This is a genomic window from Rhodococcus sp. NPDC058532, assembly GCF_042719255.1.
GTDB lineage: Bacteria > Actinomycetota > Actinomycetes > Mycobacteriales > Mycobacteriaceae > Rhodococcus_G.
The window spans coordinates 196,005-251,741 of record NZ_JBHXNU010000006.1 but is presented as its reverse complement, the minus strand read 5'-3'; the positions used below and the strand labels follow the sequence as shown (position 1 = coordinate 251,741).

56 protein-coding genes, 1 tRNA gene and 1 riboswitch (1 of these 58 cut by a window edge) are annotated in these 55,737 nt (G+C 71.2%); of the genes, 40 read left to right on the top strand and 17 right to left on the bottom strand.

The genetic code is table 11. The annotated features are described in order from the left end of the window. A protein-coding gene (gene topA / locus ACFWQG_RS10365) for a type I DNA topoisomerase (RefSeq protein ID WP_378507523.1) crosses the window boundary here: on the top strand, nt 1-1,132 show its end. Its footprint begins 1,880 nt before the window's first position; 1,132 of the gene's 3,012 nt are visible here — the last part of the coding sequence; the start codon falls outside the window, past its left edge; the stop codon is at nt 1,130-1,132. Between the two features lie 11 nt (nt 1,133-1,143). Then, nucleotides 1,144-1,878, top strand: coding sequence for a helix-turn-helix domain-containing protein (locus tag ACFWQG_RS10360; RefSeq protein ID WP_378507522.1), 735 nt, complete (start codon nt 1,144-1,146; stop codon nt 1,876-1,878). Here ACFWQG_RS10360 and ACFWQG_RS10355 read toward each other — a convergent pair. After that, the gene (locus ACFWQG_RS10355) at nt 1,815-2,207 is read right to left on the bottom strand and encodes a VOC family protein (RefSeq protein ID WP_378507521.1); all 393 of its coding nucleotides are present in this window, start codon (nt 2,205-2,207) and stop codon (nt 1,815-1,817) included. The two genes, ACFWQG_RS10360 and ACFWQG_RS10355, sit on opposite strands and share 64 nt — an antisense overlap. Nucleotides 2,208-2,315: 108 nt before the next feature. Between ACFWQG_RS10355 and ACFWQG_RS10350 the strand changes: the two genes are divergently transcribed. The 3 genes from ACFWQG_RS10350 to ACFWQG_RS10340 all read left to right on the top strand — a co-directional run bounded on the left by ACFWQG_RS10350 (nt 2,316) and on the right by ACFWQG_RS10340 (nt 4,254). Continuing rightward, complete coding sequence (locus ACFWQG_RS10350; RefSeq protein WP_378507520.1) at nt 2,316-3,509, top strand: DNA polymerase III subunit delta'; 1,194 nt, start codon at nt 2,316-2,318, stop codon at nt 3,507-3,509. Between the two features lie 68 nt (nt 3,510-3,577). After that, nucleotides 3,578-3,650: transfer RNA gene (locus ACFWQG_RS10345), tRNA-Thr, on the top strand. 85 nt (nt 3,651-3,735) lie between these two features. After that, the gene (locus tag ACFWQG_RS10340; protein WP_378507519.1) at nt 3,736-4,254 is read left to right on the top strand and encodes a hypothetical protein; all 519 of its coding nucleotides are present in this window, start codon (nt 3,736-3,738) and stop codon (nt 4,252-4,254) included. A gap of 176 nt (nt 4,255-4,430) precedes the next feature. On the opposite strand, the gene ACFWQG_RS10335 is transcribed toward ACFWQG_RS10340, so the two are convergent. Further along, nucleotides 4,431-4,799, bottom strand: a complete 369-nt coding sequence (locus tag ACFWQG_RS10335) for a hypothetical protein (RefSeq protein WP_378507518.1) — start codon at nt 4,797-4,799, stop codon at nt 4,431-4,433. A gap of 155 nt (nt 4,800-4,954) precedes the next feature. Here ACFWQG_RS10335 and ACFWQG_RS10330 point away from each other — a divergent pair, with 155 nt between their 5' ends. From ACFWQG_RS10330 to ACFWQG_RS10295, 8 genes are all read left to right on the top strand, one after another. Then, entirely contained in the window at nt 4,955-5,509 is a 555-nt protein-coding gene (locus tag ACFWQG_RS10330) for an RDD family protein (RefSeq protein WP_378507517.1), read from the top strand. Beyond that, nucleotides 5,506-5,946 (top strand): DUF2752 domain-containing protein, encoded by a 441-nt coding sequence (locus ACFWQG_RS10325; RefSeq protein ID WP_378507516.1) that lies wholly within the window; start codon nt 5,506-5,508, stop codon nt 5,944-5,946. Before ACFWQG_RS10330 ends, ACFWQG_RS10325 begins: the two co-directional genes overlap by 4 nt. Before the next feature lie 177 nt (nt 5,947-6,123). After that, complete coding sequence (locus ACFWQG_RS10320; protein WP_378507515.1) at nt 6,124-6,321, top strand: hypothetical protein; 198 nt, start codon at nt 6,124-6,126, stop codon at nt 6,319-6,321. A gap of 74 nt (nt 6,322-6,395) precedes the next feature. Beyond that, nucleotides 6,396-7,028, top strand: coding sequence for a dihydrofolate reductase family protein (locus tag ACFWQG_RS10315; protein ID WP_378507514.1), 633 nt, complete (start codon nt 6,396-6,398; stop codon nt 7,026-7,028). Nucleotides 7,029-7,075: 47 nt separating this feature from the next. Next, a complete protein-coding gene (locus tag ACFWQG_RS10310) occupies nt 7,076-7,756 on the top strand; it encodes a GntR family transcriptional regulator (protein ID WP_378507513.1) in 681 nt (226 codons plus the stop codon). Next, entirely contained in the window at nt 7,753-9,012 is a 1,260-nt protein-coding gene (locus ACFWQG_RS10305; protein ID WP_378507512.1) for an MFS transporter, read from the top strand. Before ACFWQG_RS10310 ends, ACFWQG_RS10305 begins: the two co-directional genes overlap by 4 nt. 158 nt (nt 9,013-9,170) lie before the next feature. Next, nucleotides 9,171-11,477 carry an ATP-binding protein gene (locus ACFWQG_RS10300; protein WP_378507511.1) on the top strand — a complete coding sequence of 769 codons (2,307 nt, stop codon included), beginning with the start codon at nt 9,171-9,173 and terminating at the stop codon, nt 11,475-11,477. Nucleotides 11,478-11,624: 147 nt separating this feature from the next. Beyond that, nucleotides 11,625-11,990 carry a Zn-ribbon domain-containing OB-fold protein gene (locus ACFWQG_RS10295; protein WP_378507510.1) on the top strand — a complete coding sequence of 122 codons (366 nt, stop codon included), beginning with the start codon at nt 11,625-11,627 and terminating at the stop codon, nt 11,988-11,990. A 221-nt stretch (nt 11,991-12,211) separates the two neighbouring features. On the opposite strand, the gene ACFWQG_RS10290 is transcribed toward ACFWQG_RS10295, so the two are convergent. Both ACFWQG_RS10290 and ACFWQG_RS10285 read right to left on the bottom strand, forming a co-directional pair. Then, nucleotides 12,212-13,540: a M1 family metallopeptidase gene (locus ACFWQG_RS10290; RefSeq protein WP_378507509.1), complete on the bottom strand. Its 1,329-nt coding sequence runs from the start codon at nt 13,538-13,540 to the stop codon at nt 12,212-12,214. 15 nt (nt 13,541-13,555) lie between these two features. Beyond that, nucleotides 13,556-17,428 carry a Pls/PosA family non-ribosomal peptide synthetase gene (locus ACFWQG_RS10285; protein ID WP_378507508.1) on the bottom strand — a complete coding sequence of 1,291 codons (3,873 nt, stop codon included), beginning with the start codon at nt 17,426-17,428 and terminating at the stop codon, nt 13,556-13,558. A gap of 134 nt (nt 17,429-17,562) precedes the next feature. Here ACFWQG_RS10285 and ACFWQG_RS10280 point away from each other — a divergent pair, with 134 nt between their 5' ends. After that, nucleotides 17,563-18,102: a hypothetical protein gene (locus ACFWQG_RS10280; protein ID WP_378507507.1), complete on the top strand. Its 540-nt coding sequence runs from the start codon at nt 17,563-17,565 to the stop codon at nt 18,100-18,102. An 82-nt stretch (nt 18,103-18,184) separates the two neighbouring features. On the opposite strand, the gene ACFWQG_RS10275 is transcribed toward ACFWQG_RS10280, so the two are convergent. From ACFWQG_RS10275 to ACFWQG_RS10265, 3 genes are read right to left on the bottom strand one after another with little or no spacing between them, the layout of a single operon-like run. Then, complete coding sequence (locus tag ACFWQG_RS10275) at nt 18,185-19,381, bottom strand: acetyl-CoA C-acetyltransferase (protein ID WP_378507506.1); 1,197 nt, start codon at nt 19,379-19,381, stop codon at nt 18,185-18,187. Between the two features lie 29 nt (nt 19,382-19,410). Continuing rightward, the gene (locus ACFWQG_RS10270) at nt 19,411-20,064 is read right to left on the bottom strand and encodes a 3-oxoacid CoA-transferase subunit B (protein ID WP_378507505.1); all 654 of its coding nucleotides are present in this window, start codon (nt 20,062-20,064) and stop codon (nt 19,411-19,413) included. Beyond that, on the bottom strand, nt 20,061-20,849 hold the full coding sequence (locus ACFWQG_RS10265) for a CoA transferase subunit A (RefSeq protein WP_378507504.1): 789 nt from the start codon (nt 20,847-20,849) through the stop codon (nt 20,061-20,063). The genes ACFWQG_RS10270 and ACFWQG_RS10265 overlap by 4 nt, the downstream gene beginning before the upstream one ends. Before the next feature lie 201 nt (nt 20,850-21,050). On the opposite strand from ACFWQG_RS10265, the gene ACFWQG_RS10260 reads away from it, so the two are divergent. Then, on the top strand, nt 21,051-21,818 hold the full coding sequence (locus tag ACFWQG_RS10260) for an IclR family transcriptional regulator (protein WP_378507503.1): 768 nt from the start codon (nt 21,051-21,053) through the stop codon (nt 21,816-21,818). A gap of 38 nt (nt 21,819-21,856) precedes the next feature. Here ACFWQG_RS10260 and ACFWQG_RS10255 read toward each other — a convergent pair whose 3' ends face one another. Beyond that, nucleotides 21,857-22,507: an SDR family oxidoreductase gene (locus tag ACFWQG_RS10255; protein ID WP_378507502.1), complete on the bottom strand. Its 651-nt coding sequence runs from the start codon at nt 22,505-22,507 to the stop codon at nt 21,857-21,859. Between the two features lie 153 nt (nt 22,508-22,660). Beyond that, a riboswitch (SAM riboswitch) is annotated at nt 22,661-22,777 on the top strand. 51 nt (nt 22,778-22,828) lie between these two features. On the opposite strand from ACFWQG_RS10255, the gene ACFWQG_RS10250 reads away from it, so the two are divergent. Continuing rightward, nucleotides 22,829-24,109, top strand: coding sequence for an aminotransferase class V-fold PLP-dependent enzyme (locus ACFWQG_RS10250; RefSeq protein WP_378507501.1), 1,281 nt, complete (start codon nt 22,829-22,831; stop codon nt 24,107-24,109). A 30-nt stretch (nt 24,110-24,139) separates the two neighbouring features. On the opposite strand, the gene ACFWQG_RS10245 is transcribed toward ACFWQG_RS10250, so the two are convergent. From ACFWQG_RS10245 to ACFWQG_RS10235, 3 genes are all read right to left on the bottom strand, one after another. Beyond that, nucleotides 24,140-24,613, bottom strand: coding sequence for a YbaK/EbsC family protein (locus ACFWQG_RS10245; RefSeq protein WP_378507500.1), 474 nt, complete (start codon nt 24,611-24,613; stop codon nt 24,140-24,142). A gap of 88 nt (nt 24,614-24,701) precedes the next feature. Further along, a complete protein-coding gene (locus ACFWQG_RS10240; RefSeq protein WP_378507499.1) occupies nt 24,702-25,622 on the bottom strand; it encodes a hypothetical protein in 921 nt (306 codons plus the stop codon). 188 nt (nt 25,623-25,810) lie between these two features. Further along, on the bottom strand, nt 25,811-26,872 hold the full coding sequence (locus ACFWQG_RS10235) for a hypothetical protein (protein ID WP_378507498.1): 1,062 nt from the start codon (nt 26,870-26,872) through the stop codon (nt 25,811-25,813). Nucleotides 26,873-27,067: 195 nt separating this feature from the next. Here ACFWQG_RS10235 and ACFWQG_RS10230 point away from each other — a divergent pair, with 195 nt between their 5' ends. The 5 genes from ACFWQG_RS10230 (at nt 27,068) to ACFWQG_RS10210 (ending at nt 31,916) form a co-directional block, all read left to right on the top strand. Continuing rightward, complete coding sequence (locus tag ACFWQG_RS10230; protein ID WP_378507550.1) at nt 27,068-27,634, top strand: TetR/AcrR family transcriptional regulator; 567 nt, start codon at nt 27,068-27,070, stop codon at nt 27,632-27,634. A gap of 71 nt (nt 27,635-27,705) precedes the next feature. Beyond that, the gene (locus tag ACFWQG_RS10225) at nt 27,706-28,533 is read left to right on the top strand and encodes a crotonase/enoyl-CoA hydratase family protein (protein WP_378507497.1); all 828 of its coding nucleotides are present in this window, start codon (nt 27,706-27,708) and stop codon (nt 28,531-28,533) included. Nucleotides 28,534-28,614: 81 nt separating this feature from the next. Then, complete coding sequence (locus ACFWQG_RS10220; RefSeq protein ID WP_378507496.1) at nt 28,615-29,085, top strand: MarR family winged helix-turn-helix transcriptional regulator; 471 nt, start codon at nt 28,615-28,617, stop codon at nt 29,083-29,085. Between the two features lie 140 nt (nt 29,086-29,225). After that, nucleotides 29,226-30,662: a basic amino acid/polyamine antiporter gene (locus ACFWQG_RS10215; protein ID WP_378507495.1), complete on the top strand. Its 1,437-nt coding sequence runs from the start codon at nt 29,226-29,228 to the stop codon at nt 30,660-30,662. Between the two features lie 12 nt (nt 30,663-30,674). Beyond that, a complete protein-coding gene (locus ACFWQG_RS10210; protein WP_378507494.1) occupies nt 30,675-31,916 on the top strand; it encodes an arginine deiminase in 1,242 nt (413 codons plus the stop codon). Nucleotides 31,917-31,936: 20 nt separating this feature from the next. Here the strand turns inward: ACFWQG_RS10210 and lexA are convergent, their stop codons facing one another. Then, nucleotides 31,937-32,599, bottom strand: coding sequence for a transcriptional repressor LexA (gene lexA / locus ACFWQG_RS10205; protein ID WP_378507493.1), 663 nt, complete (start codon nt 32,597-32,599; stop codon nt 31,937-31,939). Between the two features lie 159 nt (nt 32,600-32,758). Next, the gene (locus ACFWQG_RS10200) at nt 32,759-33,250 is read right to left on the bottom strand and encodes an inorganic diphosphatase (RefSeq protein WP_378507492.1); all 492 of its coding nucleotides are present in this window, start codon (nt 33,248-33,250) and stop codon (nt 32,759-32,761) included. Between the two features lie 130 nt (nt 33,251-33,380). On the opposite strand from ACFWQG_RS10200, the gene dacB reads away from it, so the two are divergent. From dacB to ACFWQG_RS10175, 5 genes are read left to right on the top strand one after another with little or no spacing between them, the layout of a single operon-like run. Beyond that, nucleotides 33,381-34,760 carry a D-alanyl-D-alanine carboxypeptidase/D-alanyl-D-alanine-endopeptidase gene (gene dacB, locus ACFWQG_RS10195; protein ID WP_378507549.1) on the top strand — a complete coding sequence of 460 codons (1,380 nt, stop codon included), beginning with the start codon at nt 33,381-33,383 and terminating at the stop codon, nt 34,758-34,760. Then, nucleotides 34,757-35,800 carry a zinc-dependent metalloprotease gene (locus ACFWQG_RS10190; protein ID WP_378507491.1) on the top strand — a complete coding sequence of 348 codons (1,044 nt, stop codon included), beginning with the start codon at nt 34,757-34,759 and terminating at the stop codon, nt 35,798-35,800. Before dacB ends, ACFWQG_RS10190 begins: the two co-directional genes overlap by 4 nt. After that, a complete protein-coding gene (gene tilS, locus ACFWQG_RS10185) occupies nt 35,797-36,804 on the top strand; it encodes a tRNA lysidine(34) synthetase TilS (protein ID WP_378507490.1) in 1,008 nt (335 codons plus the stop codon). Before ACFWQG_RS10190 ends, tilS begins: the two co-directional genes overlap by 4 nt. 17 nt (nt 36,805-36,821) lie before the next feature. Then, on the top strand, nt 36,822-37,376 hold the full coding sequence (gene hpt / locus ACFWQG_RS10180; RefSeq protein WP_378507489.1) for a hypoxanthine phosphoribosyltransferase: 555 nt from the start codon (nt 36,822-36,824) through the stop codon (nt 37,374-37,376). A 52-nt stretch (nt 37,377-37,428) separates the two neighbouring features. After that, nucleotides 37,429-38,763 (top strand): amidase, encoded by a 1,335-nt coding sequence (locus tag ACFWQG_RS10175; protein ID WP_378507488.1) that lies wholly within the window; start codon nt 37,429-37,431, stop codon nt 38,761-38,763. Nucleotides 38,764-38,814: 51 nt separating this feature from the next. On the opposite strand, the gene ACFWQG_RS10170 is transcribed toward ACFWQG_RS10175, so the two are convergent. Next, nucleotides 38,815-39,954, bottom strand: a complete 1,140-nt coding sequence (locus ACFWQG_RS10170) for an epoxide hydrolase family protein (RefSeq protein ID WP_378507487.1) — start codon at nt 39,952-39,954, stop codon at nt 38,815-38,817. A 63-nt stretch (nt 39,955-40,017) separates the two neighbouring features. Between ACFWQG_RS10170 and ACFWQG_RS10165 the strand changes: the two genes are divergently transcribed. After that, the gene (locus ACFWQG_RS10165) at nt 40,018-40,986 is read left to right on the top strand and encodes a helix-turn-helix transcriptional regulator (RefSeq protein ID WP_378507548.1); all 969 of its coding nucleotides are present in this window, start codon (nt 40,018-40,020) and stop codon (nt 40,984-40,986) included. A gap of 14 nt (nt 40,987-41,000) precedes the next feature. On the opposite strand, the gene ACFWQG_RS10160 is transcribed toward ACFWQG_RS10165, so the two are convergent. The 3 genes from ACFWQG_RS10160 to ACFWQG_RS10150 all read right to left on the bottom strand — a co-directional run bounded on the left by ACFWQG_RS10160 (nt 41,001) and on the right by ACFWQG_RS10150 (nt 44,789). After that, nucleotides 41,001-43,004 carry a serine/threonine-protein kinase gene (locus ACFWQG_RS10160; RefSeq protein ID WP_378507486.1) on the bottom strand — a complete coding sequence of 668 codons (2,004 nt, stop codon included), beginning with the start codon at nt 43,002-43,004 and terminating at the stop codon, nt 41,001-41,003. A gap of 88 nt (nt 43,005-43,092) precedes the next feature. After that, entirely contained in the window at nt 43,093-44,169 is a 1,077-nt protein-coding gene (locus tag ACFWQG_RS10155) for a tellurite resistance/C4-dicarboxylate transporter family protein (protein ID WP_378507485.1), read from the bottom strand. After that, a complete protein-coding gene (locus ACFWQG_RS10150; RefSeq protein ID WP_378507484.1) occupies nt 44,157-44,789 on the bottom strand; it encodes a maleylpyruvate isomerase family mycothiol-dependent enzyme in 633 nt (210 codons plus the stop codon). Before ACFWQG_RS10150 ends, ACFWQG_RS10155 begins: the two co-directional genes overlap by 13 nt. A gap of 242 nt (nt 44,790-45,031) precedes the next feature. Between ACFWQG_RS10150 and ftsH the strand changes: the two genes are divergently transcribed. The 13 genes from ftsH (at nt 45,032) to ACFWQG_RS10085 (ending at nt 55,589) form a co-directional block, all read left to right on the top strand. After that, nucleotides 45,032-47,380 (top strand): ATP-dependent zinc metalloprotease FtsH, encoded by a 2,349-nt coding sequence (gene ftsH / locus ACFWQG_RS10145; protein WP_378507483.1) that lies wholly within the window; start codon nt 45,032-45,034, stop codon nt 47,378-47,380. 78 nt (nt 47,381-47,458) lie between these two features. Further along, complete coding sequence (gene folE / locus ACFWQG_RS10140; protein ID WP_378507482.1) at nt 47,459-48,100, top strand: GTP cyclohydrolase I FolE; 642 nt, start codon at nt 47,459-47,461, stop codon at nt 48,098-48,100. Between the two features lie 2 nt (nt 48,101-48,102). Continuing rightward, nucleotides 48,103-48,948, top strand: coding sequence for a dihydropteroate synthase (gene folP, locus ACFWQG_RS10135; protein ID WP_378507547.1), 846 nt, complete (start codon nt 48,103-48,105; stop codon nt 48,946-48,948). Then, complete coding sequence (folB, locus tag ACFWQG_RS10130) at nt 48,941-49,315, top strand: dihydroneopterin aldolase (RefSeq protein ID WP_378507481.1); 375 nt, start codon at nt 48,941-48,943, stop codon at nt 49,313-49,315. Before folP ends, folB begins: the two co-directional genes overlap by 8 nt. Then, the gene (gene folK, locus ACFWQG_RS10125; protein ID WP_378507480.1) at nt 49,312-49,818 is read left to right on the top strand and encodes a 2-amino-4-hydroxy-6-hydroxymethyldihydropteridine diphosphokinase; all 507 of its coding nucleotides are present in this window, start codon (nt 49,312-49,314) and stop codon (nt 49,816-49,818) included. The genes folB and folK overlap by 4 nt, the downstream gene beginning before the upstream one ends. Further along, on the top strand, nt 49,818-50,285 hold the full coding sequence (locus ACFWQG_RS10120) for a DUF3180 domain-containing protein (protein ID WP_378507479.1): 468 nt from the start codon (nt 49,818-49,820) through the stop codon (nt 50,283-50,285). Before folK ends, ACFWQG_RS10120 begins: the two co-directional genes overlap by 1 nt. Before the next feature lie 69 nt (nt 50,286-50,354). Then, nucleotides 50,355-51,209, top strand: coding sequence for a DUF6779 domain-containing protein (locus ACFWQG_RS10115; protein WP_378507478.1), 855 nt, complete (start codon nt 50,355-50,357; stop codon nt 51,207-51,209). Nucleotides 51,210-51,318: 109 nt separating this feature from the next. Next, entirely contained in the window at nt 51,319-52,260 is a 942-nt protein-coding gene (locus ACFWQG_RS10110; protein WP_378507477.1) for a Rossmann-like and DUF2520 domain-containing protein, read from the top strand. Beyond that, a complete protein-coding gene (panC, locus tag ACFWQG_RS10105) occupies nt 52,257-53,174 on the top strand; it encodes a pantoate--beta-alanine ligase (RefSeq protein WP_378507476.1) in 918 nt (305 codons plus the stop codon). The genes ACFWQG_RS10110 and panC overlap by 4 nt, the downstream gene beginning before the upstream one ends. An 18-nt stretch (nt 53,175-53,192) precedes the next feature. After that, nucleotides 53,193-53,633 carry an aspartate 1-decarboxylase gene (gene panD / locus ACFWQG_RS10100; protein ID WP_378507475.1) on the top strand — a complete coding sequence of 147 codons (441 nt, stop codon included), beginning with the start codon at nt 53,193-53,195 and terminating at the stop codon, nt 53,631-53,633. A gap of 2 nt (nt 53,634-53,635) precedes the next feature. Continuing rightward, entirely contained in the window at nt 53,636-54,451 is an 816-nt protein-coding gene (locus ACFWQG_RS10095) for a type III pantothenate kinase (protein WP_378507474.1), read from the top strand. Nucleotides 54,452-54,618: 167 nt separating this feature from the next. Continuing rightward, nucleotides 54,619-55,170, top strand: a complete 552-nt coding sequence (locus ACFWQG_RS10090; RefSeq protein WP_378507473.1) for a cysteine dioxygenase — start codon at nt 54,619-54,621, stop codon at nt 55,168-55,170. Next, nucleotides 55,167-55,589 carry a rhodanese-like domain-containing protein gene (locus ACFWQG_RS10085; protein WP_378507472.1) on the top strand — a complete coding sequence of 141 codons (423 nt, stop codon included), beginning with the start codon at nt 55,167-55,169 and terminating at the stop codon, nt 55,587-55,589. Before ACFWQG_RS10090 ends, ACFWQG_RS10085 begins: the two co-directional genes overlap by 4 nt. Nucleotides 55,590-55,737: the final 148 nt, after the last annotated feature.

Below are 55,737 nucleotides of genomic sequence, written 5' to 3'. Positions count from 1 at the left end.
GAACCTCGAGGGCATCGACGCCCGCGAGGTGAATTCGATCCGCCTGTTCGACGATGCCGAGGGCCGCGAGGTGCACGTGCGGGTCGGCAGATTCGGCCCGTACCTGGAACGGATGGTCGTCAACCCGGACGACCCCGACGGTGATCCGATCTCGCAGCGGGCGAACCTGCCCGATGACCTGCCGCCCGACGAGCTCACCCGGGAGTACGCGGAGAAGCTGTTCGCGACCCCGCAGGACGGCCGCAAGCTCGGGGTCGACCCGCTGACCGGACACGAGATCGTCGCGAAGGAAGGCCGCTTCGGCCCCTACGTCACCGAGATCCTGCCGGAACCCGAGCCCGAACCGACGCCGGAACCGGACATCGTTCCGGTGCCCGCCGACACCGGGGAGGCCGCCGCTGCATCATCGGGCGGCACCGCCGCCGCATCATCGGGCGGCACCGCCGCCGCATCATCGGGCGGCACCGCCGCCGTCGCGACGAAGGCGCCCGCGAAGAAGGTGGCGAAGAAGGCAGCCAAGAAGGCGACGGGCCCGAAGCCGCGGACCGGATCGCTGCTCAAGTCGATGGACGTCGCGACCGTGACCCTGGAGGACGCGCTGCGTCTGCTGTCGCTGCCGCGGGTCGTCGGCGTCGACCCCGAGTCGAAGGACGAGATCACCGCGCAGAACGGCCGATACGGCCCGTATCTGAAGAAGGGCACCGATTCCCGGTCGCTGGCGACCGAGGAGCAGATGTTCACCGTCACCCTTGAGGAGGCGCTGAAGATCTACGCCGAGCCGAAGCGGCGGGGACGGCAGGGTGCCGCGACGCCGCCGCTGCGCGAGCTCGGCAACGACTCGGCGACGGACAAGCCGATGGTGATCAAGGACGGCCGCTTCGGCCCCTATGTCACCGACGGTGAGACCAACGCCAGCCTGCGCAAGGGCGACGAGGTGGAGACCATCACCGACGAGCGCGCTTCGGAACTGCTGGCGGACAGGCGTGCTCGCGGACCGGTGAAGAAGAAGGCCGCCGCGAAGAAGGCGCCAGCGAAGAAGACGGCGGCGAAGAAGACGGCGGCGAAGAAGGCTCCGGCGAAGAAGGCCGCCGCCAAGAAGGCGCCAGCGAAGAAGCCCGCAGCCGAGGACTGACGCAACCGGGGGTGTCGGTGTACCGGGAACTGCCTGTCGCGCTGCCCGGCACCGTCGCCTGGGCGGTGGACCGGGTCGGGGGAGAGGGCGCGGTCGTGCTCCCCGACGGGTGCATGGACCTGATCTGGCACGACGGCGGCTTCCTCGTCGCTGGCCCCGACACCCGGGCGCATCGGACCACGGCAGCGGGCCCACGCGCGATCGGGTTGCGCTTTGCCTCGGGGCTCGGGCCGACGGTGCTCGGGGTGGCCGCGAACGAGCTGCGCGACACCAGGGTTCCGCTGTCCGCGCTGTGGCCGGACGCCGCGGTGCGCCGATTGGCCGGCATCGCGTCCCAGGATCCGCTCGGCGCCCTCGTCGGCGAGGTGCGGCGCCGCCTCGACCCGGCCGGGCTGCCGGTCGAGATGGCTATCGCGGCCCGGTTGTCGACGGGGGCGGCGGTGTCCGCGGTCGCCGCCGAACTGGGCTGGAGCACCCGGCGTCTGCACCGGACGTCGGTGTCCGCGTTCGGGTACGGACCGAAGACCCTGGCCCGAGTGCTGCGCTTCGACCGGGCGCTGGCCGCGGCGCGGGCCGGGCATCCGTTCGCGGACGTCGCCGTCGCCACCGGCTACGCCGATCAGGCCCACCTGGCACGGGAGGTGCGGGCGCTGAGCGGAACGTCGCTGTCGGGCCTGGTGTCTCAGCCGGGCAGCGCGGCGAAGAGGTCGACGTGGTTGCCGTCGGGGTCGGTGACCGTCGCGTAGCGCTGGCCCCAGAAGGCGTCGAACGGCGCGAGCGCCGATGTCCCGCCCGCGGCAAGCAACTCCGTGTGCACCGCGTCCACGGCCTCCGGGCTGCCGCAGTCGAACGCAAGGGACGCCCCGCCGCCTGCGCCGTGCACGTAGTCGGGGTCGAGGGAGCGGACCGTGTCGACGGTGTCGAACGCGAGGCGCAGCCCGCCGGGCAGCGGCACCTCCACGTGGGGCTGGCCCGCCGCGTCCTCGGGGATCTCCAATCCGAGACGGCGGTAGAAGTCGAAGGCGCGGGACAGGTCGGCGGCGACGAGCCCGATCACGGCGATTCGTGGTGTCATGACTCGACCGTAGGTGGTGGCCCGTGCGTGGTCTTGAACGTTTCGGACGCCCGCCCCGGCGCGCCGCCGACACATCCGGTGTCGGCGCAGGCCGTTAGGCTGGGCGGCATGGCGGGAGTGTTCGATCGGCTGGTCGGCCAGCGGGATGTGGAGGTCGAACTCATCGCTGCCGCGACGGCGGCGCGCGGCGGGACCGAGTCGGCGGGTTCCCTGATGACGCACTCGTGGCTGTTCACCGGTCCGCCCGGGTCGGGGCGTTCGATCGGCGCGCTGTGTTTCGCGGCGGCGCTGCAGTGCACCGGGGACGGGGAGCCCGGCTGCGGCCGGTGCCACGCCTGCGCCACCGTCCTCGCGGGAACCCACGGCGACGTGCGGCGGGTGGTCCCCGAGGGACTGAGCATCAGCGTCAAGGAGATGCGCGAGATCGTGCAGATCGCGGCCCGCCGCCCCAGCACCGGGCGCTGGCAGGTGATGATCATCGAGGATGCGGACCGGCTCACCGAGGGCGCCGCGAATGCGCTGCTGAAGGTGGTCGAGGAGCCGCCGGAGCGGACCGTTTTCCTGCTCTGCGCGCCGTCCGAGGATCCCGAGGACATCTCGGTGACGCTGCGGTCGCGGTGCAGGCACGTTGGACTGGTCACCCCGTCCGTCGATGCGATCGCCGCCGTGCTCCGCGAGACCGACGGACTCGACGAGCAGGCGGCGCTCGAGGCGGCCCGGATCAGCGGCGGTCACGTCGGCCGGGCCCGGCGCCTTGCCACCGACGACGCGGCCCGCCGCCGTCGCGACCAGGGGCTCGCGCTCGCCTCCGCGGCGACCCGGTGGTCGACCCGGTTCTCCGTCGCCGAGGAACTGGTTCGGGAACTCGACGCCGAGGCGAAGGAACTCAACGCGGAGATCAACGATCGCGAGACCGAGGAGCTGCGGACCGCGCTCGGAGCCGGCGGCACCGGCAAGGGAGCCGCCGGGGCGCTGCGCGGCTCGGCGGGCGCGCTCAAGGACCTCGAGCGGCGGCAGAAGTCGCGGGAGACCCGGATGAAGCGGGACGGCCTCGACCGCGCGCTGATCGACCTCGCAGGCCTGTACCGGGATGCGCTCGCCGTTGCGCTCGGATCCACCGCAACGCTCAACCATCCCGACCGGGAGGAGCAGGCACGCAAGATGGCGATGATCGGCAGTCCGGACGCGTTGTTGCGGTGCGTCGAGGCGGTGCTGGAGTGCCGCGAGGCCCTCGACGTCAACGTCAAACCCCAGTTCGCGATGGCCGCGATGATGGCGAAGCTGGGGGCCGAGCTGGGCTGACGACCCGGTTTTCGTGTTTGGCGGGGGAGCGGATAGACTTCCGCTTGCTCGGCCGCGAGGCCGGGTGCGCTGCCTTAGCTCAGTCGGTAGAGCATTTCACTCGTAATGAAAAGGTCGAGAGTTCGATTCTCTCAGGCAGCTCAGCGAAGCCCCAGGTGTGTCCCCGGACCTCCTGGGGTTTTCTGTTTCCACCCGACCCGCCGTGGTGGCTGGTTAGCCTGCCGGGATGAACAAGGCGATGGTGGCGGGGCTCGGGGCCGTGCTGGTGCTCGTTGCGGGGTGTGGCGGCGGCGGGTCGGAGCAGGCTCCCGCGCCGACTGAGGCGGCGGCTGCGACGGTTCACCGGATTGGGGAGGACGTCGAGGGCGGCGGGGTTGTCGTGAACGTGACCTCGGTCCGGACGGACACCACGGTCGGGGACCGGTCCGCGCCAGCCGGGCAGAAGTACGTCGTGCTGGACGCCCGGGTCACCAACAACACCGATGCCGGGCTTGATCTGAGTTGCGGCACCGCGATCGGCCACCGACTGGTCGACGACCAGCGCAGGCGCTTCGACGTGATCCCGGGGCTCGCGTCGGTGCCCGGCAACCCGCCGTGTGCGGAGCTCGTCGCGGTCGGTGCGACGGGGCAGGTCGGTTGGGTGTTCGAGGTGCCCGCCGATTCGACACCGGTGGCGTTCGGGTTCTACGACACCGCCAGCCAGCAGCCGACCGAGCCGCAGGTCATCGATCTCACGGCGAGCTGATCCGGTGCGCGCTCGGCAGCGCCGGGTGAGTTGTCAACAGGGGTGGGGAATTTCTTTCCGCAGGTAGACGGGCGGGTGTTGCTGTGTGGTCACCAGAATTCCCCAGGTTGTCCACAGTCGCGGGGGAGTTGTGCAGAGGCCGCGCCCGAGTTGTGCACAGCTCCTGTGGACAACCGTCAGCGGGTGATGTGACCGAGGATCACGGCATGCGCGTGATGCGCCTTCTCGGTGCCGCGGAAGTCCGCCTCGAAGGTGTCCGGCCCCGCGGTGAGCGCAACGCTGCTGGATGAGAAGAACTCGCCGGCCCACGACCTGTTGCTGAGCAGCGAGACCGAGCGGATGTTCCGGTACGGGATCGAGGTGATCGCCGTGCGCTTTCCGACGAAGCTGCGGTCCTGGATCACCACCCGCAGGTTCGTCAGGCCGAGGAAGCCGGTCCCCGCGCCGGTGCAGTCGTACACCGCGACGACCTCCTCACCCTGCAGCAGGTCCTGCTGGACCTGCTGCAGCTGATCCGCCTTGTCGAAGATCGGTTGGTCCGGCACGGGAGGGTCCTTCCGGTTGCGGAGGCGTGATGAGGAAGTCGGCCGCAATCTAACCCCGCCGGGGAAGCCGGACAACCATCCGCGACGGGGCGCGCCGATGGCGGGTTCGGGCTACGTTGTCCGTACGCCGTCCCGGACGGAAAGGACCCCACGCGATGACGGATCAGCCGCCGGGTTTCCCGCCTCCACCGGCTCCGCGCTACGCGACACCCCCGATGCCCGCCTACCCGTACGCGTCGTGGTGGTCCAGGGTCGGCGCCTACCTGCTCGACGGCATCGTGGTGCCGCTCGCGGGCTATGTCGTCGCGGGCATCGGGGCGTTCGTCGCGTTCAAGGACGCGGGCACCACGACCACCACCTACGGGGGCGACCACTACACCAGTAGGACCGTCGAGACCACCGGCGTCAGCGGTGCCGGGATCGCGGTCTTGGCCGCGGGCATCCTGTTCGCGCTCGCGCTGGTGGTGTGGAACATGGTGTTCCGGCAGGGGCGCACCGGGCAGTCGGTCGGCAAGTCGTGGCTGGACATCGCCGTGGTCCGGGAGGTCGACGGGCGCCCGCTCGGACCGGGAATGGCCCTCGTGCGATGGCTGGTGCTCGTCGTCCTCGGTGACGCATGCTTCCTGAATTTCCTGTGGCCGCTGTGGGATGCGCGGCATCGGTGCTGGCACGACATGCTGGTCTCGTCGGTGGTGACCCGCACCGCATGAGCACAGCGGAAGGCGTCGTGCCTGCCCCGGCAGCGGCACGGGCAAGGGGCCTCGCCGGGCCCGCCGGGCTCGCGCTCGCCGGGGTGGCGTTCGCCGTGCTGCTCCGGCTGCGTGATCCCCGGGTGCCGGGTGCCTACGGTTTCTGTCCGTTCCGGGCCCTGACCGGACTCTGGTGCCCGGGGTGCGGGGGCCTGCGCGCGGCGGGCCACCTCACCAACGGTGAGGTGCTGGCGTCGCTGGCGAGCAACCCGTTCGTTGCGCCGCTGGCCCTCGTGCTGGTGCTGGCCTGGCTGGGGTGGGTGCGCCGCAGGTGGCGCGGCGCGGACGGGAGGATGATCGTGTTGTCGCCTGCCGCGTCGGTGATGGTGCTCGCCGCCCTCGGCGGGTTCACGATCGTCCGCAACACCCCGTGGGGTTCGGTGCTCGCACCGACCTGAGCAGGAACCGCAGGAGAACGGAGGTTCGTCGCATGGCCATGGAGATTTTCTCGCTGATCGTGCTCGTCGGCGCGCTGATCATGCTCATCCCGGTGGCCCGCAAGGTCTTCCGCAGGCACGACGACTGACGCCGCGGGCTGGGCTCGACACGGGCGCCGCGCGGGGTCATGCTCAGGCATGGCCGAAACGCTGCGCGACCGGGTCCGGGAGAAGCTGCTTCGACAGATCGCCGAGGACGGCGGCTCACCGTCGGAGGGCGCCGACGACGACGATCCGCGCCTCGTCGCCCTCGACGACGACCTCGCCGCCCTCGAGCGGGCGCCGGACGGTGATCCGGTGATCGAGCGGCTCGCGGAGAAGTACTGGGTGCCCTGACCGCACCACCGATGAGTCCGTGGGCGCCGGGCGGTCTACCCGTCGACGGCACTAACGGCACACGGGAGGACGCCATGGGTCTCATCGAGATCGAACTGTTCACCACCCTCGACCTGGTCGGGCAGGCGCCGGGCAAGCCCGACGAGGACCCGATCGGGTTCGCGTTCGGGGGGTGGCAGGCTCCGCTGCTGGACGAGGTCGCGGGCGCGCAGGTCGAGGCCGCGTACGAGGGCACCGACGCCCTGCTGCTCGGCCGCCGGACCTACGACATCTTCGCCGCCTACTGGCCGCACCAGGAGGAGGGCGGGATCGCCACGCTGTTCAACGGGATCCCGAAGTACGTTGCCTCCCGCGGCGCACCCGACCTGTCCTGGTCCGGCTCCACCCGGCTCGGTCCGGACCTGGCGGCCGCGGTGCGGGAGGTCCGGGACCGGCACCACCACGTGAAGGTCGTCGGCAGCCTCAACCTGGTACAGACCCTGCTGCGGGAGCGGCTGTTCGACCGTCTCGATCTGTGGGTGCACCCGATTGTGCTTGGCGCCGGGAAGCGGGTCTTCGACGGCGGCGCGATCCCCGCCAACCTCACTCTCCGCGAACCGCCGGTGGCCAGCCCGAACGGTGTCGTGTACCTGCGGTACGGGCTCGCCGATGGCGTGCCGGGGACGGGGGACATGTCCGCCCCCGGCCGGGGAACCGGCCCGGACTGACGACCCGCGCACCGGCAACTGTTTCGCAAGGCGTATAAATACATCTTGTGTCTAAGTTGCATTCGGCGTCCGAGCAGGTCTACCGCGAGGTGAAGGAACGGATCCTGTCCGCGACCCTCCCCGGCGGTGAGCTCATCAGCGAGGGCGAGATCGCCGCGGAGATGGGAACCAGCCGCACCCCGGTCCGGGAGGCGTTCCTGCGCCTCGAGGTCGAGGGCTGGATGCGGCTGTACCCGAAGCGGGGCGCGCTGATCGTGCCCGTCGCCGACGGCGAGACCGAGCACGTGATCTCGGCGCGGCGCCTCGTCGAGTCGGACGCCGCCCGCGTCGTCCTCGCGCGCGACGACGCTGCCCGAGCCGGTCTGGTGCGGGCGCTGCGCGACAATCTCGACGCCCAGCGCGCCGCCGCCGCTGCGGGCGACGTCGGCGAGTTCAGTTGGCTCGACGCCGACTTCCACGGGCTGATCGTGCGGGCCGCGGGCAACCCGCTGCTCGTCACCTTCTACACCAGCCTGCGGGAGCGGCAGCGGCGGATGACCGCCCGGTCACTGGCCCGCGACCCCCTGCAGCTGCGGTCGATCATCGACGACCACATGCTCCTCGCCGACCTGATCGCCGCGGGCGACCCGGACGGGTTCGCGGCCGCCGTCGACGTCCACATGCGCCGCGTGCACGGGCTGCCGCTCCCCGGCGGCGACGACCGGCGGACCGGGCAGGGCGACAGATGAGCGTCCGGCTCGACACCCGCTGCGAGGCGCCCGCCCGCACCCGACGCCGGGTCCCGCCGTGGGCACTGATCTCGGCCGCCATGTTCGCGGTCGCGTGGGGCGGCAACGAGTTCACCCCGCTGCTGGTGATGTACCGCCTGGATCACGGCTACTCACCCGTCGTGGTGGACGTCTTCCTGTTCGCCTACGTGCTCGGCATCGTGCCAGCGCTGCTGATCGGCGGGCCACTGTCGGACCGGCTCGGCAGGCGCCCGATCATGCTGCCCGCCCCGTTCGTCGCGGCCGCCGGCTCGGTGGTGCTTGCCGTCGGCGCCGACAGCGCGGCCCTGCTCGTGCTCGGCCGGATTCTCAGTGGTGTCGGGCTCGGGCTGGGCATGGCGGTCGGCGGGAGCTGGCTCAAGGAGCTGTCGGTGCCGCCGTGGGACCACCGGGCCGGTGTCGGGGCGGGGGCGCGTCGCGCCGCGATGAGCCTGACCGCCGGGTTCGCGATCGGTGCCGGTGTCGCTGGCGTCCTCGCACAGTGGGCGCCGTGGCCGAGCGCATTCGCGTACGTCCTGCACATCGCCCTCGCGGTCGGTGCCGGGATCGCGCTGCTCGCCGCGCCGGAGTCGCGGGCAGCGACCCCGCGCGAGTCGCGCGCCCCGCTCATCGAGGACCTCAGGATTCCGGCCGCAGGGCACCGGCGGTTCTGGCTGGTGGTGGTGCCCGTCGCACCGTGGGTGTTCGGCGCGGCGAGCTGCGCGTACGCGGTGCTGCCGTCGCTGATGGCCGAGCACAGCGGGGGCACGCCGATCGCGTTCTCCGCGCTGCTGTGCGTGGTCGCGCTGGGCTGTGGTTTCGCCATCCAGGCCCTGGGCAGGCGCATCGACACCCCGCGCAGCGCCCGAGCGGTGATCGTTGCGCTGGTGATCCTGGTGGCCGGCATGGCACTCGGTGCCGTCGCCGCGGACCGGCTGACGGTGCCGCTGGCCCTGCTCGCCGCCGCGGTCCTCGGCGGTGGGTACGGCATGGCGCTGGTCGCGGGCCTGCAGGAGATCCAGCGGATCGCCAGGCCCGACGACCTGGCGGGCCTGACCGCGGTGTTCTACTCGTTCACCTACATCGGATTCGCGGTCCCGGCCGCGCTCGCGGTCGTGGTCCAGTCGTGGCCGACCGCCGTTGGCTACCCGGCGCTCTTCCTGCTCGGCGCCGCCGTCGCCGCGGGCTGCCTGATCCTGGTCGCGGTGAGCAGCCGGTCGCACCTTCCCGAGCGCTGACCCGGGGCGACCGGCCCCGAAATTTGTTGCCGGACGGTCGGTTTGTCGAGGGTCCCGCGGATCCGCCGATCCGACGCATCGTGGCGTGAACGTGACCGGCCGGGGCCGGGTCCGGGGTACCGTGGCGATGGGATCGGGAGAATGAGAGTGACGCCACGATGTCGCCCGCGGTCCGGGGCAAGGCGGGAAACCTTCCCCACGAATTGACCAGCTTCGTCGGCCGCCGCCGAGAGTCAACGGAGGCGCGGCGGTTGCTCGCGGCCTCCCGTCTGGTCACGCTGACCGGCATCGGGGGCGTCGGAAAGACCCGGCTGGCGTTGCGGGTCGCCGAGGAATCGCGGCGGGCGTTCCCGGACGGCGTGTGGCTCGCCGAACTGGGGCCGCTGTCGTCGCCGGACATGGTGGAGGACGCGGTGTCGTCCGCGCTCGGGGTGCGGGAGTTGATGCCGCATCAACCGTGGTCGCTCGCGGATCACCTCGCGGACCGGCACCTGCTGCTCATCCTCGACAACTGTGAACACCTCCTGGATGCGGTCGCGGAATTGGCGGGTTCGCTGCTGCGCGGCTGCCGGGAACTGCGCATCCTGGCCACCAGCCGGGAGCCGCTCGGAATCGCCGGCGAGGCCGTGCTGCGGGTGCCGCCGCTCGCGGTCCCGGACCCGGATCGGCCGCAGCGACGGCGCGGCACCCCGCGCTACGAGTCGGTGGTCCTGTTCGAGGAACGGGCAGGCGCGGCGGTGCCCGGCTTCGGCGTCACCGACGACAACCGGGCCGCGGTGACGCGGATCTGTCAGCGGCTCGACGGGCTGCCGCTGCCGATCGAACTGGCGGCAGCCCGGCTGCGGGCGATGTCGCCCGATCAGATCCTGCAACGCCTCACCGACCGGTACCGGCTGCTCGGCGTCGGGATCCGCGGCGCACCAAGTCGGCAGCAGACGCTGCGCCTGTGCATCGACTGGAGCCACGAACTGTGCACCCCGCCCGAGCGGGAACTGTGGGGTCGGCTGGCGGTCTTCGCTGGCCGGTTCGAACTCGACGCCGCCGCCGCGATCTGCGGCGAGGGCATCGACCCGGACGAACTATTCGACCTGGTCGCCTCGCTCGTCGACAAGTCGATCCTCAACCGCGACGACGACGGGTACCGGATGCTCGAGACGCTGCGGGACTACGGCGCGGACCGGCTCGCGGAGAGCGGTGAACGCGACCGACTGCTCCGCAGGCACCGGGACTGGTACGAGAAGCTGGTGCTGCGGGCGGAGGCGGAATGGGTGGGTGCCGATCAACTGATGTGGCTGGCCCGGCTGCACGCGGAGCGGCCCAACATGCGCGCGGCGATGCGCTTCTGCCTCGCCGACCCCGCCGAGGCGGAGGCGGGACTGAGGATCGCCTCGGCGATGGGGCACTACTGCCTCTCCCGCGGCCAGATCCAGGAGGGGCGGCACTGGCTCGATGCGGCGCTCGAGCACCAGGGTGGCGCGCCGACCGCGGCGCGGGTGCGGGCGCTGTGCACCGACATTCTTCTGGCGGGCAACCAGGGCGAGGTGGTCGCTGCCGCGGCCCGGCTCGCGGAGGCGCGGGCCGCCGTCGCCGCGCTCGCCGATCCGTGGCTCGAGGGGTTGCTCGCGCACGCCGAGGGCTACCTCGCGGTGTTTTCCGGGGACCTGCAGCGCGCGCTCGACCGCTTCCGACGCGCCCTGTCCGGCCTGCGTGTCGACGCGCACTCGGTGCCGTATATCTCGTCGCTGCTCGGGATCGCGCTCGCGCACGCCGTGCTCGGTGACCTTGACCGGGCCGCCGCCTTCCAGGAGCAGGCGCTGGCCATCACCGAACCGAGCGGGGAGAGCCTGTACCGGTCGTATTCCCTGTGCATCCTCGGCCTCGCGTACATACGCACCGACCGGAACCGGGCCCGCACCCTGCTCGAACAGGGCCTCGACCTCGACCGGAAGTCGGACGACGTGGTCGGGACCGCGATCTCGGTGGAGGCGCTGGCGTGGATCGCCGACCTCGACGGCGATCAGGGTCGGGCCGCGGTCCTGCTCGGCGCCGCGCAGGCAATGTGGCATGCCGTCGGTAGCGCGGGCGTCACGGTGCCCGCCCTCCGCGAGTTCCACGAGCAGTGCATGGAACGAACCCGTCGGGGGCTCGGCGACCGGGCGTTTGCGGTCGCCTTCCGGCGCGGCGCGGACTCGGCGTTTGAGGACACCATCGCGCACGCCCTCGGGGAGCAACCGGTGACGCCGGTGCCGACCGAGACGGTGCTGACGCGGCGCGAACGGCAGGTCGCCGACCTTGTCGCGCGGGGCATGACCAACCGGGCGATCGCCGAGGCCCTCGTCATTTCCCGCCGCACCGCGGAGGGTCACGTCGAACACGTGCTGACCAAACTCGGGTTCAACTCGCGCAGCCAGATCGCGGCGTGGGTGGCCGAGCGGAAGGGCTCGAACGTTCCTGACCTGGGCTGACGGGTGCCTGCGTCGGGTCGGGTCGGCGCCAGGTACGTGCCGACCGAAAACAGGTATGTGACCGGGTACATCGGCCGTCGTGCCGCGGCGCGGGGCCGGGCATCGTGGAACATGACAGATCCAGCGCTCCAAGCCGAGGTACGTCTGATGATCGAAACCACGCTTCAGCCGGTCGCGACCGCGTTGATGATCCGCAGCTGCGACAACTGTGCGACCCTCCTGGCACCCGACACCCTGACCTGCCCGGACTGCGGGTGCACCGACCTCACCGCGGTGCCGTCCTGCGGTGCCGGATCGATCGTCTCCTGCACGGTCGTGCACTGCACGACCCGACACGGCATTCATCCCGGCTTCGTGGAGTGCACGATCGCGATCGTCGAACTCGACGACGGACCGTGGACCTACGCGTGGCTCGAGGGCGGGCCGCCGGAGCATTCCAGCGACCGGGTCCGGGTCCGCTTCGCACACGAGGAACCGGGCGAGCGGTTCCCGTACTTCGTTCGGGCCGCTTAGGGCATGTCTCCCAATCCCCATTTCGGCGCACCTGGCGTCCAATCGCCGCCCGGCGGCGTTGTCGTCGGCGCCGATACAACAGCGGTATCGGCTTCTCCTCCGCCTTCCCGGACGACGATTGTCCGGCCAGGTGCATCCGAGAGGGATTAGGAGACACGCCCTAACCGCCGCCCGACCAAACTCTGCCGCCCGGACCGTGTCGACCCCGGTCCGGGCCGCAGTCACGGGTGCGGCAGCTCCGTGTCGAACAGCCAGCGGTCCCAGAGCGGTCGCAGCGACCGATCCGTGAAGTGTGCTGCGAGGTCGGTGAATTCCTCGGTGGTGACGGAGCCGTGCCGGTGCTTGGCCGTCCACTGCCGCAGCAGGTCGAAGAACCCGCCGTCGCCCAGCTCACCCCGGAGGGCGTGCAGCGTCAACGCTCCCCGCTTGTACACCCGGTCGTCGAACATCAGTGCCGGGCCGGGGTCGCCGAGCAGCAGGTCGTAGGGCAACCCGGCCTGGGTGCGGTGGACCTGGGCGGCGATCTCCTGTGCGGACGGCCCCCCGGATTCCTCCGACCACAACCACTCCGCATAGCAGGCGAAGCCCTCGTGCAGCCAGATGTCCCGCCACGACGCCAGGGTGAGGCTGTTGCCGAACCACTGGTGGGCGAGCTCGTGCGCGACGAGCCGCTCCGCTCCGCGACTGCCATCGCAGTGGTTCGCCCCGAACACCGAAATGCCCTGCGCCTCCACCGGAATCTCGAGGTCGTCGTCGGTGACCACGACGGTGTAGTCGGCGAACGGGTAGGGCCCGAACAGCCGAATGAACGTCTCCATCATCTGCGGTTGCCTGGCGAAGTCGTGGTCGAACCGGGTGCGCATCCGCGGCGGCAGCACCGCGTGCATCGGAACCGGCGTGCTACCCGCGACCCGGCGCCGCTCGTAGGGGCCGATCTGGACGGTGGCGAGGTAGCTGGCCATCGGCTCGCTCTGCTCGTATACCCAGGTGGTGTGGCTGGCCCGAATCTGTTTGCGCAGCAACGCTCCGTTCGCGACCACGTGGTAGGGCGAATCGGTGGTGACCGAGATCCGGTAGCTCGCCTTCGAACTCGGATGGTCGTCACACGGGAACCACGATCCGGCCCCGTTGGGCTGGCTCGCGACGATCGCGCCCTCGGTCAGCTCCTCCCACCCCACCTCACCCCACGGCCCGCGGACGGGTTTCGGGGTGCCCGCGTACTGCACCGTCACCGACAGGGCGCCGCCGGACGGAATCTTCTGCGCAGGCGTGACGGTGAGCTTGCCGTGCTGATGGGTGTACTTCACGCGCGTCCCGCCGACGGCCACCTTCGACACCGCAAGCGTCTGCGACAGGTCGAAGGAGAACTTGCCAGCCGCGTCGGTGGTCGTGGCGGTGATCGTCGCCTTCCCGGCGAGTCGATTGCTGGCGACCTTGTAGGTCAGTTCCAGCTCGTATCGCGACACCCGGTAGCCGCGGTTGCCCGCATCCGGCAGATACGGGTCGATCGGATCCTCGTAGAACCTACCGGCCCTGCCCGGTTTGACCATGCGCCCCGCCCCCTTTCAGTTCCATGGGCCGATCGGATTGCCCTGCCAGCGGGTGTGCGGCGGCACCACATCGCCCCGCATCACCAGGGACGCCGGTCCGACGGTGGCGCCGTCGCCGATGCCGGAGGCGGGCAGCGCGACGCAGTGCGGTCCGAGGGTGGCGCCGCGGCCGAGGGTGACGGTGTCCATCGCCATGATCCGATCATGGAACAGGTGCGTCTGTACAACACATCCGCGTTCGACGGTCGCGCCGTCGCCGAGGGTCACCAGGTCCGCCTCGGGCAGCCAGTAGGACTCGCACCAGACCCCCCGGCCGATGGACGCACCCATCGCCCGCAGCCACACGTTCAGCACCGCGGTCCCGGTCGCGGCCCGCGCGAACCAGGGCGCGGCAACGGTCTCGACGAACGCGTCGGACACCTCGTTGCGCCACACGAACGAGCTCCACAGCGGGTGCTCGACCCGGCCGATCCGGCCGACCGTCACCCACTTCGCCGCGACCGAGACCACCCCGGCGACGGCGCCAGCGGCGAGCAGCACGACCCCGCTGCCCAGCGCCGCCGCCCAGAACCCGACCCGCCCGGCGAGGGCCTGCAGGGTGAACAGCACCCCGAGCCCGATCCCGAACGTGATCACGACGGGCAGCAGCCTGCACGTCTCGACGAGCGCACGCGCCACCTTCAGCCGGGTCGGCGGCGCGAAGGTGCGTTCGGTGTCGCCGTCGCTGGCCGACCTGCGCAGCCGCACCGGGGGGCTGCCCAACCACGACGAGCCGGACTTCGCCTTGCTCGGGGCCGCGGACAGCACCGCGACCAGACCGTTCTTCGGCACCCGGCGGCCGGGGCCGGCCATCCCGGAGTTGCCGAGGAACGCGCGCTTGCCGACCTTCGCCTCCCGGATGTGCAGCCAGCCTCCGCCGAGCTCATAGGACGCGACCATCGTGTCGTCGGCGAGGAACGCGCCGTCCGCGACGGTGGTGAACTTCGGCAGCAGCAGCACCGTCGACGCCTCGACGTTCCTGCCGATCCGCGCGCCGAGCAGGCGCAGCCAGACGGGGGTCAGCAGGCTGGCGTACAGCGGGAACAGGAAGGTGCGGGCCGAGTCGAGGAGCCGTTCGGTGGCCCATACCTGCCAGCCGACGCGGCTGCGGACCGGGTGGTAGCCCTCGGTCAGCCCGACACCGAGCGCCCGCACCGCGACGACGGTCGCGGCCGCGAACACCAGCAGTGCCAGCAGCGTCGCGACCGGCAACCATGCGAGCGCGCGGGGGAGGGCGGCGCCGAGCGACGCGGTGTCGTGCACGGCCCACCCGATCAGGGCGATCCCGGCGGCCAGCGCGACGATCGGCAGCGACGCGATGAGCATCGACGTCAGCCCGTACACCGGCACCCACCGGGTGGCGCGGTCGGGACGCTCCGCGGGCCACGGATGCACGGCCTTCCCGAGCTTGACGGCGGGGGAACCGGCCCAGCTCTGCCCGGCCTTGATCCGCCCGATCACCGCGGACCCCGCAGCGACCTCCGCGTTCTTACCGACCTTCGCGCCGGGCAGCAGGGTCGACCGGGCGCCGACCGCGGCGCCCGCGCCGATCCGGATGCCGCCGACGTGAACGACGTCGCCGTCGATCCACTGCCCGGACAGGTCCACCTCGGGTTCGATCGAGCAACCGTCCCCGAGCTCGAGCATGCCGGTGACCGGGGGCAGCGTGTGCAGATCGACTCCGCGTCCGACCCTGGCGCCGAGCGCGCGGGCGTAGTAGATCATCCACGGTGCCCCGGACAGGTTCGCGGCGCCGCTGGCCTCGGTCAGCCGGTGCGCGACCCACAGCCGCAGGTGGACCGGGCCGCCGCGCGGGTAGGTGCCCGGTTGCAGTCCGCGCAGCAGCATCCGGCAGCCCGCGACGGCGATCGTCATCCGGCCGAGCGGGGTGATGAACAGCAGCACCCCGGCCAGGACCCACCACCACGGCACCGTCGGCGCCCAGGGCACGTCCGCGAACAGGGCGAGCAGGTTGTTCACGACCGCCAGCCAGGTCACCCACTGCAGGCCGGTCAGGGTGGTCAGCGGCACCGTCCACAGGACCTGCCGCCACTGCGCGGATCGCGGTGTCGGTTCGACGTGCCGCGGTTCGACGACCTCCGCGGGGGCGAGCGAGTCGAGGTGGGCGGCGAGCGACCCGAGTCGGGGGTGGTCGTACAGCTGCGCGACGGTCACCTCCGGGAATCGGTCCCGCAGCGCGGTCACCAGCTGCGCGGCGGCGAGGGAACCACCGCCCGCGGCGAAGAAGTCGTCGTCGGCGCCGGTGATCTGGGCCCCGAGGATCGCCGACCACAGCCCGGCAACCCAGGCGGCGGTCCCGTCGAGGTCGGCGGCGGCCGCATCGTCGGTGTCGGCGCCCGGCAGCGGCCACGGCAGCGCGGCGCGATCCACCTTCCCCGAGGTCCGGGTCGGCAGCTCCGGGACCAGCGCGAGCCGCGGCACCAGCGCGGCGGGCAGCCGCTCGGCGAGGTGGATGCGGGCGGCGGCGAGGTCGAAGTCGGGGTCGGTGCTGGCGAGGTAGCCGACCAGGATCGAATGCCCGGTCGCGGTGGTGCGGACCGCGGCCGCCGCGCCAGCGACGCCGGGCAGCTGCTGCAACGCGGTGTCCACCTCGCCGAGTTCGATGCGCCGGCCACCGATCTTCACCTGGTCGTCGGCGCGGCCCTGGAACAGCAGCCCGCCCGGCTCGAGCCGCACCAGGTCACCGCTGCGGTAGGCGCGGTCCCAGCCGAGCGACGGCATCGGCGCGTACTTCTCCGCGTCCTTCGCCGGGTCGAGGTAGCGGGCCAACCCGACACCACCGATGACGAGTTCCCCGACCCCGCCGACCGGGACGGGGGCGCCGTCGCCGTCGACGACCGCGAGGTCCCACCCGTCCAGCGGCAGCCCGATACTCACCGGTGACCTGCCGTCCATCTGTGCGGCGCACGCGACGACGGTGGCCTCGGTGGGGCCGTACGTGTTCCATACCTCGTGGCCGTCGGTGACGAGCCGTTCCGCCAGATCCGGCGGGCACGCCTCGCCGCCGAAGATCAGCAACCGCACCTCCTCAAGGGCCTCGGCAGGCCACAGCGCGGCCAGCGTCGGGACGGTGGAGACGACGGTGACCGACCGGGACACCAACCACGGGCCGAGATCCATCCCGCTGCGCACCAGGGCGCGGGGCGCCGGGACCAGGCAGGCGCCGTGCCGCCAGGCCAGCCACATCTCCTCGCAGGAGGCGTCGAAGGCAACCGACAGGCCAGCGAGGACCCGGTCGCCGGGCCCGATCGGATTGTCCCGAAGGAAGATCCGCGCCTCCGCGTCGACGAACGCGGCGGCGTTGCGGTGGGTGACAGCGACGCCCTTCGGGGTGCCGGTGGACCCGGACGTGAAGATGATCCAGGCGTCGTCGTCGAGGGTCGGCGGTCGCGGGATGCGCTCGGCTGCCTGCGCGGTGCCGGGCTGCACCCCCCGGCCGGTGAGGATCGCCGCGACCCGCGCCTCCCCGAACACCAGGTCGGCCCGCTCGTCGGGGTCGTCGGCGTCGACCGGGACGTACGCGGCGCCCGCGGCGAGGATGGACAGGATGGCGGTGTACAGCGACTGCGACCCGGACGGCATCCGGATGCCGACCCGGTCGCCGGCACCGATCCCGAGGTCCCCGAGCCACCGCGACCCCCGGTCGACCTCGTCGAGCAGTTCCGCGTAGGTCAGGGTGGTCTCGCCGTCGTCGATCGCGGGCGCGTCCGGGTGCGCCCGCGCGGTGGCGGTCAGGACGTCGACGAGGGTGCGCGGCGCGGGAGCGTGTGGCGAACGGAGGTAGGCCGCCGGGATTCGCGAACGGTCAGGGGAGGACTGCGGGTGCAACGCCGGGGATTCCTTGTCTCGTGTCTGCTGACGGGTCTCGTCGTTCTCTCACGTCAAGTTTGCGAGAGAGTGAACGGAAAACCGGCCGCGACATGCGTGGAGCCTACGCCGGGGCGTGGCCTACCTTGGAATCCGTGAACTCGAATGCGGTCGCCACGATCACCCGCCTGCGCGCGCTGATCGACCACCCGAGAACCGGTCCCGAGGAGCGCGCGACGGCGCAGCGGATGCTCGACCGGCTGCTCGCCAAGTCGGCGGGGACGACGGGTGGCGCCCGGCGGTCCGGCGCCGGACACACCCGGGCGGGTCGGCACGTGCGGCTCGACGTGATCGCGGACCTGATCCGCGACGACCTCGCCGCCGCGCGTGCCGGTGCGCCGCTGCCCGCGGCCGGTCCGGTCCTCGACGTGCACGACCCCGTCCGCGCGGCCCCGGGAACCGTCAGCTACGCGGTGACGGTGACCGGTGACGTGTCGCTCGACGTGACCATCGACGGCGTTCCACGGGCCTGGGGGTGGACCGACGCGGGCGGGGTCGACGCGGTGACGCCGCAGCTGCAGACCCTGGCCGAGCGGGTCGCGGACGTCGTGAACGGTCACAACACCGGCGGCGCCGATGGTGGGCGTCGGTTCTTCCTGCGGGTGCGGGTTCCGGAGCACACGCTCGTCTGGTGACTCGCCCCGCCGAGCGCACCCCGGCGCCCGTGCGCGATTTTTACCCCCATCGGGGTACACATCACGCACGGTGCCGGAGGCGCTAGTGCTGGGGGACGCGGAGGATCAGGGCATCACCCTGCCCACCACCACCACACAGGGCCGCCGCACCGATGCCGCCGCCGCGGCGCTGCAGTTCCAGGGCCAGGTGCAGCACGATCCGGGCACCGGACATCCCCAGCGGATGCCCGAGCGCGATCGCACCACCATTGACGTTCACGATCGCCGGGTCGATCCCCAACTCCCGCGTCGAGACGATCCCGACCGCGGCGAACGCCTCATTGATCTCCACCAGATCCAGCTCCGTCGGGTCGATGCCCTCGCGCGCGCAGGCCTTCGCGATCGCGTTCGCCGGCTGCGACTGCAGCGTCGAATCCGGCCCGGCCACCACACCGGCCGCACCGATCTCCGCGATCCAGGACAGCCCGAGCGCCTCCGCCTTCGCCTTCGCCATCACCACCACCGCCGCGGCACCATCGGAGATCTGCGACGCCGACCCCGCCGTGACCGTCCCGTCCTTCGCGAACGCCGGACGCAGACGGCCGAGGGATTCGGCGGTGGTGTCCGCCCGGATCCCCTCGTCCTCGCGCACCACGACCGGGTCGCCCGTGCGCTGCGGGATCGACACCGGCACCACCTCGGCGTCGAACAGGCCGTCCTTCCGCGCCCGCGCCGCCCGCTGGTGCGAGGCGGCGGCGAACGCGTCCTGCTCGGCGCGGGAGACGAACCTCTCACCGTCGTTGGCGGATTCGGTGAGGTTGCCCATCGCCTGGTCGGTGAAGATGTCGTGCAGGCCGTCGTAGGCGAGGTGGTCACGCAGGGTGACGTCGCCGTACTTGAACCCGGCACGGGACTTTTCGAGCAGGTGCGGGGCGCGGGTCATCGACTCCTGACCGCCGGCGACGACGATGTCGAATTCGCCTGCCCGGATCAGCTGGTCGGCCATCGCGATCGCGTTGATCCCGGACAGACACACCTTGTTGACGGTCAGGGCGGGCACGTTCATGGGGATGCCTGCGGCGACGGCGGCCTGCCGGGCGGGGATCTGGCCTGCGCCCGCGGTGAGGACCTGCCCCATGATGACGTAGTCGACCTGGTCGCCGGTGATGCCTGCCTTGTTGAGGGCGCCGCGGATGGCGATGCCGCCGAGGTCGGATCCCGAGAAGTCCTTCAGTGCGCCCTGCAGGCGTCCCATCGGGGTGCGGGCCCCGGCAACGATGACCGAGATGTTCTCCGTCATGGATATCTCCTTTCGAAAGTGACTTGCGCTCAGACCAGTTCGGGGAGCCGGGCATCCAGCGGGGCGTCGGTCGCGGCGGCAACCTCGGCGAGGGTGACCCCCGGCGCGAGTTCGACGAGCGCGAGGGTGCCGTCGCCGCCCACGTCGATCACGGCGAGATTGGTGATGATCCGGTCGACCACCCCCCGCCCGGTCAGCGGCAGGCTGCACTCCCGAACGATCTTCGCGCCGCCGTCCCGGTCGGTGTGCTCCATCACCACGATGACCCGGCTCGCGCCGTGCACCAGATCCATCGCCCCACCCATCCCCTTGACCATCTTGCCGGGCACCATCCAGTTGGCGAGGTCGCCGGTCGCGGAGACCTGCATGCCGCCGAGCACCGCGGTGTCGATGTGGCCGCCGCGAATCATGCCGAACGACAACGCCGAATCGAAGTACGCGGCACCGGGGTTGACGGTGACGGTCTCCTTGCCCGCGTTGATCAGGTCGGGGTCGACCGCGTCGTCGGTGGGGTAGGGGCCGGTGCCGAGGATCCCGTTCTCCGAGTGCAGCGTCACCCGCACGGCGTCGGTGAGATGGCCGGGGATCAGCGTCGGCAGGCCGATGCCGAGGTTGACGTACTCGCCGTCGATCATCTCCGCGGCCGCGCGGGCGGCCATCTCGTCGCGGGTCCAACCGGTCATGCCGAGGCTCCTTCTGCTGTGATGTTCGGCTCGGCCGAAGGTGTGACGGTGCGCTTTTCGATGCGCTTGTGCTGGGGGCCGGTGTGCACGATCCGCTGGACGAACACGCCGGGCAGGTGCACCTGGGCGGGGTCGAGTTCGCCTGCCGGGACGAGCTCCTCGACCTGCGCGATGGTGATCTTGCCGGCCATCGCGGCCAGCGGGTTGAAGTTCAGGGCGGTCTTGTCGAAGACCAGGTTGCCTGCGGTGTCGCCGCGGACCGCGTGCACGAGCGCGAAGCCGGCGGTGATGCCGTGTTCCATCACGTACCGCTTGTCGCCGAACTCCCGGGTCTCCTTCGGCGGGGACGCGACCGCGACGGAGCCGTCGGCGTGGTAGCGCCACGGCAGGCCGCCGTCGGCGACGGGGGTGCCGACCCCCGCCGGGGTGAAGAAGGCGGGGATGCCCGCGCCCCCGGCCCGCAGGCGTTCGGCGAGGGTGCCCTGCGGGGTCAGTTCGACCTCCAGTTCGCCGGCCAGGTACTGGCGCGCGAATTCCCGGTTCTCCCCAACGTAGGAGGCGGTCACCCGGCTGATCTGCCCACCGCCCAGCAGGATCCCGAGGCCGTGATCGTCCACGCCGCAGTTGTTGGAGAACACCTCGAGGTTGCCGACCCCGGAATCGCGGAGCGCGGCGATCAGGGCGTCGGGGATCCCGCACAGCCCGAACCCGCCGACCGCGATGGTGGCGCCCTCGCCGATGTCGGCGACCGCCTCGGCCGGTGTAGTGCACAGGGTCGTTCCCATCGAAAAGTTCCTTCCCTTGACGCGTCCGCGGTCCGAACGGGTGGATCATGTTCACTTCTCGGACGCCGCGGTTCGATTCCTGGTGGCCACTTAAGTGCGCAGCTCCCAGGGTTTCAAGAGGGGAGGAGGAATCGGCGGACACTGCTCGTTTGATGGACCTTCACGGCCATGCCGTTCACTGAGTGGACGTAGGATCGGGTCATGGAGGAGCCGCTGAGGCCGCAGGTGATCCGTCGCGTCGGTGCCCTGCTGCGCGCACTTTCGGGGGTGTCGGCGGGCGCGTCGACGTCCGAGCTCGCCCGGGCAACGAACCTGGCCCGACCGACCGCGCACCGCCTGCTGACCGCGCTCGCCGAGGAGGGGCTGGTCGACCGGGACCACCGGTCGGGGCGGTGGGCGCTCGGCCCGGAGCTGTACCTGCTCGGCGCGCAGGCGGCCGGCCGCTACGACATCACCGATCTGGGTCGCGACATCCTGCGGGACCTGGCGCGCGAGACCGGCGAGAGCGCCTTCCTCTCCGCGCGACGCGGCGACGAGACGGTGTGCATCGCGAGCGAGGAGGGCAGCTTCCCGCTGCGCTCGCACGTCCTGCACGTCGGGTTGCGACTGCCGCTCGGGGTCGCGTCCGCCGGGCTGGCGATCCTCTCGCACCTGCCGGATCGGGAGGTCGAGGAGTACCTGGAACGGCGGGACCTGACCGCGCAGTGGGGGGTCGACCACGACAGCGACGGCATCCGGGCGCGGGTCGTAGTGACCCGGCTGGCCGGGTACTGCGTCAATCCCGCCCTGCTCGTCGAGGGCAGCTGGGGGATGGGCGCCGCGGTCTTCGACGCGGCGGGTCGGCCCGAGTGGGCGTTGAGTCTGACCGGCGTGGAGAGTCGGTTCCGCGACGAGCGGCGCCCGGAACTCGGGGAACTGCTGCTGCGACAGGCGCACCGGCTGACCCAGCGGCTGCGGCGCAGCGGGTAGTCACCCAGGGTCGGCGCCCGGCTGACCCGCGGGGGCGGTCAGTGCGTGGTGATCGCCTCGGCGATCGGGGTCGGACCGTTGTTGAACGGGATCGTGCGGCGCACGGTGGTCGGGTCGGCAAGGGCGGCGGCCGCGACAGCGGCGACGTCCTCCCGGCTCACCGCATGCGCGGTGGGCGTCGGACTCACCTCGACCCGGCCCGTCCCCGGGGCGAGGGTCAGTGTGCCGGGGCCGAGAATCGTCCAGCCCAGGGCGGTGCCGCGCAGGTGCTGGTCGGCGGCGGCCTTTGCCTCCGCGTAGGCATAGAACGAATTGTCCGGTGGGACACCGTGGTCCGTCCTTGATCCGAGGTAGGAGACCATCACGTACCGCCGCACGCCCGCGGCCTCGGCGCCGTCCATCGACCGGATCGCGGCGTCCCGGTCCACGGCGTAGGTACGGTCGGGGTTGCCGCCGCCCGCGCCCGCCGACCAGACAACCGCGTCCTGCCCGCGCAGCACCTCCGCGAGCTGTTCGCCGCTCAGGTTCTCGACGTCGGCGAGTACCGGTGTTGCCCCCGCGGCAACGACGTCGGCGGCATGGTCGGGGTTGCGGATTACCGCGGTCACCTCGTCGCCGCGTCCGCTGAGGATCCGTGCCAGGTGCAGGGCCACCTTTCCGTGGCCACCGATGACGACGACGCGAGCCATGGCCGTTCCCTCCGTAGGACATTCGGGGTCGGGTCCAACGTACTGCCGCAACGGCGGCGCCGCAGATGTCGGGCATCGCGGTGGTCGAGGTCACAGGCGCACTCGGTGGGCGGGGGTTGACAGCGCGACGCCGATGCTGCCATTCTCTGCTCAGGTTATGAGTGCCAGCGTGTAGCCCCGGCTTGCTGGCCGGCAACCCTCCACCGCGGTGGGGTGCCCCGGGTGACGACCTGGCCGTGCTTCCAATTCCGGACACGGCAAGCGCGGACTCGATGCACCACCTCTCCATCGCACGGGTCCCTTGACGTAAGGGATGACGCCATGACCGCTGTACTCGACACCACCCCCCAGGTCGCCACCACTTTCGACGGAAACTGTTCCGGCACGGCATCTTTCGCGCCCGTCTGTGGTGGAGACCTGGTGGCGCCGCTCACTGACGGCACCTCGGTCAGGTACGCCAACTTCGACTACGCCGCCAGCGCCCCGGCCCTGACCGCGGTCGCGGACCGGGTGCAGGAACTGCTGCCGTTCTACGCCAGCGTGCACCGCGGCGCGGGCTACGCCTCCCAGGTGTGCACCGACCGCTACGAGGGCGCCCGCGGCGTGGTCGCGGACTTCGTTGGGGCCCGCGCCGACGACGTCGTGGTGTTCACCCGAAACACCACCGACGCACTGAACCTGCTCGCCTCCTGCGTGCCGGGTGAGACCGTGGTCCTCGACATCGAGCACCACGCAAACCTGTTGTCCTGGAATCGGAACGGCGCCCGCGTCGTCCGGTCCGCGGACACCGTCGAGGAGACGGTGCAGCGGATCGTCGCCGAACTGTGCACCCGCCCGGCGGCGCTGCTCGCCGTCACCGGCGCCTCCAACGTCACCGGCGAGGTGCTGCCGATCGCCCGGCTCGCGCGGATTGCCCACGAGTGCGGCGCCCGCATCCTCGTCGATGCTGCGCAGTTGTTGCCGCACCGCCGCGTCGACATCGCCGACCTCGGCGTCGACTACCTCGCCTTCTCCGGGCACAAGCTGTACGCGCCGTTCGGCGCAGGCGCCCTCGTCGGGCGCGCCGACTGGCTCGACGCCGCCGAGCCGTACCTTGCCGGTGGCGGGGCCACCAAGAACGTCGAGATCGACGCCGTGCAGTGGGCCGCCGCCCCGCAGCGGCACGAGGCGGGCACCCCGAACGTTCTCGGTGCCGTCGCGATCGCCGCCGCCTGCGAGGCGCTCGCCGGATTCGACGCCGACGCCGCCGAGCTGCACGAGCGGGTGCTGTGCGACCGCTTGACCGCCGGGCTCGACGCGATCACCGGGGTTCGGGTGCTGCGCATTTGGCCGGACTCCCCGGACGCCGTCGGCATCGTCACCTTCACCGTCGCCGGCGCCGAACCCCGTGAGGTCGCGACGTTCCTGTCCGACCGGTACGGCATCGGCGTGCGGGACGGTAAGTTCTGCGCGCACCCGCTGCTGACCCGGCTCGGTCATGGCGCGGGCGCGGTCCGCGCCAGCCTCGGGCTCGGCAGCAGCGGCGCCGATGTCGACCGTTTGGTCGGCGCGGTGGGCGAGTTCGTGCGCGAGCGCGTGACGAGCGGCGCGGCGGCGCACTAGCGTCGGCGCCGCGACCCGCAGGGGCGGGGATCAGTCGACGTCGATGGCCAGACCGGCCGTGATCCGGACCAGCTCGCGGAACGTGGTCCGGAACATGGCGCCCGGGTGCCCCGCCGCCGCCCACAGTTCCGGGTAGGCCTCGAGGGCGGTGTCGATGTAGGTGGACAGGTTGGTCGGGTGCCCAACCGGGGCGACGCCGCCGAGCGGCTGACCGGTCACCTGCACCACCAGTTCGGCGGGGGCGCGGGTGAGCATCCCCTCGAGACGTTTGCCGGTGCGCTCCGTGTCCACCTGGTGGGAACTCGACACCAGCAGCAGGACCGGCTCGTCGTCGAGGAGGAAGACCAGGGACTTGGTGATCGCGCCGATGTCGACGCCGAGGGTCGCGGCGGCTTCGGCGGCGGTGCGGGTCGGCCGGTCCTGAGTGACCACCACTCCGTGGTGGCCCCGCGAGATCAGTGTCCTCGCGACATTCGCGGCCTCGGGTTGCAGTGTCCTCGCCATGCCCCACCCTAGGACCGGCGGGCATCCTTCGCGCGCCGAAATGTCGGGACGCTCCTATGGTTTGGCCGCATCGCGGCGCATGCTGCGATCAACTGCCGGGCGGACAGCCCGCGCAGAAGGGCAGGTTCTTGAGGGCGACCTCACGCCAGTGGCCGCCCGGCGCGATGTTGGTCGCCAACTCGGGCGGCCCGGCGCCGTCCCCCACGAACGCGCGCCGGGCGAAGACGTCGCCGGCCAGTGAGTACCGCAGCCACGCCGTGACGTATCCGAGTGCCCCGGTGAGGTCGAGGTGGTCGCCGCCCACCAGTGCCGCCTTGGCCGCGGCCCCGGAAACCTGGTCGAAGTAGATGCGCTGGCCGCGCTCGGTTGCCAGCCAGTCGCCCGTGCCGCGGACGAGGAAGATCGGGGCGGAGAGTCCAGCAGCGGTGGGTACCGGCAGGCCCACCGGCCACCACCACAGTGGGGTGGGATCGGCGAACGCGAGGGCGACGACGCTGACGATGCGGCCCGCGGACGACCGGGCCGCGGTGACCGCGCCCCCCGCCCCCTGCGAGTGCCCGACGGCCGCGATCCGGTCGGTGTCGAGTCGGTTATGCAGCGGACTCGACGGGTCGTCGTTCAGCTCGACGGCGTGGTCGACCGCCGCCAGCAGGGCGGTGCCGTCCCCGACCGCGCCGCTGTTGGGGGCGACCACCACGAATCCCCAGGACGCGAGGTGTACCAGCGCGTCATGGTAGGAGCACGTCGAATCGGTGCCGAAGCCTGTGCCGTTGCCCCATACGACTATGGGGTGCGGCCCGCTCGCGGGGTCGTTCGGGTAGATGACGGTATGGCCGCCCGGTTGCTGCGTTCGCGGGGCCTCGCACCCGAGCTCGCGGCCGTCGTCCCAAGTCACGGTGAGGACGCCCGGAGCCTGGTAGGTGCCTTCGATCCGGGCGGCCGCGTGCGCGGTGGGGGCGCAGAACCCCGCGGCGGTCATGACCGCGATGGTGGCGATCGCCGTGCTCACGATCCGCGACGGCACTGGATCTCCCGTCGCGGACTACTGGCCGGGCCGCCCACGCGCACGTCTCCTCGTGTGCACATCAGGAGTCGCAGTTTACCGATGTTTTGCCGCGCCGTCATCGTCGACTGCGACGAACGGCTGGTTGGTTGAATCCGGGGTCATGAGCGCAGTCCCCACCCGTCCAGCCGGTTTCAGTGCACGCGCCCTCGCCGAGCGGTGCGGGCCGTGCAGGCGAATACCGTCACGAGCCCGACCAGTGCGTAGGTCACCAGGGTCACGATCGGCTGCCCGACGCCGGTGCCGTGGAAGTAGACGATGCTGCGCACGCCCTCGGTGCCCGCTCCTGGGGTGATCCAGCTGCCGATCGCCGCATAGAACTCGGGCAGCACATTCGATCCGAATGCGCCTCCGGCGCTGGGGTTTCCGAGTACCACGAAGATCAGGATCGCGAGCGGAACGGCGAGGATGCCGATCAGCGCCCGCAGGCCCATCGTGAACATCCCGGTCGCGAACACCACACCGGCGCCGAGCAGCGACAGCGGCAGTAGATGGCCGGTGAACGTCCCGAGCAGGTTCGCGGCGATCAGCGCCCCGAGGAAGCCGGACAGCAGCGCGTAGACCGCCATCAGCGCGGTGTGCAGGCCCGCCTCGCGCAGGGTGCGCGGCGCCCCGATCAGGAGGCCGATTGCCGCGGCAAGCAGGTATCCGCCGACCACCCAGCCGATCGAGAGGTAGAAGCCGGACAGCCCACGATTGTCGTGGATACCGACCGGGACCTCGTCCCGCACGTCGAAGGTGCGACCCTGCGCGGCGTCGACCCGGGTGAAGATGTCCTCGAGCGCGGTCGCGGCGGAACTGCCTGCACCGCTCGCGGTGATCAGGGTGTCGGGACCGGATGCGGCGACCAGGTATCCGCCCATCACCTCCCGATCCGAGATCAGGGTGCGGACCTGGTAGGTGGTGGCGGCGACCCTGGCCTGTACCGGGTGGCCGTCGATCGCATTCAGGCGATCGACGACCTGTCGGTCCGTCCCGGCGGGCAGCCCGGGATCCGCGACGACGGCGATCGGGATGTCCCGCGGCGTCGGCTGGTGGAAGGCGGCGACGTAGCTGGTGATGAACCCGAGTTGGAGCAGCAGGACGCCGATCGCCACCCCGACCAGGATCTGGCGGGGGGTGTAGCGGTCGGTCGGGCTGGTGGACCGGTGTGGTGTGGATTCGCCGGTCGTCGGGTCGACGTCGGTGACGCTCATGTGGTGGTTCCCCCCGGTCGCTTTTCAATACCTAAAGTATTGAATACCGTAGGTATCGGCTTGGGGGGAGGTCAAGCGTGAGGCGGAAGCGCAGGCGTGAAGATGGTCACCATGGAAACCGAGTCGAGCGCGACAACCGAAGCTGGCCGACGTCCCGCGGCGCCGGAGGTGCTGACCCGGCCGTCCAGGACGGAGGTGCGCCGCCGCCTGCTCGAAGCCGCGGCCGAGGAATTCGCCGAACGCGGCTTCGCGGCGGCCCGGCTGGCCGAGATCGCGCGCCGGGCCGGATTCACGAAGGGCGCCGTCTACTCCAACTTCGAGTCGAAGCAGGACCTGTTCGCCGAACTGTTCGCCGAACGGTCCCTTGAGGTGGCGGGCCGGGTGCTCGCCGAGATCTCGGGCCTTGCCGTCGCCGACGCGGCCGGACGTGGCGGCGAGACGATCAGCACCTGGCTGGTCGGTGACCCCGGATGGGCGCTGCTGGTGCTGGAGTTCGGCGTCCAGGCCGCCCGCGAACCCGCGATCGCCGAGGCCTACCTGCGGGAACGGCGGTCGCTGCGGCGTCAACTCGAGGACCTCATCGGCGAGCGGGCCGGGGAGTGGGGGATCGCCGACCGGGTCGACCCCCGCACCCTCGCGATCACCGTGATGGCGCTGATCTCGGGGTTGATGCTCGAGCACGCCGTTGACCCCGAGCAGGTGGACCGGGAGGCCGTGCAGTCCGCGGTCGCTGGCGTGTTCGCGGGCGCCTTCGCGCACTGACCCGGCCCGTCGCGCACCGACCCGGCGACGGTCGCCGGGCCAGCCGGGTCGCCGTTGGTTACTCTCGAGTAATGACTCGAGCATCGTGGCAGGCATTCACCGTCGACATCAAGGATCACGTCGCGCAGGTGACCCTGATCGGCCCCGGCAAGGGCAATGCGATGGGCCCCGACTTCTGGAGCGAGTTGGTTCCGCTGTTCGGCGAGCTCGACGCCGACCCCGAGGTGCGGGCGATCGTGCTCGCCGGGCAGGGCAAGCACTTCTCCTTCGGCCTCGACCTCGCCGCGATGGCCCCGATGATGGCGCCGGTGCTCGGGGACAAGGCGCAGGCCGGGCCGCGCACCACCTTCCACGGCGACATCAGGGCGATGCAGCGTGGGATCAACGCCGTCGCCGATTGCCGCAAGCCGGTCGTCGCCGCGATCCAGGGTTGGTGCATCGGCGGCGGCGTCGACCTGATCTCCGCCGCGGACATCCGCTACGCCAGCGTCGATGCGAAGTTCAGCATCCGCGAGGTCAAGGTCGCGATCGTCGCCGACATGGGCAGCCTCGCCCGCCTGCCGAGGATCATCGGTGACGGCCACCTGCGCGAGCTCGCGCTGACCGGACGGGACATCGACGCCGCCCGTGCCGAGAAGATCGGCCTGGTGTCCGACGTGTTCGCCGACGCCGACGCGGTGCTCGCCGCCGCGCATGCGACCGCCGCCGAGATCGCCGCAAACCCGCCGCTGGTCGTGCACGGCATCAAGGACGTGCTCGATCACGGTCGCAGCGCGGCCGTCGACGACAGCCTCCGCTACGTCGCGGCCTGGAACGCGGCGTTCCTGCCGTCCGAGGACATCGGCGAGGCGATGGCCGCGGTGTTCCAGAAGCGCGCGCCCGAATTCAAGGGTCGCTGAGAACCGGTTGCCGGAGGGGCACGACCCGCCACATACTTGCAGCCGTCAAGCAGTTGAGTGACGCACCCAAGGAGCGCGAGCATGACCCCGGACGAAGTTGCCCCCCTCGCCGACCGAATCGGCAACGACGTGGTCCGCTTGCAGCGGGTGCGGGACCGGATCGTCGCGCACGCCAAGGCGACCGACGGCATCGACCCCGCCGTGTACGGGTGCCTGTTCCGGCTGATCCACGACGGTCCGATGCGGTCCAGCGGCCTCGCCGAGTCGATGTACACCGACCCGTCGACCGTGAGCCGTCAGGTCACGCAACTCGTGGACCGCGGCCTCGTGGAGCGCAAGCCCGACCCCACCGACGGCAGGGCCAGCGTCCTCGCCGTCACCGAGGGCGGTCGCGAGGTGGCCGCCCGGATCAGGGCGCTGCGCAACGAGAAACTCACCCACCTGCTCGCCGACTGGCCCGTCGCCGACCTGCGCGAGTTCACCCGGCTCCTCGACCGGTTCGTCGAGGACTACGAACGGATGCGGCCGGTCCTCGCGAAGGACGCCCGATGATCTCCGCCGCCCCCACCGGGCAGTAGTCGAGGCGCGGAAACCCGTCCGCCACTGCTCAGCGTGGCGTACGGCATCACCGGCGTCCGCGTTGAGAGGATCACCCCGACCGGACGGAGTCGAACGACACACGGGGGTAGGCAGTGGCGACAACGGAGGGGACCGCAACGAAGACGATGCCGTTGCTGACCCTGTCGGCGATGGTGGTCGGCTCGATGGTCGGTGCGGGCGTGTTCTCCCTGCCCCGCAACTTCGGCGCAGCGACCGGTGGGCTCGGGGCGCTGATCGCGTGGGCCATCGCAGGCACCGGCATGCTGATGCTGGCCTTCGTCTTCCAGACACTGGCGGTGCGCAAACCCGACCTCGACGCGGGCGTGTACGCGTACGCGAAGGCCGGATTCGGGGAGTACCTTGGCTTCTTCTCGGCGTTCGGCTACTGGGCGAGCGCCTGCGTCGGCAACGTCAGCTACTGGGTGCTGATCAAGTCCACCCTCGGTCAGGTGCTGCCCATCTTCGGGGAGGGCAACACGATCTGGGCGGTGCTGCTGTCGACCGCCTGCATCTGGGCCTTTCACTACATGGTGCTGCGCGGGGTGCAGGAGGCCGCGACGATCAACCAGATCGTCACCGTCGCGAAGCTGGTACCGATCCTGTTCTTCATCGTGATCCTGCTGTTCTTCTTCGACGCAGGGACCTTCGCCGACAACTTCCTCGGCGGCGACGCGTACTCCGAGTCGCTGTTCGAGCAGGTGCGCTCCACGATGCTGGTGACGGTGTTCGTCTTCCTCGGCATCGAGGGCGCCAGCGTGTATTCGCGGTACGCCCGCCGCCGCGAGGACATCGGCCGGGCCACCGTCCTCGGCTTCCTCAGCGTGCTCGCCATCTTCGCGTCGGTGACGATGGTGGCCTACGGCATCATGCCGCGCGACCAGCTGGCCACCCTGCAGCAGCCGTCGATGTCGCCGGTGTTCGAGTCCGCGGTCGGCACCTGGGGCGCCTGGTTCATCAGCATCGGCCTGATCGTGTCGGTGCTCGGCGCCTACCTGGCGTGGACGCTGATGGCCGCCGAGGTGCTGTTCGTCGCCGCGAAGGACCGGGACATGCCGTCCTTCCTCGCCCGCGTCAACCACCGCAACGTCCCGATGATCGCGCTGCTGTTCACCACCGTGCTCATCCAGCTGGTGCTGCTCACCACGCTGTTCTCCGACGACGCCTTCACGTTCACCCTGAAGCTGTGCAGCTCGCTGTCACTGGTGCCGTACCTGCTGGCCGCCGCGTACGCGCTGAAGCTGGGCTGGACGGGGGAGACCTACGACGCGGAGCCGCGCAACCGAACGAAGGAGCTGGTGTTCGCCGGGATCGCCACCTTCTACACCGCGTTCATGATCGTCGCGGCGGGCCTCGAGTTCCTGCTGCTCTCCTGCATCATCTACGCGCCGGGCACCATCCTGTTCGCGCTGACCCGCAGGGAGGCGGGCAAGCGGCTGTTCTCACCATGGGAGGCGGCGCTGTTCGCCGTCGTCGCCCTGGGTGCACTCGCCGGAATCGTCGGTCTCGCGACCGGCGCCATCACCATCTAGGAGAGCGAAACGATGACCGCACCCGCAACCTTCGGTGTTCACTCCGAGGTCGGCACCCTGCGCAAGGTCCTGGTGTGCGCTCCGGGCCTCGCCCACGAGCGGCTCACCCCGACCAACTGCGACGACCTGCTCTTCGACGACGTGTTGTGGGTGCAGAACGCCAAGCGCGACCACTTCGACTTCACGGCGAAGATGCGCGACCGCGGCGTCGAAGTGGTCGAGCTGCACAACCTGCTCACCGAGACCCTCGCGGTGCCCGGCGCGAAGCAGTGGCTGCTCGACCGCAAGGTCGTCGCCAACGAGGTCGGCCTCGGCCTCGTCGACGATGTCCGCGCCTACCTCGACCAGCTCGGCGACCGCACCCTCGCCGAGTACCTGATCGGCGGCCTGTCCACCGCCGATCTGCCCGCCGACTTCCGGCCCGAGTACTTCGCGCTGGCCCGCGAGCAGGCCGGGGTGCGCGAGTATCTGATGCCGCCGCTGCCGAACACCCTCTACACCCGCGACACCACCTGCTGGCTGTACGGCGGGGTCACCCTCAACCCGCTGTACTGGCCCGCGCGGCACGACGAGACGCTGCTGATGAAGGCGATCTATCAGTTCCATCCGGACTTCACCGGCGCGACGATCTGGTGGGGCGACCCCGAGCAGGACTGGGGAATGGCCACCTTCGAGGGCGGCGACGTGATGCCGATCGGCAACGGGGCGGTCCTCGTCGGGATGAGCGAACGCACCTCCCGGCAGGCGGTCACCCAGGTCGCGCAGTCACTCTTCGACGCCGGGGCCGCGGAGCGGGTGATCGTCGCGGGCATGCCGAAGCTGCGGGCCGCGATGCACCTGGACACCGTCTTCACCTTCGCCGACCGGGACCTAGTCACGGTCTTCCCGGACATCGTCGACGGCATCCACACCTTTTCGCTGCGCCCCGGCGACCGGGGCGCGCCCGAGGTCACCGAGGAGAGCAAGCCGTTCGTCGACGTGGTCGCCGAGGCCCTGAACTTCGACAGGCTCCGCGTCGTCCCCACCGGCGGCGGCTTCTACGCCAACGAACGCCAGCAGTGGGACAGCGGCAACAACCTGGTCGCCGCCGAGCCGGGGGTCGTGTTCGCGTACGACCGCAACACCCACACCAACGCCGCGCTGCGCAAGCAGGGCGTCGAGGTGATCACGATCGTCGGCGCCGAACTCGGCCGCGGCCGCGGCGGCGGGCACTGCATGACCTGCCCGATCGTCCGGGACGCCGTCGACTTCTGACCGGTCGGTGCTGCGCCGGGTCAGAGCCTGCGCATCACCGACACCACCCGGCCGAGCACGACCGCCTCGTCCCCGTCGATTATGGGGTAGGCGGGGTTGCGGGGCTCGAGCAGGACGTGCCCGCCGCGCCTGCGGTACACCTTCACGGTGGCCTCGCCGTCGATCATCGCGGCGACGATCTGACCCGAATGCGCCTCGTGCTGCTGCCTGACCACCACGACGTCACCGTCGCAGATCGCGGCGTCGACCATCGAGTCGCCGCGCACCCGCAGCGCGAACACGGTGCCCGACCCGACCAGGTCGCGGGGCAGGGACAGCGTCTCGTCGGTGTGCTGCTCCGCGAGGATCGGGGCGCCGGCGGCGATGTCGCCGACCACCGGAACGGACACCGACCGGTCCGACCCGGTGCCCGCGCCGGAACCGCCGAGGAATGGGCGCACGTCGATCGGTCGGGACACCGCGCCGGAGCGCCGCAGGAAACCCTTGTCCTCCAACACCTTCAGATGCCTCGACACCGTGGACGTCGACTTGACGCCGATCTCGTCCGCGAGCTCGCGGGTGCTCGGTGCGTGCCCGTGCGCGACGGCCCAGTCCCGAACGGTCGCCAGGATCCGTTGCTGGCGGGCAGGCAGGGTGGAGGCGTCGAGGCCCCCGAAGATGTCGGTGTCGTCGTATCCGGTCACCCGGCGAATCGTAGTGCCGCCCACCGACAGGGCCGAAACGACGAAAGTGTGGGATTCCGCCCGGGTTCCGGGAGGAATCCCACACCTTCGTGGGACGGCGGAAGACGCCTCAGTCGTCTCCGTTGGCCTTCGGCTCAGTCGTCTCGGTTGGCCTTCGGCTCAGTGGCCGCCGTTGGCCTTCAGCCGCTCGAATGCCTCGGCGATGACCTTCTCCGCCTCGGCACGCCCGACCCAGTCGGCGCCGGTGACATGCTTGTTCGGCTCGAGATCCTTGTAGTGCACGAAGAAGTGCTTGATCGCGTCGAGCTCGAACTGCGACACGTCGGAGATGTCCTGGATGTGGTCCCACCGCGGATCGCCGTCGACCACGCACAGCACCTTGTCGTCGCCGCCTGCCTCGTCGACCATCTTGAACATCCCGACCGGGCGGGCCTCGACGATGACGCCGGGGAACACCGACTCGGGGAGCAGCACCATCGCGTCCAGCGGATCGCCGTCCTCGCCGAGGGTGTTCTCGATGTAGCCGTAGTCGGCGGGGTAGCCGAAGGAGGTGTAGAGGTAGCGGTCCAGCTTGACGCGGCCGGTCTCGTGGTCGACCTCGTACTTGTTGCGCTGACCCTTCGGGATCTCGATGGTGACGTCGAACGACACGCGTTTCCTCGCTTTGTCTTCAGGTGGATGGTGCGATCGACAGGGTAGCCCGTCGGGAATAATGGCGGAGAACTAACGTGGAGCGACCATCGGAGGGACGTTGGCGAAGGCAGGCGCGTCAGACCGCACGATCGGGTCGCTGGCCGCGCAACGGCGCAAGCGGGTCCGGCTGCTGCTCGGGGCGGTCGCCGTCGCGATCGCAGGCGCCGTTGCCGCGGTGCTGGTGGTGCAGCCGACCGACCTGGGCTTCGGTGCCGACGTCACCCCGACGACGGTCGCGGCGCCGCCCCCGGTGGTCGCGACACCACAGGTCGCGCCCGTTCCGGCGGACGCCCCCGCACCGAACCCGGCCGCGTTGGCGGCGGCCCTCGGACCCGCACTGGCGAACCCGGGGCTCGGCTCGTTCACCGGCGTCGTCTCCGACGCGACCACCGGCGCCGTGCTGTGGAGCCAGGGCGCCGACACGCCGATGATCCCGGCCTCGACGACGAAGGTGCTCACCGCGGCGGCGGCGCTGCTGGCGTTGCCCCCCGAACATCGGGTCGCGACCCGCGTCGTGCGGGGCATCGAGCCGGGCCAGATCGTGCTTGTCGGCGGTGGTGACGTGACGCTGACCGCTCAGCCGCCCGGTCAGCCCGGCTTCTTCCCCGGCGCGCCGCGGCTCGACGACCTGATCGCGCAGGTCCGCGGGACCGGCACGGCCGTGCAGTCGGTTGTCGTGGACACCGGTGCCTACGCGGGACCGCCGATGGCGCGGGGCTGGATGCCCGGCGACGTCGCCGCCGGCTACATCGCCCCGATCGAACCGGTGATGTTCGACGGCGGACGGCTGCGGCCGCTCGAGGACGAGTCGCCGCGCAGCGCAACCCCGGCGCTCGACGCGGGCCGTGCCCTTGCCGCCGCGTTCGGGGTTGCCCCCGACCGGGTCACGCTCGGCGCGGCACCCTCCGGTGCCGCGCCGTTGGCGTCGGTCGAATCCGCGCCGCTCCGGGTTCGGCTCGGGCAGATGATGCGGTTCTCCGACAACGTGCTCGCCGAGGCGATCGGCAGGGAGATCGCGGCGCGGGTCGGCACGGAACCGTCCTTCGCGGGCGCAACGACGGCGATCACCGACACCCTGTCCGCCGCCGGATTCGACATCGGTGGCGTGCTGCTGCACGACGCCAGCGGGCTGTCGGTGGACGGGCGCATCCCGGCGCGGCTCCTCGACCGGATCCTGGCCGCGGCGACCGGTGACGCCACGCCCGCGCTCCGCCCGATGCTCGACTACCTCCCGGTCGCCGGCGCGACCGGGACCCTGTCCGCGCGGTATGGCAGCGGCGGCGCCGCGGGCTGGGTGCGGGCGAAGACCGGCACCCTGTCCGAGGCCAGCGCCCTCGCCGGGTACGTCACCGACGTCGGAAACCGGGTCCTCACCTTCGCGTTGATGTCCAACGACCGCGCACCGGACGCGAGTAGGCCCGCCCTCGACGCGATCGCCTCGACCCTGCGGTCCTGTGGGTGCACGTGACCGGCGAACGCGGGCTCGCTGGCGCGGTCGACTGGGAGTGGGCCGCCCGCGCCGGTGTCCTGCTGACCCGGCCGGGGCCGAGCACCAGCCGCGCCGACGCGGAAGCGGTGGTCGCGGACCTGTCCGCCGCCGCGGTCCGGGCCGAGGGCCCGGTGCGGGAGGTCACCGGGCTCGCCGACGGGTTGCCGGTCCCGCAGGCGCGGATCGTCGACCGGGCCGGATGGATCACCGCCGCCGCCGCGTCGATGGCCCACCTGACCGGTGACGACACCGCCGAAACCGGCCTGCTCCGCGGACGCCCCGCAGGCGTGCAGGCGGGCGCGGTGCTGGCCTTCCTTTCGTCGGCGATCCTCGGCCAGTACGACCCGTTCACCGGGGACCACGGCACCCTGCTGCTCGTCGCGCCGAACGTCGTCGGCGTCGAACGGACCCTGCAGGTGCCGCCCGGCGACTTCCGGCTCTGGGTGTGCCTGCACGAGGTGACGCACCGCGTGCAGTTCTCGTCGGCGCCGTGGATCGCGGAGTACATGCGCGAGACCGTCGCGACCCTCGGTGCCGTCGGCGACGATTCGCTCACCGACCTGATCGGCAGGCTCACCACCGCGGTCCGGGACCGGCAGGCGGGCCGGGAGCAGGCCCCCGAGGACCGCGGCGTCGTCGGCCTGCTCCGCGCGACACAGGCCGAACCGCAGCGTGCCGCCCTGGACCGGCTGTTGATGCTCGGCACCCTCCTCGAGGGGCACGCCGACCACGTGATGGATGCCGTCGGCCCTGCGGTGGTTCCGTCGGTCGCGCGGATCCGGCGCGCCTTCGACCAGCGGCGCGCCCGCCGGACCAACCCCGTGCAGCGGTTGCTGCGCGCACTGCTCGGCATCGACGCGAAGATGGCCCAGTACGTGCGGGGCAAGGCGTTCGTCGATGCCGTCGTCGCCGAGGTCGGGATGAGCGCGTTCAACACGATTTGGACCGGACCCGACACCCTCCCGAGCACCGCGGAGGTGGACGACCCGGCGAAGTGGATCGCCCGGGTGCTCGCGTGACGAACAGCCCTCCGCCGGTGGGCCCCGGGCTGCTCGAGGTCCGGCACGCGGTCCGCCGGTGGCTGCGCGCGCATCCCGCCGTCGACGGAGTCGCGGTCGCGCTGTCCGGCGGTGCCGACTCGCTGGCCCTCACCGCGGCCGCCGCCGTCGAGGCGGGACCCGTGCACGCCCTGGTCGTCGACCACCGGTTGCAGGCCGGGTCGGGGGCGGTCGCGCGGCGCGCCGCGGACCGGGCGCTGGCGCTGGGATGCGTCACCGCCAGGGTGCTTCCGGTCGACGTGACCGGGCCGGGTGGCGTCGAGGCGGCCGCCCGCAGGGCCCGGTACGCAGCCCTCGACGGGGCGCGGGACGGCAGACCGGTGCTGCTCGGCCACACCCTCGACGACCAGGCCGAGACGGTGCTCCTCGGATTGGCCCGCGGATCCGGTCCGCGATCGATCGCGGGCATGCGCGACTGGGACGCGCCGTGGGGGCGGCCGCTGCTGCCGGTGCGCCGGGCCGTCACCGACCGTGCCTGCGCCGAGCTCGGGGTGCCGCCGCACCGCGACCCGCACAACGCCGATCCCGCGTTCACCAGGGTCCGGCTGCGGACCGAGGCGCTGCCCCTGCTCGAACAGATCCTCGGCGGCGGCGTCGCGTCGGCCCTTGCCCGGACCGCGGAACAGCTCCGGGAGGACGGCGAGGTCCTCGACGCGGCCGCGTCCGGGCTGCGGCGCGCCGCGACCCTGCCCTCGGACGCCGCGGGTGACGAACTCGACACCGAGATCCTCGCCCCGGCGCACCCGGCGATCCGCAGGCGGGCGCTGCGGGAATGGCTGCAGCTCAGGGGGGCCACCGGCCTCACCGCGACCCAGCTGCGTGCGGCCGACGACCTCGTCGGCCGCTGGCGAGGGCAGGGTGGGGTTGCGCTCGGCGGCGGCGGACGGGATGTCAGGTTGGTGCTGTCCCGGCGGCATGGCAGGCTGTCGGTCGGGTTCGTCACGCGCGAGCCGGCAGGTCGATGAACGAAGGGGCACCCGCCGTGTACGAAGGCGACATCGCATCGGTTCTGATCTCCGAAGAGGAGATCCGCGACAAGACGGCCGAGCTGGCCGCCGCGATCGCCGAGAAGTTCCCGGACGGCGCGCCCGAGGGGGATCTGCTGCTGGTCGGCGTCCTCAAGGGCGCGATCTTCTTCATGACGGACCTGGCGCGGGCGCTGCCGATCCCGACGCAGATGGAGTTCATGGCCGTCAGCTCGTACGGCTCGTCCACCTCGTCGTCCGGAGTGGTGCGGATCCTCAAGGACCTCGACAAGGACATCGCGGGCAGGAACGTGCTGATCGTCGAGGACATCATCGACTCCGGGCTTACGCTGTCCTGGCTGATGCGCAACCTGTCGACCCGCAACCCGGCCTCGCTGACCGTGGTGACGCTGCTGCGCAAGCCCGAGGCAACCAAGATCGACGTGGATGTCGAGTGGGTCGGTTTCGACATCCCCAACGAGTTCGTGGTCGGCTACGGACTCGACTATTCCGAGCGCTACCGGGACCTGCCGTACATCGGCACCCTCGACCCGAGCGTCTACGGCGGCTGAGCCGGTCACCGCGTCGATGGGCCGGGCACCGGTTCCCGCGCACAATGGACGGATGGACCCCGAGTTCACGGTCTCCTCGGTCGCCGCGCGGGTGCGCACCGGAACACTGACCCCGACCGCCGCCGTCGACGCCGCGCTGACCCGGATCGCCAGGCGGGACCCGCGGCTCGGTGCATTCGTCACGGTTCGCGCCGACGAGGCGCGGGCCGAGGCCGAGGCCGTCGCCGCCCGGCCCGACCTGACGTCCCTGCCGCTGGCCGGGGTGCCGATCGCGGTCAAGGACAACGTGCCGGTCGCAGGCCACCGGCTCGGGAACGGTTCGGTCGCCGGACCGGCGACCCCCGCGGACTCCGATCATCCGGTGGTGGCCCGACTGCGGGCGGCCGGTGCGGTCGTCGTCGGGCTGACCGCCGTCCCGGAACTGTGCGTGTGGGGCGCCACCGACACCCCGGCCGCGATCACCCGCAACCCGTGGAATCCGGGTGTCACCGCTGGCGGCTCGTCGGGCGGATCCGCGGTCGCGGTCGCGTCCGGCATGGTGCCCGGCGCGCACGGCGCCGACGGCATGGGTTCGATCCGCATTCCGGCCGCGGCCTGCGGGGTGTTCGGCATCAAACCGGGCCGCGGCGTTGTGCCCGCCGATCTCGGCGTCGACTCGTGGTTCGGCATGTCGGAGAACGGCCCGATGGCGACCACCGTCGCGGACGCGGCGCTGCTGCTGTCGGTGATGGCGGGCCGCCCCGATCTCGCCGAGGTCGGTGATCCCGGCGCGCTGCGGATCGCGGTGTCGGTGCGATCCCCGCTCCCGGCGGTGCGCGTCGACCCGCACTGCCGGGCGGTGGCGGAACGGGCGGCGGCCGTGCTCGGCGGGTCCGGGCACCGGGTCGCGACCGCGCCGCTGCCGTACCCGCTGAACCCGCTGCCGCTGCTCGCCCGGTGGACCGCGGGCACCGCCGCCGATGCGGCCGGACTGGACGCGTCGCTGCTGCAGGCCCGCACCCGCGGGCACGTCGCGGCGGGCCGCGCGCTGGCCGCGTTCGTGAAGCCGGGACAGGTCGAACGGCTGGACCGGGCGCTGCGCGGGTACTTCACCGGGCATGACGTGGTGATCACGCCGACCCTGGCGTCCGCGCCGATCGCGGCGGACCGGTGGAGCGACCGATCGTGGCTCGCGAACCTCGTCGCCAACATCCGCTTCGCGCCGTTCCCGTCGTTGTGGAACCTGGCCGGGTGGCCCGCCGCGAGCGTGCCGGCGGGCATCCACCCCGCAACCGGAACGCCGCTCGGCGTGCAGATCGCCGCCCCGCCCGGCGGCGAGGGCCGGATCCTGGCGGTCGCGGCGCAGCTGGAACGGCTGCTGCCCTGGCAGCGGGTCGCGCCGGTGTGACACAGCTGGTCGCGCCGGTGTGACAGTGTCGCGCCGGTGTGACGGTAGCGGTCAGGGAAGGCCGCGGAAGAAGGCACGGAGGTCGTCGGCGAGCAGCTCCGGCTCCTCCATTGCCGGGAAGTGGCCGCCCGCGGTGAACTCGCTCCAGTGGTCGACCGCCTGCCACGGGTCCAGCGCGCGGCGCATCAGCGGGTGGGTGTCGAACACGGCCCACCCGGACGGCACGTCGGCGGCCATGATCCAGTCGAGTCCGGAGTGCTCGCCCTCGTAGTAGAACTGCGCGCTCGACGCGCCGCTGCGGGTGAACCAGTACAGGCTGATGTTCGTGAGGAGCTGGTCGCGGTCGACCGACTCGTCCGGCGTCCGATTGGCACCGGACCTGGTCTTGAACTTCTCGGCGATCCACGCGAGCTGACCGACCGGCGAGTCGGTGAGCGCCGCGCCAATCGTGTCGGGACGATGGTTCTGCATCTCGAGATACCCGCGCTCGGCCGCGACCTCCGTGCGCATCGCCTCGATCTGGGCGATCTCCTCCTCGGACAGCCCGTCGGGGGAGGGGAACTTGTCGCCGACGAACGCGAGCAACCGGGATTCGGCGCCGATGTGCGTGCCGATCACCCGTTCGGGGAACCGCGCTGCGAGGCGGCCGACGATGCCCGACCCGATGTCGGTGCCGTGGGCGGCGAATCGCTCGTAGCCCAGACGCGTCATGATCTCGGCATAGGCGTCCGTCGTCCGCCCCAGCTCCCAGCCGGTCCCGGACAGCGGGGTGGAGAACCCGAAGCCGGGCAGCGACGGGATGACCACGTGGAACTCGTCGGCCAGCAGTGGGATGAGTCGCTGGTACTCGACGAACGAGCCGGGCCAACCGTGGCTCAGCAACAGCGGTGTGGCCGCCGGGTTCGCCGATCGGGCGTGCACGACGTGGAAGGTCTGGCCCTCGACGACCGTCGTGACCTGTTCGTACTCGTTGAGCTTCGTCTCCTGCACCCGCCAGTCGAACCCGTCACGCCAATAGTCGGCGAGCTCCTCCAGGTACGCCAGCGGGATGCCCCGGCTGAAGTCGGTGCGATCGGTTCGGCCCGGCATCGGGGCCGGCCAGCGCGTGTGCGTCAGCCGGTTGCGCAGGTCGTCGACGTCGGCCTGGGGGATGTCGATGCGGAAGGGGGTGAGCGCGTTGTTCTCGTTCATGACGCCCAGGCTGTCCGATAATGCGGCAGGATTGCTTCCGCAATTGCTGGAATGATCGAGAACATGTTGGCGACCTCGGCCCGACTTCTCGAACTGCTGTCGTTGCTCCAGCTCAAGCGGGACTGGACGAGCTCCGAGCTCGCGGGCCGGCTCGAGGTGAGCACCAGGACGGTGCGCGCCGACATCGGCAAGCTGCGGTCACTCGGCTATCCCGTGTCCGCGCGTCCCGGCGTCGCGGGCGGATACCGGCTGGCCGCCGGGACGGCGATGCCCCCACTGCTGCTCGACGACGACGAGGCGGTCGCCGTCGCGGTCGGGCTGCGTGCGGTCGCGACCCAGCGACTCGGGGTCGCGGAGACCTCCCTCACCGCGCTGGCGAAGTTGGAGCAGGTGCTGCCCTCGCGCCTGCGTCGGCGCGTCGAGGCGGTGCGCGAGGCGACGAGTGTCGTTCCGGGAACGCAGCCGTCGCTCGATCTCGCGGCGCTCGGCGCGACGGCCGCCGCGATCCGTGGCCACGAACGCCTCCGATTCGGATACACCAAGCCCGGCGGCAGGGAGGAGGCCCGCCACACCGAACCGCAACGGCTGGTGAGCTGGGGACCGCTCTGGTACCTGCTCGCGTGGGACCTCGACCGCGACGGCTGGCGGGTCTTCCGGGTCGACCGCATGGTTCCGCACGCACCGACCGGTGCGCGGTTCCGGCCGCGCGTGATCCCGGAGGACAGCGTCGTCGGATACGTCGTCGGGCGGGTCAGCAGGGCGTCCTGGAGGTATCGCGCGCGCGTCCTCGTGCATGCTCCCGCCGCGACGGTTGCCGCGAGGATCACCTTCCCCGTTCCGGTCGACATCGAGGTGGTCGACGAGTCCACCTGCCGCGTCGAGTTGGGCGCCGACGACCCGGACCGGCTTGCGCTGTGGTTGACGCAGCTCGACGCCGACATCGAGGTGATCGACGGAGACGCGCTTGCGGCGGCGTTCCACCGCCTCGCGACGAGGTTCCGCCGCGCGGCGGGCGGCGCACCCACGACCTGACCGCCGGCGCGGCCCTAGGACACGTCTTCCCTCCGATGCTCCTGCGCGACGACCCGTTCCAGCGCGCGCAGATCCGTCTCCAGCTGCCGGAACAGCCAGTACGCGCAGATGAACGCGATGATCGCCCCGACGGACAGCACCCGGACGGCGCCGATGACCTGGCCGATCTGGTCCGGGTCAAGGAAGGTCACGCCGGCGACCGCGACCAGCGGCACCGACGCCGCGACCGCGAGATAGCGGGTGCTGCGCCGGTCCAGGCCGCGGAGATTGCGATCGTCGTCGCTGCTGGTGATCCCCAGCGGCAGCAGCACCGGATACAGGTAGCGGACGGCGTAGAACGCGACGAAGAAGAACGGGTAGGCGACCGCGATCGCACCGCACACCAGCAGTGACCCGAGGAAATGCACGTACGCGCGGGCCGGAATGCCACCCGCGACCACCTGCAGCGCGATCGGGTAGGCGAGTCCGGCGATCGCCCACAACCCGAACACGACGACCGCGATCCGGTCACCGAGCAGGAGGGTGTCGGTGCGCGCGCGGGCCAGGGTCGCGGTGTCGTATCCGCGGCCCTTCCGCAGCCCACGCGGAACGGTCAAGGGGTACCGGCACAGGAACAGCAGCACGATCGCGCCGGTCGGGAACGCGATCGCGTTGATGACGAACTGGATCTGCTCGAAGTGCCGCTGCGCGAGCGGAGCAAGGGTGTCGATGATCAGCGTCTTGTTGTGGTGATAGTTGTAGGCACCCGCCAGCGCGTTCGGGATCACCCCGGCGGCGATTAGGATGGGCACCGCCCACCGCTGCAGCGCCCGGCGGTGCCTGCTCGGCGGCGGGTCGACGAGGTCGCGGGCGTGCGGGTCCAGGCACAGCCTGCACTGGCGGGCCAGCTCGATCCCGCTCGGCCAGCGCCGGTCCGGGTCGGGGTCCAGGCAGGTGAGCAGGATGCGCCGCAGCGTGGCCGGGCAGTCCGGAGGAAGGGCAGCCCCGGCATCGGGCCCGACACCGGCCTCGCGGGCCGAGATCATCCGGTCGAGCGCATCCGGGGCGGCCGAGTCGACGTCGGGGAACGGCCGGTGCCCGGTGAGCAGTTCCCACAGCACGACACCGAGCCCGTAGATGTCGCTGCGGGTGTCGAGGTCGGCGGCGGCGGCGGGCCGGGCCGGGTCGCAGGCCCGCAGCTGCTCGGGGGACATGTAGGCGAGCGACCCCCCGAAGTAGGCGACCGGGCTGGTGCCCGTGAGCCGATCGCTGAAGCTGATGTTGAAGTCGGCGAGTTTCGGGACTCCCTCGGCGGTCAGCAGCACGTTCGCCGGTTTGACGTCGCGGTGCAGAATGCCGTGCCTGCCGGCATGGTCGAGTGCCTCGGCGAGCCTGCGCCCGATCCACGCGACGGTGTCCGGCCACGACAACGCCGCGATCTCGTTCCGGACACTGGAGTCGGTGGGCCGGAGCTCGCCCTTCGCGTCGAGGGTCGCGTCGATCGCGTCGAGCAGCAGTGCGCCGGACCGCCGCGTTTCCGGGGTCTCGCGGACCCGCCGCAACACCCCGAGCAGCGTGCCCCCGGGCACGTACTGCATGTACAGCAGCTTCATCCCCAGGTCGGGGACGAGCCGCTGGTCGAAGACCCGGACGATGTAGTCGTGGTCGAGTTGCGCGAGGGTCTGCGGTTCGGTGCCGTGGTCGCGGGAGATCTTCACCGCGACCAGCCGCTGCAGGGACCGCTGCCTGGCAAGGAATACCCGCGCGAACGCGCCGCGTCCGAGCGCGACGAGCAGGTCGAAGTCGTCGATGCGGTCGCCGACGTCGAGGTCGTCGATGGTGCGCCGGTCGCCAGCCGGCGCGGTCACGGTCTGCGCGTCGCCGGGGTGCGCGGGGTCCCGGGCGGTGCCGGTCAGCAGGTCCTCGAGGTCGGCGGACCGATCGAACATCTCCCGGGAGTACTCGTTCGCGCACTCGGTGTCCGGCGCGTCCGTCGATGCGGTCGCGTCGGGTGCGGGTCGGTGCTGGCGTTTGGTCATGGCGGCTGCCCCGTCGCCGCGGATCAGTGCGGTGGGTTGCGGCGAGGCTGCCTTCCAGGATATCCCCGGGGACGGGACGCACTTCCGGTCATGGTTCCCGGGTTCGGGCGGGCCCGCCGAGGATCACGGTCACGACGACGGCCCGCACCATGCCGAGCGCAACGAGCACCCACGCGGCGAGCGCGACCCAGAACCAGTGCGTGCCGACCGCCTCGACGAAGGGCAGGTGGTTGGCGCGGCCCAGGTACATTCCGGCGACCGAGTACATGCCGAGCGGGAAGACCACACTCCACAGGGTCGGCTCGTAGCGGAGCGGGATCCGGTGGAGGGCGTGCCGCCACACCCCGGCCGCGACGAGGACCGGGATCAACCAGGTGGCGAACGACCAGAACATCACCGACAGCCCGGCCGTGACCCCGCGGGTCACCGCGACCATCGGGGTGTCCGCCATCTCGACGACGCGGGCGCCCGCGACAACGGTGATCGCGACGGCGCCCATCGCGACCCAGTACGGCGGGTCCAGGTCCTCCGGTCGCAGCGGGTACAGCATGGCGCGCAGCGCGACGAACACCGCGCAGGCCGCGTACAGCACGACCCCGAGCGACCACGCCCCGATGGCGAGGATCGACAGGTAGTCGCGATGCGCGGGCAGCGCCTGTTCGAGACCGGCCGCGACCACCGAGATCGACTGGCTGGCGACCACCCAGATGAACCAGGTCCCGTTCGCGGTGTCGAGCATCGGGCGGTGCCGGTTGCTCAGGACCGCCGTCCACGGGACCACGTAGCCGAGCAGGATCCACACCAGCACCGACACGGTCAGCAGGGTGGTCGCGAGACCGATGTGCCCGGTCCCGACCAGCGCCGCGCCGAGGACGTTGGTCGCGGCGATGAACGTGAAGAAGCCGAACGCCCGGGACGGGTCGTGGAAGTCGTCGGACATCCGGTGCCGGAACCCGACGAACCGCCAGATGTTCAACACGAGTAGGACGGCGTAGAACACGACCGCAATCCAGAAGAGCACCGCGGCCAGTTCGGTGAACCCTCGCAGTTGCGCGCCGATGCACACGATGCCGGTCGCCATGACACCGGCGAAGTAGCCGGGGGTCAGCTCGGCGACGCGGCGCAGCCGCCCACCCGCGGGCGGTGGCGTGGTCAGAACGGCCACGGCGGCAGGACCGGCAGCCCCGGCCGCGTCGGCCTGCCGATCAGCCAGGCAAGCAGCTCCGGTCGCGGAAGGTCCGGTGCCGCGAGGTCCGCTGCGACCGCAGCGAGTTCCGGCAGCTGGGTCGCGAGCGTCGACTCGACGAACTCGGCGGGCCAGTCGGCGTAGCCGTACCCGACGTCGAGGTCGAGGTGATGGATCTCCAGCTCCCGCCACCGGAACACTGGGAGGTCGCGGGCGGTGATCGGCTTGCGCCACCGTACCGGGGTGTCGTGCCGGTCGGGGCTGAGCGATCGGAGGTCGGCGGCGAGCCTGCGGCCCGCGAAGCGGAGGTCGGCGGCGAGCAGGTCGACCGGCCGGTCCGCGCCCTCCTCGATCGCGGCCGCGCGCGCGTCCGGGCCGCCGGGATACATCTCGCGGGGGGTGCCGTCCGCGACCCCGAGCGTGAACCGGCGCAGCCCGTCGGCGTTGCGGGCCAGGTGCGTCACCACGTGCCCGCGGGTCCAGCCAGGCAGCGCGGATGCCCCCCGCGCATCCTGCTCCGTCAGGGCGGACACGGCCCGCTCGAGACGTTCCTGGGATCGGTCGAGCTGGTCGAGGACCTCCGGATGGGACAGCATCATGCTCGCCGACAGTAGCGGCCGCGGAGGACAACAGTGGGGACATCGGAACCATCGCGTCGGACCGCGCGTTGGACAGGTGGAGACGTGCGCCGACCCGCGCGTGCTGACGGAGATCACCGGTGCCGTTCGCGGTAATCTTTTGTTGTCCGGTGAGCAGCCGGAACGCCGGCGCACCGAGCTCGACCCGAGCTGGAAGGCTCGGCCGGAACTGGAAAGGACTGGCCCGAAGCGGCTGAACCTGTATGAATCGCAAGACAGTGTTTCGCAACCTGGCGATCGTCGCCGGCATCCTGCTGATCATCTATGCGTTCAGCTACTTCGGCAACGACACTCGCGGGTACACGAGTGTCGACACCTCGGTGGCGATCGCGCAGTTGGACGCAAAGAACGTCACCGACGCGCAGATCGACGACCGGGAACAGCAGATCCGCCTGACCCTCAAGCAGGGCAACGAGGACACGGACAACGCGACGCAGATCATCGCGAAGTACCCGAGCGCCGCGGCCGAACAGATCTTCACCGAGGTCCAGCAGGCCGGTCTCGAGAAGTACAACACGAAGATCACCCAGCAGGGCTGGTTGTCGCAGATCCTGCTGTTCGTTCTTCCGATGGTGATCCTGCTCGGCCTCTTCATCTTCGTGATGGGCCGGATGCAGGGCGGCGGCCGCGGCGGCGTGATGGGCTTCGGGAAGTCGAAGGCCAAGCAGCTGTCGAAGGACATGCCGAAGAACACGTTCGCCGACGTGGCGGGCGCCGACGAGGCCGTCGAAGAGCTGTACGAGATCAAGGACTTCCTGCAGAACCCGGCCCGTTACCAGGCGCTCGGTGCGAAGATCCCGAAGGGCGTCCTGCTGTACGGCCCGCCCGGCACCGGCAAGACGCTGCTGGCCCGCGCGGTCGCCGGTGAGGCCGGGGTTCCGTTCTTCACGATCTCCGGCTCGGACTTCGTCGAAATGTTCGTCGGTGTCGGCGCCTCCCGGGTCCGCGACCTGTTCGAGCAGGCCAAGCAGAACAGCCCCTGCATCATCTTCGTCGATGAGATCGACGCCGTCGGCCGACAGCGTGGCGCGGGCCTTGGCGGCGGGCACGACGAGCGCGAGCAGACCCTCAACCAGTTGCTCGTCGAGATGGACGGCTTCGGGGACCGCACCGGCATCATCCTGATCGCGGCGACGAACCGCCCCGACATCCTCGACCCCGCGCTGCTGCGGCCGGGACGCTTCGACCGCCAGATCCCGGTCAGCAACCCGGACCTGGCGGGCAGGCGGGCGATCCTGCGGGTGCACTCGCAGGGCAAGCCGCTCGACCAGCATGCCGACCTGGAGGGCCTGGCGAAGCGCACCGTCGGCATGTCCGGCGCCGACTTGGCCAACGTCATCAATGAGGCGGCGCTGCTGACCGCCCGTGAGAACGGCGCGGTGATCACCGAGGCCGCTCTTGAGGAGTCGGTGGACCGGGTCATCGGCGGTCCGCGGCGCAAGAGCCGGATCATCAGCGAGCACGAGAAGAAGATCACCGCGTACCACGAGGGCGGTCACACCCTCGCCGCGTGGGCGATGCCGGACATCGAGCCGATCTACAAGGTGACGATCCTGGCCCGCGGCCGTACCGGCGGGCACGCGATGACCGTCCCCGAGGACGACAAGGGTCTGATGACCCGCTCGGAAATGATCGCCCGCCTGGTGATGGCGATGGGCGGCCGTGCCGCCGAGGAACTGGTGTTCCACGAGCCGACGACCGGCGCGTCCTCCGACATCGACCAGGCCACCAAGATCGCGCGCGCGATGGTCACCGAGTACGGCATGAGCGCGAAGCTCGGCGCCGTCCGCTACGGGCAGGAGGGCGGCGATCCGTTCCTCGGCCGCTCGATGGGGCAGCAGTCGGATTACTCGCACGAGGTGGCGCGGGAGATCGACGAGGAGGTGCGCAACCTGATCGAGGCCGCGCACACCGAGGCGTGGTCGATCCTCAACGAGTACCGCGACACCCTCGACGTGCTGGCCGCGGAGCTGCTCGAGCACGAGACGCTGACCCGCAAGGACCTGGAGAAGATCTTCACCGGCGTCGAGAAGCGTCCCCGGATCACCGCGTTCAACGACTTCGGCGACCGGATCCCGTCCGAGAAGCCGCCGATCAAGACCCCGCGTGAGCTGGCGATCGAGCGTGGGGAACCGTTCCCGGAGGAGCCGGTCCGCACCCCGACGTTCGCGAACCGGGACGCGGCTCCGTCGGCGGTGCCGCCGCAGCCGGGTGTGCCGCAGGCCGGCGCGCCGCAGCCGCCGCAGAACGGCTACCAGGTTCCGCCGGGCGGCTACCCGGCGTACCCGCCGCAGCAGCAGCCCCCGCAGGGGTCGATGCCGGACTACGGTGCGCCCGCCGGATGGTCCGCGCCGGGCTGGCCCCCGCGCGGCGAGGCCCAGCACACCAGGCCGGTCGGGAACCCGTACCCGGAGCCGGTGGAGAACCCGTACGCCGGGTATCCGCAGTGGAATCCGCCGCCGCAGCCGCCCCAGGCGCCGCACCAGGGCGCCCCGGCCGAGGAGCAGGATCCCTCCACGCAGCGGTGGGACGGACCGAACGGGCAGCAGTAGATCGCTGCGCACTAGTGTTTGCACCGCCCGTCGCGGACGGGCGGGGACGCGGTTGGAACGAAGTGGAGGTGCGATCAGGTGTCGGTTCGTCAACTCGGCGGCGCGGAAACGAATGAGGCGGACGAGGTGCTGCGGTCGGTCGGGTCCGGTCGTGCCTTCGACCAGGCGCGGGCCGAGGCCGCCGTGCGGGAGCTGCTGATCGCCGTCGGCGAGGACCCGGACCGGCCCGGGCTGCTGGACACGCCCGCCCGGGTGGCGCGGGCGTACCGCGAGGTGTTCGCTGGCCTCTACACCGAGCCCGACGAGGTGCTCAACACCACCTTCGACGAGGGTCATCAGGAGCTGGTCCTAGTCCGGGACATCCCGATGTACTCCACCTGCGAGCACCACCTGGTCTCGTTCCACGGTGTCGCGCACGTCGGCTACATTCCCGGCTCGACGGGCCGCGTGACCGGCCTGTCGAAACTGGCGCGGGTGGTCGACCTGTACGCCAAGCGTCCGCAGGTGCAGGAGCGGCTGACCAGTCAGATCGCCGACGCGCTGGTGCGCAAGCTGGATCCGCGTGGCGTGATCGTCGTGGTCGAGGCCGAACATCTGTGCATGGCGATGCGCGGCATCCGTAAGCCGGGCGCGAGCACCACAACGTCGGCGGTCCGGGGGATCTTCCAGTCCAGCGCCGCCTCGCGCGCCGAGGCGCTGGATCTCATCGTCCGCAGGTGACCATGCTCCCGACACCGGGTCGCTGCGCCGTGATGGGGGTGCTCAACGTCACGAGCGACTCGTTCTCCGACGGCGGCCGCTACCTCGACCGCGATGCCGCGGTCGCGCACGGTCTGGAACTGCGCAGGCTGGGTGTGGACATCATCGATGTCGGCGGTGAGTCGACCCGGCCGGGAGCGCAGCGCGTCGACCCCGAGGTCGAGGCACGGCGGGTCGCGCCGGTCATCGCCGACCTCGCCGCTGAGGGCATTCCGGTCAGCGTCGACACGATGCGGGCGTCGGTGGCGGAAGCGGCGATCGAGGCGGGCGTGAGCGTCGTCAACGACGTGTCCGGGGGTCGGGCCGACCCGGCGATGGCATCGGTACTCGCCGATGCCGGGTTGCCGTGGATCCTGATGCACTGGCGGTCCGCGGGCGAGTACGTCCACGCTGGCGGGGTGTTGCACTACGGGGATGTGGTCACCGAGGTGTGCGACGAACTGATGGGGTCGGTGGACTCCGCGGTCCGGGCGGGCGTCGATCCGTCCCGCCTGATCCTCGATCCGGGACTCGGGTTCGCCAAGACGGCCGAACACAACTGGGCGCTGCTCGGTGCGCTCCCACGACTGACCGGGCTCGGCTTCCCGGTCCTGATCGGCGCGTCCCGGAAGCGGTTCCTCGGCACCCTCCTCGCGGACCAGGGCGGCGACCGGGTGCCCGACGGGCGGGAGGTCGCGACGGCGGTGGTGTCGGCGTTCGCGGCCCGCGGCGGGGCATGGGGTGTGCGGGTGCACGACGTCAGGGCGTCTCGGGACGCGATCGCGGTTGCGCAGGCCTGGCCTGCGGCGGAGGAGGTCGACGGTGTCTGACCGGATCGAGTTGCGGGGCCTGCAGGTCCGCGGCAATCACGGCGTGTTCGACCACGAGAAGCGGGACGGTCAGGACTTCTTCGTCGACGTGACCCTGTGGCTGGACTTGGCGCCGGCCGCCGCGTCGGACGACCTCGCCGACACCTACGACTACGGCACGCTCGCGCAGACCGCCGCCGACATCGTCGCCGGGCCGCCGCGGGACCTGATCGAGACGGTCGCGGCGGAGATCGCCGACGCGGTGCTGCTGGACGCGCGGGTGAACGCGGTCGAGGTGACCCTGCACAAGCCGTCGGCGCCGATCCCGTTGACGTTCGCGGACGTGGCGGTGGTGGCCCGGCGATCCCGCAAGGGCCTGCGCGGATGAGTCGGGCGGTGCTGTCGATCGGGTCGAACCTCGGCGACCCGGTCGCGAATCTGCGGTCGGTGGTCGATGCGCTGGGGGATCGGCTGGTCGCGGCGTCCGGGGTGTACGCGACGGCGCCGTGGGGTGGGGTGGAGCAGCAGGACTTCCTCAACGCCACCCTGATCGTCGACGATCCGGACCTGAGCTGCCGTGGCTGGCTAAAGTTCGGCCAGCATCTCGAGCAGCAGGCGGACCGGGTCCGGGACGTCCGCTGGGGGCCGCGAAGTCTGGATGTGGACGTGGTGGACTGCGCGGGCACGGTCAGCGCCGACCCCGAACTGACGTTGCCGCACCCCCGGGCGCACCTGCGCGCCTTCGTGTTGCTGCCGTGGCTCGAGATCGACCCCGACGCGTCGTTGACGGTCGACGGCACCCCGGTGCCTGCGCGGGATCTGCTTGCCGCGCTCGATCCCGAGGAGATCGCCGGGGTTCGGCGAACGGACGCGAGGCTGGTGCGGTCGTGATGAACCCGACGCGAGTCCGCGACCTGGTCGGGTTGGCGCTGTTCGCGACGATCGCGACCTGGCTGTTGGTGCGCGCGTTCTACGGTTCGCTGCCGCCGATCTCGGTGTTTGCGGGAGCATCGCTCTACCCGGTGGCGTTGATTGAGGTTGTGCTCGCGTTCGTGATTCGGGCCCGCATCGAGGATCATCGGATCGGGCCCGACCGGCATCAGCTGCACCCGATCACCGCGGCGCGTGCGGTGGCGCTCGCGAAGGCATCGGCACTGGTGGGTGCCGCGAGCGCGGGCGTGTGGTTCGGTCTGCTGCTGTACCTGCTGCCGAAGCGGGCCGAGGTCGATGCGGCAGCGCAGGACATGACCGGGACCCTGGTCGGTGTGCTCGCCGGCGTGGTCCTGGTCGCCGCCGCGATGTGGCTCGAGCATTGCTGCCGGACCCCGGACGAACCGCCGGACGAACCGGCGATGTAGGTCGATCGGGTCGGGAATCGCCGCGGGCGCACCCCGGCGCCGCCGCGGGCTGCCGCTATCCTGGGGCCCATGACAGCTTCTGGTCGCGCGGGTTCGATGCGGAGGGGCAAGCGCAGCGCGAGCCAGATGATCGCGGCCGGTCTCGTGGTGCTCGCGGTGGTCGCCAGCCTGTTCCTGATCTTCAGTGACAGCGTGCAGGTGCTGCGCATCGGCCTGATGGCCGCATTGTGGGCGGCCGTGATCGGCGCCATCGCGATGACCCGGTACCGCCGGGAGTCCGCGGCGGACAAGGCGAAGATCCGGGATCTGCAGACCGTGTACGAACTTCAACTCGAGCGGGAGATCGGTGCCCGCCGCGAGTATGAGGCAGGCGTCGAGGCGCGGGTGCGCAGCGAAGTCGCCGTTGACGCGTCCGAGATCGCCGCGCTGCGCGCCGAACTCGCCGCGCTGCGTGGGAGCCTCGAGGTGCTGTTCGAGGGCCGGATGCCCGCGGACCGGGTGGCGATCGAGGCGGAGCGGTCCACGATGGGCCAGTTGTCGGCGGGTGCCGCCGCGGTACGCCCGCCGGTCCCGTTCGCGCCGAACCCCGCATACGTCGAGCCGGGCGCCGGGCCGACCTTCGCCTCGCCGTTCGACGAACCCGTGACGGCCGAGGTGTCGGTTGTCGCCGAGGACGCGGCCAGCGCCGTTACGCCTCCCGCCGACGTCCCTCCGGCGGACGCTCCTCCCGCGGACGCATCTCCCGCCGACGACGCGCTGAGTTCGCGTCGCGCACGGCGTCGCGCGGCGGAGGACCGCGGCACCGACGACGAGTCCGCCGGTGCCCATTCCAACGGGCTCTCGGTCGCCGAGATCATGGCGAACATGCAGGCCGCAACCGCGGATCCGGATGCGGCAAGGACCGGCCGCCGCAGGCGCGGGTGAGCCGTAGATCACTTTTCCGACCGTGGCGGTCGGTCCCGCCCCCCGACTATCCTCGCTGTGAACGTCCGGTACCCGCGCTGCGGGACTGGAACGAACGAGAGGAACAACGGTGACCTCATTCGAGATCACTCCAGGTGGGTCCGTCGGCGACCCGGCGCCAGCCCGATTGACGGTGGGCATCGTCTCGGCGGGACGGGTCGGCACCGCCCTTGGCGCGGCCCTCGAACGAGTCGGCCATCCGGTCGTCGCCTGCGCCGCGGTGTCCGACGCCTCGGTGCGACGCGCACAGCAGCGACTGCCCGACACCGAGATCCTGCCCGCGACCGACGTGGCGGCCCGCTCCGAACTTCTGATCCTGGCCGTCCCCGACGACGAACTCCCCGACCTGGTGCACGGCCTCGCGGCGACCGGATCGGTCCGGCCCGGCACCATCGTCGTGCACACCTCCGGCGCGAACGGGATCGGTGTGCTGGCGCCACTGGCCCGGGCAGGCGCATTGCCGCTGGCGATCCACCCGGCGATGACGTTCACCGGGCACGACGAGGACGTTGCCCGGCTGGCGTCCAGTTGCTTCGGGATCACCGCGGCCGACGAGATCGGCTACGCGATCGCGCAGTCCCTGGTTCTGGAGATCGGCGGCGAGCCGGTTCGGGTGCGCGAGGAGGTTCGGCCGCTCTACCACGCTGCCCTCGCGCACGGCAGCAACCATCTCGTCACGCTGGTGTCGGACGCGGTCGCGGCGCTGCGGGTGGCCTTGTCCGGTGACGAGTTCTTCGGCCAGCAGGCCGTCGACGGCGAGCCGAACGGGGTGGCCGAACGGGTGCTCGCGCCGCTGCTGTCGGCCGCGCTCGACAACGCCCTGCGGCGCGGGCCCGCCGCGCTGACCGGACCGGTGGCGCGGGGTGACCGTGCGGCCGTCGCCACCCACCTGCGCGTGCTCGCGGAGGTGGATCCCCAACTCGCCGGGGGCTACCGGGCGATGTCGCTGCGGTCGGCGCAGATCGCCGGGGCGGACCCGGCGTTGATCGAGATTCTGGAGGACCGATCGTGAACGGCTACACACGCGGTGAACTGACCGTGCACCGCGAACCCGCCGAGCTGACGAAGGTCACCCGCGCACTGCGCGGTGTCGGTAGGCAGGTCGCGCTCGTCCCGACCATGGGCGCCCTGCACGCGGGCCACCTGGAACTGGTGCGGCAGGCGAAGCTGCGCGGTGCGGTCGTTGTGGTTTCGATCTTCGTCAATCCGCTGCAGTTTGCGGCGGGGGAGGACCTCGACGCCTATCCGCGGACCCTCGACGCGGACCTGGAGCTGCTCCGCGGTGAGGGGGTGGAGCTGGTGTTCGCCCCGACCGCCGCAGCGATGTACCCGAACGGTCAGCGCACCACGATTCATCCGGGGCCGCTCGGGGAGGAACTCGAAGGCGCCAGCAGGCCAACTCATTTCGCCGGGATGTTGACGGTGGTGGCGAAGCTGCTGCAGATCGTGGCGCCGAACACCGCCTACTTCGGCGAGAAGGACTACCAGCAGCTGACGCTGATCCGGCAGATGGTTCGAGACCTGAACGTCGACGTCGAGATTCGCGGAGTCCCCACGGTCCGCGAGCAGGACGGGCTGGCGCTCTCCTCGCGCAACCGCTACCTGGACGAGGAGCAGCGTGCCGCGTCCGCAACGATTTCCGCGGCCCTCGTCGCAGGCGCCCACGCCGCGGCGGGCGGTGCGGACGCGATCGTCGCCACCGCCCGGGAGGTGCTCGCGACGGCGCCCGACATCGTCGTCGACTATCTCGAGGTGCGCGGTGTCGACCTCGGTCCGGCCCCCGAACGGGGTGACGGGCGCCTGCTGGTCGCGGCCAGGGTGGGAGCCACCCGGCTGATCGACAACGTCGGTGTCGCCGTCGGCACCGGATTCCTCGAACGGGACGTCGATACCCGTACCACCGGCGACGACCAGTTCGCTCGTTAGACCATTAAGGGGCAGTTCATGTTTCGCACGATGATGAAGTCGAAGATCCACCGCGCCACCGTCACGCACGCCGACCTGCACTATGTCGGCTCGGTGACCGTCGACCAGGACCTCATGGACGCCGCCGACCTGCTCGAGGGGGAGCAGGTGTGCATTGTCGACATCGACAACGGCGCCCGCCTTGAGACCTACGTCATCGCGGGAGAGCGCGGGAGCGGCGTCATCGGAATCAACGGTGCGGCAGCACATCTCGTAAATCCGGGTGACCTAGTCATCCTGATCGCCTACGGCGTGATGAACGAGCAGGAATGCCGGGATTACGACCCGCGGGTGGTGTTCGTCGACGCCGACAACCGGCAGGTCGAGCTGGGCTCGGACCCGGCGCACGCACCCGAGGGATCGGGCCTGATCACCCCGCGCATGCTGAGCACCCTCGAGAACACCTCGGCGCTGGTGTAACCGTGCTGCTGGCCGTCGACGTCCGCAACACCACCGTCTCGCTCGGGCTGTTCGCCGGAAGCGGGGAACACGCACGGCTGGAGCAGGACTGGCGCATGCGCACCGATCCGCGGATGACGGCCGACGAGTTGGCGTTGATGCTGCGCGGACTGCTCGGGGCGAAAGTCGAGCAGGTCGTCGGAGTCTCGGCGCTGTCGACGGTGCCGTCGGTGCTGCGCGAGCTGCGGGTGATGCTGTCCCGATACTGGGGTCACGTCCCGCACGTTGTCGTGGAGCCGGGGGTCCGGACCGGGGTGCCGTTGCTGGTCGACAACCCCAAGGAGGTCGGGGCCGACCGGATCGTGAACAGTCTTGCCGCCCACCATCTCTACGGCGGCCCGTGCATCGTCGTCGATTTCGGTGTCGCGACCTGTGTTGATGTCGTGTCCGACAAGGGGGAGTTCCTCGGCGGCGCGATAGCGCCGGGCCTCGAGACGTCCACCGACGCGCTTGCCTCGCACTCGGCCGCGCTGCGCAAGTTCGAGCTGGTGCGACCCCGCGCGGTGGTCGGGAAGAGCAGCGTTGAGTGCATGCAGGCCGGCGCCGTGTTCGGGTTCGCCGGGCTGGTCGACGGACTGGTCCGCCGGGTGCGGGTCGAGCTGCCCGCCTTCGCGGGCGACGACGTGACGGTGATCGCGACCGGGGACAGCGCACCCCTGGTGATGCCGGAATCCGAGACCATCGCCCATCTGGAGCGCGACCTCGCGCTTGAGGGCCTGCGGATCGTGTACGAGCGCAACCAGGCTCGACGGGCGGCGAAGCGTCCGCCCGTGGCGTGACGCGTCACCACGGACGGACCCTTTGCCGATCTCCGGTTCTGTGTCACACTGGTCGACGTGATTGCTCGCATGGCCACCCGGGAGTGTTGTCGAGGCTGACTGCCGCCTCGACTCGTTGAGGCACGTCATTTCGCCTCGGCCGATTTCACCCTCCCGGAGTCACATCCATGTCTGATCTGCATTCCCTGTCTTTCCCGTCCCCTCGGATCTCGGTGTCGCCGAGCCGCCTGAAGCCCGCCGACCTGCTGCGGATAACCGACCAGGGCGCAAGCGACGTCCTCGACGGGCGTTACGCCCCGCTGCTCCCCGAGCGCTGGTCGACCACCGAACGCTGGTCCGCCCGACTGCACGCCGACGACGATGTCGATCTTTGGCTGATCAGCTGGGTTCCCGGTGAGGCGACCGAGCTGCACGACCACGCCGGCTCGCTCGGGGCGCTCACCGTCCTCAGTGGAAGTCTCGCCGAATATCGGTGGGGTGGAAGCGAACTCAAGTACCGCACCCTCGATGCCGGGGACCAGGCCTCGTTTCCGCTCGGCTGGGTGCATGACGTCGCGCTGGCGCCGGAGGCCGACGCCGACCCGGGACCGCCGACATTGAGCGTGCACGCCTATTCGCCACCACTGACCGCGATGTCCTACTACGAGGTCACCGACCATGGCAGCCTGCGCCGCACCCGCACCGAGCTGACCGATTTCCCGGAAGGACTGTCGGCATGACCATCGACGAGATGCTCGACGACGCCCGCACTCACCTCGACCGCCTGACCGTGTTCGAACTGGCCGAGGCGCATCGGCGCGGCGCGATCGTCGTGGACATCCGGCCGCAGGCCCAGCGCGCACGCGAGGGGACGCTGCCCGGTGCGCTCGCCATCGAACGCAACGTGCTCGAGTGGCGGCTCGACCCGACCAGCAGCGCGCCCCTCGCCTTGGCCGTCGACCGCGACGTCGAATGGGTGATCGTCTGCTCCGAGGGCTACACCTCCAGCCTCGCCGCGGCGTCGCTGCGCAGGCTTGGCCTGCACCGAGCAACCGACCTGGTCGGCGGGTACCAGGCGATCAAGGCGGCCCGACTGCTCGGCGCGCTGATGGCCGAGCGGCACTGCACCCGGGAACTGGCGGCCGTATCGGCGCACTGACCCCCGGGTCGGCTCCGCCGCCGTGCGCCCGGGTCGGCTCCGCCGCCGTGCGCCCGGGTCGGCTCCGCCGCCGTGCGCCCGGGTCGGCTCCGCCGCCGTGGGGGGGGCGTGTCCCCCAAAGAGGAAGAAAGCGGAACACGGAAGAACA

What these genes read in the sequence shown, in the direction of transcription:
- ACFWQG_RS10355 (WP_378507521.1), bottom strand. Translation starts at nt 2,207, where the DNA reads ATGACACCACGAATCGCCGTGATCGGGCTCGTCGCCGCCGACCTGTCC.
- ACFWQG_RS10350 (WP_378507520.1), top strand. Translation starts at nt 2,316, where the DNA reads ATGGCGGGAGTGTTCGATCGGCTGGTCGGCCAGCGGGATGTGGAGGTC.
- ACFWQG_RS10340 (WP_378507519.1), top strand. Translation starts at nt 3,736, where the DNA reads ATGAACAAGGCGATGGTGGCGGGGCTCGGGGCCGTGCTGGTGCTCGTT.
- ACFWQG_RS10330 (WP_378507517.1), top strand. Translation starts at nt 4,955, where the DNA reads ATGACGGATCAGCCGCCGGGTTTCCCGCCTCCACCGGCTCCGCGCTAC.
- ACFWQG_RS10325 (WP_378507516.1), top strand. Translation starts at nt 5,506, where the DNA reads ATGAGCACAGCGGAAGGCGTCGTGCCTGCCCCGGCAGCGGCACGGGCA.
- ACFWQG_RS10320 (WP_378507515.1), top strand. Translation starts at nt 6,124, where the DNA reads ATGGCCGAAACGCTGCGCGACCGGGTCCGGGAGAAGCTGCTTCGACAG.
- ACFWQG_RS10315 (WP_378507514.1), top strand. Translation starts at nt 6,396, where the DNA reads ATGGGTCTCATCGAGATCGAACTGTTCACCACCCTCGACCTGGTCGGG.
- ACFWQG_RS10305 (WP_378507512.1), top strand. Translation starts at nt 7,753, where the DNA reads ATGAGCGTCCGGCTCGACACCCGCTGCGAGGCGCCCGCCCGCACCCGA.
- ACFWQG_RS10300 (WP_378507511.1), top strand. Translation starts at nt 9,171, where the DNA reads ATGTCGCCCGCGGTCCGGGGCAAGGCGGGAAACCTTCCCCACGAATTG.
- ACFWQG_RS10295 (WP_378507510.1), top strand. Translation starts at nt 11,625, where the DNA reads ATGATCGAAACCACGCTTCAGCCGGTCGCGACCGCGTTGATGATCCGC.
- ACFWQG_RS10290 (WP_378507509.1), bottom strand. Translation starts at nt 13,540, where the DNA reads ATGGTCAAACCGGGCAGGGCCGGTAGGTTCTACGAGGATCCGATCGAC.
- ACFWQG_RS10275 (WP_378507506.1), bottom strand. Translation starts at nt 19,381, where the DNA reads ATGACGGAGAACATCTCGGTCATCGTTGCCGGGGCCCGCACCCCGATG.
- ACFWQG_RS10270 (WP_378507505.1), bottom strand. Translation starts at nt 20,064, where the DNA reads ATGACCGGTTGGACCCGCGACGAGATGGCCGCCCGCGCGGCCGCGGAG.
- ACFWQG_RS10265 (WP_378507504.1), bottom strand. Translation starts at nt 20,849, where the DNA reads ATGGGAACGACCCTGTGCACTACACCGGCCGAGGCGGTCGCCGACATC.
- ACFWQG_RS10260 (WP_378507503.1), top strand. Translation starts at nt 21,051, where the DNA reads ATGGAGGAGCCGCTGAGGCCGCAGGTGATCCGTCGCGTCGGTGCCCTG.
- ACFWQG_RS10255 (WP_378507502.1), bottom strand. Translation starts at nt 22,507, where the DNA reads ATGGCTCGCGTCGTCGTCATCGGTGGCCACGGAAAGGTGGCCCTGCAC.
- ACFWQG_RS10250 (WP_378507501.1), top strand. Translation starts at nt 22,829, where the DNA reads ATGACCGCTGTACTCGACACCACCCCCCAGGTCGCCACCACTTTCGAC.
- ACFWQG_RS10245 (WP_378507500.1), bottom strand. Translation starts at nt 24,613, where the DNA reads ATGGCGAGGACACTGCAACCCGAGGCCGCGAATGTCGCGAGGACACTG.
- ACFWQG_RS10235 (WP_378507498.1), bottom strand. Translation starts at nt 26,872, where the DNA reads ATGAGCGTCACCGACGTCGACCCGACGACCGGCGAATCCACACCACAC.
- ACFWQG_RS10225 (WP_378507497.1), top strand. Translation starts at nt 27,706, where the DNA reads ATGACTCGAGCATCGTGGCAGGCATTCACCGTCGACATCAAGGATCAC.
- ACFWQG_RS10220 (WP_378507496.1), top strand. Translation starts at nt 28,615, where the DNA reads ATGACCCCGGACGAAGTTGCCCCCCTCGCCGACCGAATCGGCAACGAC.
- ACFWQG_RS10210 (WP_378507494.1), top strand. Translation starts at nt 30,675, where the DNA reads ATGACCGCACCCGCAACCTTCGGTGTTCACTCCGAGGTCGGCACCCTG.
- ACFWQG_RS10175 (WP_378507488.1), top strand. Translation starts at nt 37,429, where the DNA reads ATGGACCCCGAGTTCACGGTCTCCTCGGTCGCCGCGCGGGTGCGCACC.
- ACFWQG_RS10170 (WP_378507487.1), bottom strand. Translation starts at nt 39,954, where the DNA reads ATGAACGAGAACAACGCGCTCACCCCCTTCCGCATCGACATCCCCCAG.
- ACFWQG_RS10165 (WP_378507548.1), top strand. Translation starts at nt 40,018, where the DNA reads ATGTTGGCGACCTCGGCCCGACTTCTCGAACTGCTGTCGTTGCTCCAG.
- ACFWQG_RS10160 (WP_378507486.1), bottom strand. Translation starts at nt 43,004, where the DNA reads ATGACCAAACGCCAGCACCGACCCGCACCCGACGCGACCGCATCGACG.
- ACFWQG_RS10150 (WP_378507484.1), bottom strand. Translation starts at nt 44,789, where the DNA reads ATGATGCTGTCCCATCCGGAGGTCCTCGACCAGCTCGACCGATCCCAG.
- ftsH (WP_378507483.1), top strand. Translation starts at nt 45,032, where the DNA reads ATGAATCGCAAGACAGTGTTTCGCAACCTGGCGATCGTCGCCGGCATC.
- folP (WP_378507547.1), top strand. Translation starts at nt 48,103, where the DNA reads ATGCTCCCGACACCGGGTCGCTGCGCCGTGATGGGGGTGCTCAACGTC.
- folK (WP_378507480.1), top strand. Translation starts at nt 49,312, where the DNA reads ATGAGTCGGGCGGTGCTGTCGATCGGGTCGAACCTCGGCGACCCGGTC.
- ACFWQG_RS10120 (WP_378507479.1), top strand. Translation starts at nt 49,818, where the DNA reads ATGAACCCGACGCGAGTCCGCGACCTGGTCGGGTTGGCGCTGTTCGCG.
- ACFWQG_RS10115 (WP_378507478.1), top strand. Translation starts at nt 50,355, where the DNA reads ATGACAGCTTCTGGTCGCGCGGGTTCGATGCGGAGGGGCAAGCGCAGC.
- panD (WP_378507475.1), top strand. Translation starts at nt 53,193, where the DNA reads ATGTTTCGCACGATGATGAAGTCGAAGATCCACCGCGCCACCGTCACG.
- ACFWQG_RS10090 (WP_378507473.1), top strand. Translation starts at nt 54,619, where the DNA reads ATGTCTGATCTGCATTCCCTGTCTTTCCCGTCCCCTCGGATCTCGGTG.
- ACFWQG_RS10085 (WP_378507472.1), top strand. Translation starts at nt 55,167, where the DNA reads ATGACCATCGACGAGATGCTCGACGACGCCCGCACTCACCTCGACCGC.